This is a genomic window from Megasphaera sp. UPII 135-E (assembly GCF_000221545.1).
Lineage (GTDB): Bacteria > Bacillota > Negativicutes > Veillonellales > Megasphaeraceae > Megasphaera > Megasphaera hutchinsoni.
Window position 1 is genome coordinate 1 of the sequence record NZ_AFUG01000036.1, and the last position, 57671, is coordinate 57671.

The window sequence follows — 57671 nt, forward strand, 5'->3', positions numbered from 1 at the left end:
CAACGATCGCTGTGATAAGTAGCGAATTTTTTTCGTCAATATTTCATTCTTTTGTGCTAATAGGGTGACTAAATTTTTCCATACTCGCATTTGAAGCGCCCCCATTGACGAATCAACAGAATATAGTGACAAAATACAGAAAAATAATATTTTAGTTGGTTCTATCGCAATAACCGACACCGTTGCTTCGCGATCTGGTTGACAGGCAAAGGCTTCACCAAACATCTGCGTTGGTGCAAGATGAGCTAAAATATTCCGATTTCCCCAATAATCTTCCTGAATAATATGTGCCGCCCCCGAAAGAACGATGCCAATCGACTCCATATGATCACCTGCAAAAAAGACAAACTCCCCTTTTTGATATGACTGCATCCTAACTCCCATCAACTGTTGTAAGGTGTGTATTTCCTCATCCGTCATCCCTACAAACAAGGGGGTTTGTTTTAATACGCCTAGCCATGTATTCATATCTATCTCCCTCGCCTACTCATTCTTCATATAATTCTTTATTACGCTTTACAATATCCATCACTAAATTAGCCGTTTCTTCAATAGCCTTCGTTGATACATCAATAACTGGACAATGTAACCGCCGCATCACACTCCGTGCATACGTGAGTTCTTCGTTAATACGTTCCATATTGGCATAACTAGCATCAGCATTCAACCCCATACTACGTAACCGTTCAGAACGAATAAAATTCAACTTAAACGGATCTATCACCAACCCGACTATTTTACGTGACGGAATGTTAAATAACTCCGGTGGCAGTGAAACTTCTGGTACAAGTGGCAAATTAGCCGCTTTAATCCGCTTATGAGCCAAATACATTGAAAGCGGTGTCTTAGAAGTCCTCGATACACCTACAATGACAATATCCGATTTAAAAAAGCCATTCGGATTTTTCCCATCATCATACTTCACGGCAAATTCAATAGCTTCTACCCGTTTAAAATACTCTTCATCCAACTGATGTATCATTCCCGGTTTTACGGTTGGTTCCGTTTCAGTCAATGTGCCTATGCCAGAAAGCATAGGACCAATAATATCAACGGCTGTCACACAATATAGCGTCGTTAATTCACGTAACTTCCTCCGTAAGGTAGGCGAAATAATAGTATAACAAATCATAGCATTGCTATGACGTGCTTTATCAACTAAATCTTGAATTTGCTGTTCCGAACGAATATACGGCATACGAACAATATCAAATACTTCTTTATCATATTGACTAGCAGCGGCACGTGCTACCCGTTCAGCCGTATCCCCCAGCGAATCAGAACATGCATAAATAACTGGTTTTGTCATATCACGTTCTCCTTCCCATTCCACATTCAACAAATACGCGGGCAATATTTGTCTTTGAAATTCTACCTACTATTTGCAATTCTTTTTTTTGCGTATCATCCTCAGCCGTATGAATATGAACAACGGGCAAACAATCAATTTCATATTCTAACAACCGTTGTGCAGCCACTACCGCTTTTTCCTCGGGTGTACTATATAACATCTTACTTACAGGCGTCATCACAAGGCGTACGGGAATCGCATGTAAGTCATTGCCGCCCATGGCGGTTTTTAATAAATCTTTACGTGAAACAACCCCGCACAATACGTTATTATCACCAACAAAAATGGTTCCTACATCTTCCGTAAATAAGGTAATAATCGCATCATATATACTCATATCTGCACCTACCACAACGGACTGGGATAAACAAGAGGAAACGGTAATTTCTGAAAGAGCTTTCACCACAGGATCTTGTGCTTGATTACCTGTAAAAAAATACCCTAATTTAGGCCGTGCATCTACTAAACCTAACATCGTTAAAATAGCTAAATCGGATCGCAGAGCAGCTCGTGTCACATGCAATCGGCCAGCAATACAATGCCCCGTAATCGGACTATGATGTTGTATAATCTCCAGTATTTTTTCTTGTCGTTCCGACAACAACACTTTCCCCTCCTATCACACCAAAACGAAAAGGCAGTCCGTCATTCCTGACGTGCCGCCTTTTTCGCTATTACCATGTATAATCTTCTGTGTCCGAGCGTCCACGTTTAGTCAACGAATCAAGCAGCAACCGTTGTTCAATTTGGGCAATACGTTTTTTCGTTTCTACTACCGTATCGGGGTTTACCGATACAGAATCAATCCCACTTTTCACTAAAAATTCTGTAAAATCAGGATATACACTCGGTGCTTGACCACAAATTGAAACAGTCTTACCATCTCTATGGGCCACCTCAATTAGATGACGAATAGCACGTTTTACTGCTAAATTACGTTCATCAAATAAAGATGCTACCGTTTCATTATCTCGATCGCAACCTAAAACAAGCATCGTCAAATCGTTAGAGCCAATCGAATAACCGTCAACAAATTTATTAAATTGATCCGCTAAAATAATATTAGCGGGAATTTCTGCCATGAGCCATATTTTAAAATCAGGACTGCGATATAAGCCTTCGGTTTCCATCAAGCGAACAATTTTTTCCATTTCATCGACACAACGACAAAATGGAATCATGACATGTAAATTGGTAAAGCCAAAATCTTCACGCACTTTTCGTACGGCTTGTACTTCTAATTTAAATGCTTCTCTATATTTGGGATTATAATACCGGGATGCCCCACGCCAACCCAAGAGGGCACTATTTTCTTGTGGTTCATACTTATCGCCCCCCGTAAGATTGCGATATTCTGACGATTTAAAATCACTAAACCGCAACGTAACAGGACGTGGTGCCATCGCTTGGCAAACCTTACGGATACCTTCGGCTAACTGATTGACCACACGTTCCGGCTGTCCTTGTTCAATTAAATACAACGGATGTTCATGAATAAACGTAGTCCAAATAAATTCTTCTCGCATCAAACCGATACCATCGCAAGGCAAAGCCCCATGTTTAGCTGCTAAGTCAGGGTTACCTAAATTCATGTATACTTTCGTCCCTGTAATCGGTACCTGTTCTGCCACCGCTAACGCGGTGTGTTGTTCCTTTTTTTCCTCTTCAACAAGGTCTTTCAATATACCGTCATAGACAATACCGTTCGTTGCATCAACGGTAATTTGCTGTCCATTTGCAATAGACGTAGTCGCTTCATTACTTCGACTTTTCGTACCAACAATACAAGGAATACCTAATTCACGACTGACAATCGAAGCATGACACGTCATACCACCTGCATCGGTAACAATAGCCTTTGCCTTTTTCATTGCGGGAACCCAGTCCGGGGCTGTCATGGTCGTAACTAAAATTTCGCCTTCTTTAAATTCTGCAATTTGTGCAGGATCTAAAATAACATGTGCCTTACCCGTTGCCTGTCCAGGACTAGCGGGCAACCCTTTAACAACAACAACTCGTTCAGCAGCCGTTTCTTTGGCTTGATTTTTTTTCGACCATACTGTTTCAGGACGAGCTTGTAAAATCCAAATTTTATTCGTCCGTTCATCAATACCCCATTCCATATCCATATAACAACCATAATGTGCTTCTATATCTTTTGCATATTGTGCTAATTCTTGTACCTGTTCATCCGTCAACACTAATTGTTGTTGTTCCGCTTCCGGCACCACTTGCTCTTCGCAATCTCCTCCAGGTAAGCGCACTAATTTAATGGGTTTTGTATTTGCCATTTTAGAAATAATACGTAAGTCTTCTTTATTAACACGGAAATTATCGGGTGTTACCGTTCCCTGCACAACATACTCACCCAATCCCCAAGCACCTTCAATCGTAATCGTCGAATCGTCACCCGTAACTAAATCTACCGTAAACATAACCCCAGCAGCCTTAGAAAAGACCATCATCTGAATTGCTGCACTTAAGGCAACATCCATATGATCGAACCCTTTTTTCTCCCGATAATACGTAGCTCTGTCGGTAAAAGTAGAGGCATAGCATTCCTTTACTTTTTGAATGACCGTATCTGCCCCTTGTACATTAAGATAGGTATCTTGTTGGCCAGCAAAACTTGCATCAGGCAAATCTTCTGCGGTTGCACTCGAACGAACAGCTACAAAAGGATTTTTAACTCCCATCTTTTCGCCCAATGCTTCATAGCCTGTACGAATAGCCTGTGCCAACGCATCTGGCATAGTTGCTTGACATACAGCTTGACGAATCATCGAGGTAACATCCCGCAATTGAACGGGATCTTCTACGTCAGTCAACTGCTTCAACAATTCTTTAATTTTTTCATCCAATCCCGTTTCTTTCATAAAATAGCGATAGCCCCATGCCGTCGTGGCAAAGCCATACGGAACGGGTACATTTGTCGAAGACGTCAATTCACCTAAAGAAGATGATTTTCCACCTACCAATGCCACATCACTCCGATGTACTTCATCAAACCATAAAACAAAAGCCTGTTCTCTATCCATATGTACGCCCTCCATCTTATATAGTATACATCATTTATGGGTTTTTCCTTTATTATAGTACTCTATTTGTTGTTTTCCGTCAAGTTTTCTTCCTCATACATTTCTTACTTTAGTAAACCGGCACTCATGCTATGCTTTATCGTTGCAATAGTATATACTTTATATATGTGTATAAAGACACTGCTTCTATTTTCTAAATTATGGTATAATAAGAAGTCAGTACCTTAGTTATTATTAGTGTTTTTATTTTAATATCTATCACAGCATGCGAGGAGGATTTATGTATACACCCAGACATAAAGCGAAACGTGTACAAAAAAAAGGCTTTTTTCGACGCCTTCGTTTCCTCATATTATTTTGTATAGTCGTTGTTGCAGGCTTAGGATTCGGCTATATTTTTGCAGCCTATCAAACCTTACCCCCAGTCAATCATAATATGCGCCCCATTGCTTCATCGCAATTATTTGATATTAAGGGACGACTCATTACTACGCTGTATTCAGAAGAAAATCGACTGCCCATTGATATTAATCAAGTGCCGCCGACATTACAGAATGCCTTTATTTCGGCCGAAGATAATCGTTTTTATCAACATATGGGAATCGATCCCATCGGTATCGGGAGGGCATTTGTTGCTAATATATTACATCGTGGTATCTCTCAAGGGGGTAGTACTATTACCCAACAATTGGCTAAAAATGCCTTTTTATCACAAAAACAAACCTTACGGCGTAAAGTGCAAGAAGCCATGCTCGCCATAGAATTAGAACGCAAGTACAGTAAAAAAGAAATTTTAGAAATGTACATGAATGAAATTTACTTCGGACAAGGTTCCTATGGTATCCAAACTGCTGCCAAAACATATTTCAACAAAAACGTCAACGAGTTATCACTAAAAGAATGTGCCGTCTTAGCTGGATTACCAAAGAGCCCAAATTATTATTCTCCTTTTAATAATCCGCAGGTAGCAAATGAACGAGCTAATGTCATTCTTGATCAAATGCAGCGATATGGTTATATTTCTGCCCAAGAATGCCACCAGGCACAGCAAGAACCACTAAAACTTGCCCCGAAAAAACGCAATGCTAAAGAAAATGATCCTATCGACTTTATCGATTATGTCACACGCCAAGTATCTGAAAAATACGGCGATGACATATTATATAAACAAGGTTTAAAAATTTACACTACGTTAGATTTAGATAAGCAAAAAGCAGCTATGCAAGCTTTCGCTAATCTTCCTACCAATTACACCGACAAAAATGGCTTGTCTCAACCTCAAGCCGCTCTCGTTTCCATCGATCCTAAAACGGGCTATATTGTGGCTATGATTGGCGGTCGGAATCACGATAGCTTTAACCGTGCAACCATGGCCAGACGTCAACCAGGTTCCGCCTTTAAGCCCTTCGTCTATGCGGCGGCTCTCCAAAAAGGCATGACTCCTGACACAACCTTTGTTGATAAGCCGATCTCCTTCGGTTCTTGGTCCCCTCGTAATGCCGGTGGCTCTTACCGTGGCACACTAACCATTCGCGATGCCTTAATATTCTCGGTTAATACGGTTGCCGTACAAACGGCCAATGCGGTCGGTCCCAATCGTATCCTCAGTTTGGCTGAAAAAATGGGCATTACGACATTACAAAAAAATGACAACAATTTAGCCATGGCTTTAGGCGGGCTAACACGTGGTGTAAGTCCTCTTGAATTAGCTAGTGCCTATGGTACCTTTGCTAACGAAGGGATTCACGTCAAACCAATGGCAATTATAAAAATCCTTGATCAAAATAACCATGTTCTCGAAGATCACTCATCGGAAGAACCAGAACAAACACAAGTGCTTTCAGCGAAAGAAGCCTACGAAATGACGAATATGCTCGAAGGCGTTATTCAAAGCGGTACCGGTCGTGCCGCCGCCATTGGCATTCCTGCCGCCGGAAAAACAGGTACTACCGACAACAATGTCGATGCGTGGTTTGTCGGCTATACGACTGATCTTGTAACGGCCGTATGGATGGGTGATGATACGGGTTCACGAAGTCTAGGTGCCGTATATGGTGGTACTATACCGGCCCGTATTTGGCGTGATTATATGCGCATTGCCGCTAGTCGCGGGGGGCATTTTGCCGTTCCACCGGGAGTGGTTGTGCCTAAGAAGGCAACTGAAGAGAACGATGCTGCCAACGATGCAGAAACGGATGATGACGAAACCGAAACGGATACAACCGCCTACACCGATAGCAAAGAGCACAAATCGCCCGTATCTAAAAATCAACAACATACAGAAACAGCCATTGAACCTTATAGTAAAGCTCATTAAACATGAAGCACCGATAAAATCGGTGCTTTTTTTATTATCTCATTTCTATCCCCTATGCCAATCCCATTACATCTTATGTTGATATCGCTTAAACGTTTCATCTCCAGTACATGCAAAAATGGCATAGCCGTTTATAACGACTATGCCAAATAATATCAGAATAAACCGTCTTATGTTTTACCGCTTATTGCCTTTACTTGTTTACGATCTTATGAATAATTACGCTAATTATCATCACGATAACCACTACTGGGAAGGTAACTCCTACGGGTGTATCAAAGGTAATGAAGAAGCGATAAATAACAAAACCAATAAGCCAAATAATCAAATTTAACCAGTTTACTGTTTCTAATCGATGGTCATGATGCAAGAAGTAATAATCAGCTAATAAAATCGCTGTCATCGGTGCAAATACCGAGCCGATGAAGTAAAGGAAATCTTGATAGGTATCCGTAGATACGGTAATCGCCAAAATAACGCCGATAACCGTAGCAATAATGGCCATCCATTTTTCTGAAGATGCCGGTGCGGCGTTGCATAAACTACGTGCACTCACTCCTGCCGAAAAGGCATCGAGGAAGGTCGTCGTTACAGTCGAAAGTAAAACGATTAAAATACCGCATAAGCCAAGGCCTGCTTTCACCATAACGGCGGCAATATCGCTTTCGCCCGTCCAAATAGCTACACCCATACCGATCAAGAACATCCACATGCTAGCAATAAAATAAGCGATACAACTAGCCGTCGTTCCGACTACTGGTTTATCGGCACGCCGTGTGTAGTCTGCTATAACCGGCAACCACGATAAAGGCATGGCTACGGCCATTTCTACACCAGCACCAAAGGTAATCATTTGCCCTGCTAGATGATAAGACGTTCCCTTGCTAATGACAACGCTCATAACAATAGTAAGAATAAATAATAGCGTCATGACAACGACATTCACTTTGTCTAATTTTTTTACCCCCAATAAAATCCAAATGACAATGAGTACGCCTACAATGATGCTCCATGCCGTAGTTCCCCACGCTTGAATAATATTCGCTGCATTGGCGGCACTAATAATCATAACTGCCGTCCAGCCAATTAATTGAATAACATTTAAAATGGAAAAAAGTCTACCACCACAATGACCAAACGAAATACGTACCGTTTCCATTGCACTAGCACCTTGCTTAGCACCAATAAGGCCCGCCCCATACATAATAATACCACCAATAATGTGACCAATAAGAATAGCAAAAAAGCCTTTGGTAAATCCCAATGGAGCAAGCAACATCCCCGTTAAAATTTCGGCGATTGAAACGCCTGCACCAAACCACAATAAGCTTAAAGAAAACGTGGTTGATTTGGTTTCTTCATGTTCCATAAAACTATCCCCCTTCTTATATAAAGTATACTTATATGGGATAGTATAGCACAGCCAATGGAGTATCACAATATATAAATAATGAGAAAAAGCATCTCTTTTTCTATAAAAGAGATGCTTTTTTATCTTATTCAGCCAACACGCTTGCACATCTAGCACATAACGTGGGATGGTTCGGATCGACACCGACGGTCTTACTATGAGTCCAACAACGTTCACATTTAGCATGTGTTGATGCTTGTACCACTACAACTAATTCAGGATGTTCTTCGCCTTGAATAGCCTTCTCTGGTGCTTTACCTTGAACCAACGTCGCGTTGCTAACAATCAATAAAGTTGCGAGCTGATCTTGCCAATCTTTTAAGAAATCATAGGTTTTTCCTGTCGCATACAAGGTAACTTCTGCATCTAAGGCATGCCCAATCGTTTTATCTTGACGTGCTTTTTCTAAGGCCCGCATCATATCCTGACGATACGAAAGGAAGGTATCCCAACGTGTAGCAATGTCTTTTTGAATATATTCAGGATGTGCCTTTGGCCAATCCGTAAGATGAACACTTTCCTTATCTTTAAATCCTACGGGCATAAATTGCCATACTTCTTCAGCCGTAAAGGAAAGGACCGGTGCGGTTATTTTTACGAGTGTCATTAACACTTCATACATCACCGTTTGCGCACTCCGACGAAGTAATGCGTCTTGTTTTTCCGTATACAACCGATCTTTAATAATATCTAAATAAACCGCACTTAAATCAATCGTGCAAAAATTATGAATCGTATGATACATTACATGGAACTGATAGGTTTCATATGATTCAGTTACACTTTCTATCACTTCTTCCAATCGCATCAAGGCCCATTTATCTAAATCTGTCAATTGATCATATGCAACGGCATCCCGCTGTGGATCAAAGTCGGCTAAACTTCCTAACAAATACCGGAACGTATTACGAATTTTACGATATACATCGGATAATTGTTTTAAAATTTTAGGCGATAAACGAATATCTCCTTGATAATCCGCCGATGATACCCATAAACGCATGACGTCAGCGCCATATTTTTCAATGACTTCTTGCGGCGCTACCGTATTGCCTACGGATTTACTCATTTTTCTACCTTCCCCATCAACCGTAAAACCATGTGTGAGAACCGCTTTATATGGAGGAATCCCGTTTGCTGCCACAGAGGTCAATAAGGAGGAATTAAACCAACCACGATGTTGGTCCGATCCTTCTAAATAGAGATCGCAAGGATAGGCTAACTCTGGATCATGGTTCAATACACCTTGATGCGTACAACCACTATCAAACCAAACATCCATAATATCGCTTTCTTTTCTAAAGTGCTTGCCGCCACAAGAAGGGCAAACAAACCCATCCGGCAATAATTCCGTTTCACTGTGAGCCCACCACGCATCAGAGCCTTCTTTTGCAAAAATGTCTTGTAAATGAGAGATAGTATCATCATTAATGATGGGTGTACCGCAATCTTCACAATAAAAAATAGGAATAGGCACACCCCAAACCCGTTGCCGTGAAATGCACCAGTCACCGCGATCACGAATCATATTATAAATACGATCATGCCCCCATGCAGGAATCCACTGGACATTATCAATCGCTTGTAATGCTTCTTGACGATACCCATCGACCGAAGAGAACCACTGTTCTGTTGCCCGATAGATAATAGGCTCTTTACACCGCCAACAATGCGGATACTGATGGCGGAACGTTTCTTTAGCAAATAAAGCATTTACAGCCGCTAAATCCTTAATAACGGGTACATTGTTATCAAAGACGAATACGCCTTCATAACGTGGAACTTTATTCGTGTATCGCCCACTACTGTCCACCGTTCCCAAGGGTTGTAATTCTGGTTTCCCCGATTGTTTGCAAACATCAAAGTCATCTTGACCATGGTCTGGTGCCGTATGAACTAAACCTGTACCAGCATCTAACGTAACATGTTCCCCTAAGAGAATCGGTGAATTTCGTTCATATAAAGGATGACGGAAAACAAACGATTTAATGTCTTCACCCGTAAGTGTTTCCGGCAATACTTCATAATCGGTGATATGTGCTGCTTCCATAACAACAGCTACGCGATCCTGTGCCATGAGCAAATATTCTTCCCCAATCCGTACCCACACATAGGTAAAGGCAGCATTTGCACTGATCGCCAAGTTACAAGGTATAGTCCATGGCGTAGTCGTCCAAATCAAAGCATAGACATTTTTCAGATCTGCCCCTTTCGGTAATGCAGTCCCTACTTGTACCGCCTGAAATTTAACAAACAAGGAAAATGATTTATCATCTTTATATTCAATTTCCGCTTCGGCTAAGGCCGTTTCACAATGAGGGCACCAATATACCGTTTTCATGCCTTTGTAAATATGACCTTTTTTCGCCATCTTACCAAAAACGCCAATTTGTTCCACTTCAATATGATGTTGCAACGTTAAATAGGGGTTTTCCCAATCTCCTAACACGCCAAAGCGAATAAATTCCTGCCGCTGTAAATTCATTTGTTCCATTGCATAGTCATGACACTTTTTACGCAATGCGAGTGGCGTCATTTCATGACGATTTAATCCTGTATTTTTAATAACAGCATGTTCAATTGGCAAACCGTGTGTATCCCAGCCTGGTACATATTTCGTATAAAAACCGCGTTGCGTTTTATATTTCAAAACAATATCTTTAAGTACTTTATTTAATGCATGCCCAATATGAAGTTTCCCATTGGCATAAGGAGGTCCATCATGCAAAATAAACTTAGGTCCATTTTTTCGTTGCTCTAATCGTTTGTGATAAATATCGTGATCTTGCCAAAACGCTAAAAATTCCGGTTCCCGTTTCGGTAAGTTTCCGCGCATCGGAAATTCCGTTTCCGGTAAATGTAATGTTTTACCATAATCCATATAAATTCCTCCCTAAAAAAAAATCATCTTCGCCCCAAAGGGACGAAGATGTAAGATCACCGTGGTACCACCCTATTAACTGCATTGCAGCCACTTGACGCCAATAACGGAGCGACCCGTCAACATGAGGCTCCCAAGTGATCCACTTGTATCTCGCTCCCATCGAGCTTCCACCATCCTCGATTCGCTATATAAGCTCCCGTTACAAGCCGTCTTGTTCTCTGCCTTTATCAATATATGTTGTATATAGACGTATTGTAAAGGGAAAAACAAACTTTGTCAAGGGAAATTTAATATAAATCAAAAAATATTAATTCTTACTTTTATAAATAAACAAAATATCAACAAAGAGAATAAAAGATAAATTTCTCCTTTGTGATAAATATATTGTTTCACTCGTTAGTAAATCATCACCGTTTTTCTTCAATAACACCACTTGCACCTGTATCTACACCCGAAAGAATATGCGTTTGTACGGCAACCTGCTGACTAGCAAATGCTTCGGTCATCGCCCTTGCAATTTCTTGCGTTTTCGTTGTCGCCACAGCCAATAAAGTAGATCCTGAACCGCTAATTGTCGCTCCGTGTGCACCTGCTGCAAGAGCAGCTTGCAAGGCTTCCTTTCCCCCACGAATGAGAGGCAACCGATACGGTACATGTATTTTATCCTGCATAGCCTCTTGTAACTGATCATATTGATGAAGCCATAAAGACGAAAGCAAATACCCAATCCGCCCCATATTATATATAGCCGTTTGTCTATCTACTTGTGCCGGTAAAATCTTCCGTGCCGTTTCCGTTTCAATTTCTATCTCTGGAATCACCACGACAAATTGTAACTCTTGCGGTAGCCGCAAAGTATGGGTTAACGGCTTTTGGTCTACCATAATAGATACGGTCAAACCGCCAAACAATGCAGGTGCTACATTATCAGGATGGCCTTCAATCTCTGTCGCTAAGGCCAATAATTGATTTTTCCTTAACGTATTTCCTGCAAGTTGATTTCCTACCAATAGTCCACCGACAATGGCAGCCGAACTGCTCCCTAACCCTCGTTTAAAAGGAATTCGATTTACAAGATGCAATCGCCCCCCTCGCGGCAAGGTATTTCCCGTTGCCACCAATGCAGACTGAATGGATTTTACCACCAAATTTTCTTCTGCCGGAAGTGTTTCTATCCCCTTCCCTTCACCTGTTACGGTAACCGTTATCCCCTTTGCTGTATCATCTATCCAAAAATAAACCTCATTGTATAAAGACAAGGCAAGTCCTAACGAATCAAAACCAGGCCCTAAATTAGCTGAAGTAGCAGGTACTTTCACATGTACACAAGTGTTCATCATTACACCTCAATTACACGAATGGCATTCGCAATTTTATAAATACACGCTAAGGATTCGAGCTTTTTCAACGCCTGTTGCACAATACTATCAGCAGAACTATCAATAAGTAATACTACTTCTGCTACTTCTGCGGTTTCATCTTTTTGAATTAACGAACGGATACTAATACCATACGTAGCAAGTACATTAGCCGTATCAGCTAAAACGCCCGTAGAATTTTTTACCATCAACCGTAAATAATAAGGAGAGGAAATGCGATCTTGTGACTTTAACTTTGCTTCATGGTTGACAAAATTACGTTGTCCTGTCATACCGATATTAAGATGCATCACCACATTCATTAAATCGCTAACGACCGCACTAGCCGTTGGCAACGAGCCGGCACCAGCACCATAAAACATGACATCACCCACACAATTTCCCCGCACGCAAATAGCATTATAAGCATCGGCCACATTGGCGAGCGGGTGATTTTTGCGAATAAGTCCTGGATGAACATTCAAGGAAATACCTTCTTCATCTTGTCGTGCTATCGCTAATAATTTGATCACATACCCCATTTCAGCTGCATGCTTAATATCTTCGGCCGTTATTTTTTCAATGCCTTCTACACGAACATCGCGAAAGGTCAATTCTGCATGAAACCCTAAGGTTCCTAAAATGGCAATTTTACGTGCTGCATCATAGCCACTAACGTCATTTGTCGGATCTGCTTCAGCATATCCCTTCGCTTGAGCTTCTTCCAACGCTTGTTGATAAGAAATTCCCCGTTCCGTCATTTGTGACAAGATATAATTGGTGGTTCCATTCATAATGCCAATAATTTCGCTAATGCGATTACTATTTAAAGACGCATACATTGCTCGAACAATCGGTACTCCGCCAGCAACACTAGCTTCAAATTGAAAATCTACGTTTTTCATATTTGATAATTTTAATAAAGGAATGCCGTAATCTGCAATTAAATCCTTATTAGCACTGACGACACTTTTTCCATGATGAAAACATTGTTCAATGCATTCACGAGCGAAATCGGCACTGCCCATGACTTCCACGACAACAGATATATCATCATCTTGAATAATCTCTTGAAAATTATCCGTAAAAGAAACGGGACCGGCTATTTCTAAGTTGCTATATTTTTCTACATCCCGTACGAGCACCCGTTTTACACTAATCTTAGTATGTAATTGCTCTTCAATTAATGCCCCGTTGTGCTGCAACAATTCAATCACACCACTACCTACCGTACCGCATCCCAATAAGGCAATATTTACTTGCTTCATTCCATACACTCCTTTATTATGCTTGACCGATAATTTTTACATTACTAACACTAGGCAATGCTTTTAATCGGGTTACCAATTCATCTACAGGAATACTTAAATTTTTCGTTTCTACCGAAATCGTAACATCGGCCATTCCTTGTAACGGAATACCTTGATTGATAGTCAAAATACTCCCTTGATTTAAGGCTACCGTATTTAACACTTGTGATAATTCCCCGGGTCGATCAAAAATCATTAACGCAAGCGTTACAATTTTCCCTTGTGATACCTCATAAAAAGGAAACACATAATCTTTATATTTATAGTAGGCACTCCGACTTAAGTCCATCATTTGCACGGCTTCATAAATCGTTTTATCTTGATGACTCTTTAATATTTCTTTAACACGAATCGTCTTTTTAATCGCTTCCGGCAAAATTTCTTCACTTACCAAATATAATTTTTCCCCATTCCCCTTTTTCATGGTTCCTCTCCCATCTTAAAATATGCATACGTCTGTTGTAAGCCAGTACGTAAATCTACTTGTGGTTTCCACTTTAACTCCTTAATAGTTCGCCTATTATCTAATACAGAACGATAAATATCCCCACTACGCACTGCTTGATACCGTATCGTTGGTTGATATGTAGCAAAAGATACCAACTGATTTTTTATCTCTTCGATGGTCGTTTCTTTAGCCGTACTAACATTGTAAATGCCTGATCGGATCGCTGATTCTAAAGCTGCTACATTCGCCTGAGCCACGTCTTTGACGTAAATAAAATCACGTGTCTGCGTGCCATCACCAAAAATAGTAAGTGCTTGTTGATGAACCAAACGATTAGCAAAGATATATACTACTCCGCCTTCTCCGTTGCTTCCCTGTCTTTCCCCATATACATTTGCATACCGCAAAATAACATAAGGCAAGCGGTATAACCGATGATACATCTGAATATATGCCTCAGCGGTAGCTTTGGTTAATCCATAAAAAGAAGTCGGTTCAACCGGTTCTGTTTCTTGTAGCGGCAATTGCTGATTATCGCCATACACAGCCGCTGAAGAAGAAAAAATAAATTTCTTAATGTGATATGTTCGACATAAATCAAGTACCTTAATCAACCCTATGATATTCAAATCTGCATCTTCTAAGGGGTGTTCCAATGAATAGGGAACCATCGTTTGTGCGGCTTCATGAAATACCACGTCAAATTTTCCTTGGGCAAAAATAGTTTCCATCTGTGCGATGTCACGAATATCCGCTTCATAAAACACAGCTTCTTTCGGTACATTTTGCAAACTACCCGTTGACAAATTATCCACTACCGTAATCTGATGTCCCGCCATAATAAGTGCATCCCCAATATGGGAACCAATAAAACCTGCTCCTCCAGTTATCAATATATTCATATTGTTACTCCTCTGTTAAAGCAACTCGCCATAATGAACTAATTGTATTTTTCTTGTTGTTACCAAATTTCGTATACGTACAGACAATAAAGCCTGTAATTCGTCTTCCCAATGGTATCCCCACGTAAATTGCTGCTTCATCTCATCTGTACTCATCGCTGGATGCATCATAATTTCATGTATACCAACGGGAAGTTGCTTAATAATATATTGCAAATGAGCTTCTGTCATGGATCCGCCATCCACCATGCCCCAAAAGTAATCCGTTGTCGTATAATGCCATTTCCGTACGGCCGTCATCGCTTGTTCGGATAGCCAAGTCAAGCCATTACGCCCCATAACACGAACTGGATTACCCGCAAACGCTTTAAATAAATAGGATTCGCGAGGAATGCGTACCCGATGAATATCATGTTTTTTCATAAGTGCTTGAACAATATTCCAAATCGGCGGCAACATATGTACATGCTGATGACTATCCACATGGGTAATGACTAACCCCGTTTGCTTGATTTTTTCAATTTGTGCATCCCATTCGTTATATACTTGCCTATAATCAATCTTGCCTAAGAACCCTTTTTTCATAACAGTTCCATAAGATTCAGGAAAAAGCCCTTCCGCATTTACCAAAGAAGGTACTTCTCGAATCCCCAAAATAGGCGGTAAAGAACCCACCAAGCACAAATGAATACCAATTCCAAGTCCGGGATTTTCCTTTGCAAGACGCACCGCTTCTTCGTAACAAGGACCATTAGCTAACAACGAAGTACTCGTCAATACGCCCTCTTGAAAAGCTTTGATTACGGCCTGATTCACTGACGTATGAATGCCGAAATCATCCGCATTAATAATTAAACGAGTCATATCTACCTCACCGTAAAAAATCAAATGTTTTAAAATGTAATTTTCCTACATAGGTCAGCTCATTTTTATCATGGGTTGACAAAAAATTTTCTATCGCTTTATGCACGCCTTGAAAGGCTCCTTTGGGAAACACCATCCCATAGGTATCAGAAAGTTGTTGCATACTTTCTAAAAAAGCCTGTCTTGCCAGAATGGATGCAGCTGCAACTGCCATATCCCGTTCACCTTGCGGAATTTGAACGATACGATGTGTATCCGCAATAGGACCCACCGCTTGCAGTACATACTCATCTTTACCGAACTTGTCGACTATTATACACGTACATTTGTCCGTTGACAAGAGTTGTTTTATGTTTTCTCCATGAATACTACCTAAAAGATCATTTAAATTTTTGTGTTTCTTTACAAAAGCGGTATATTTTTCATTATATACACAAGGCATCCATACTTGCAAGGAATAGCGAGTGCCTAATTGTGTCTTAATTTTCTCTGCCAATAAGGAAATTTTAGTATCCCCTATACTTTTACTATCTTGAACTCCCCATTGTCTAAAGAGCTGTTCTTCTTGTGTCGTAATAATACACGCTGCCGCAACTAAAGGTCCAAAAACATCCCCTTTTCCCGATTCATCACAACCCATCCAACGAGGAGATCTATCTTCTTTACTATATGCAATAGTCGCTGCGACCGGTGACGCAGCTGCACTAGCCACCGTTCCTAAGGTTTCCAACTGTCGTTTAATTTCCGTATCCTTACCCATACCGACAATAGATATTCCTTTTTTCTTGCTATAATATAAGTTAACTTGTCCCTGTATTCCACTGGTTGCACCGAATCGTAATTGGCAACCATAATTAATTTCTTTCTGCTCTAACAAGTGCAAGCCTTTTGCTGTCGCTTGATTAATATAGGCGGTAACCGCCGCTTGTAATACGGGGTTCACCTCATGCACCTCCTTCATAAGAAAAGCCATTCATTTCCCATGCTTTATATAATATCAAGCCAGCTGAAATGGCTACATTCAATGACTCTGTATTCACACACATAGGAATCGTAACCGTTTCCTCACACCGCTGCATAAAGAGCGGAGAAAGACCATTTCCTTCATTGCCAAAGGCCCACACAAAAGGCTGTTTATAATTCATTTTTTCATAAGAGCAAGCCGCTCCTGCCGCAGCAGCTACTAATCGCCGTGTAGTATGCTGACAAAATGACTGTAGCATATCCTCATCTACATGAGAAATGACCAAAATTTTAAACATGGCCCCCATCGCACTACGCCATACTTTGTCATTATAAATATCCACACAGTTTGGACTTAAAAGAATCGCACCAACGTCACAAGCTGCAGCCGTACGAATAATCGTACCGACATTTCCTGGATCTTGTATATCCTGTAAGTATACAACCGGTTGTAATAGCTGTAATGTTTCCGCTTCCGCAAGCGTATGGTTAAAGAAAGGTAACATGGCAATAATACCTTGTGAGGATGAAGTCATTTGTAATTTTTGATATACCGATGTGGATACACGAAAAAATTGCCACTGCAGTTCCTTGCCTCGTGTATATAACGCCATATGGTCAGTAGTTTTCTCCGTATCAACAATAAAACAAATACCTTGCCGTATCCCCTGTTGCAGGGCATCCGTAATTAACCGCCATCCTTCTACTAGCACGTGCTGCTCTTGTTGTCTACCTTTTTTTTGCTTCAACGAACAAGCCCGCATAATCAACCTATTATGGCGTGATGTAATCTCTTGCATATACGTTCTTCCTCTCTTCGGTACATAAAAAATCTAAAAATAAATGCAATATCAAATGATATTGCATTTATGTCTTCCCTTACACCTTATTCACGATGACTATCTTTTTTATTCGACTTCAATAAGCTTTCCCTATTCTGCTGAATACTAAACAACGTCTTTTCTAACGTTGTTTCTACATATTTCAAGACATCACCTGCATAGGTAATGGAACTCCCTTTTAACTCTTCTGAAGAGGCATTCGCTTGTGCTAAAATTTGCTGAGCTCGCTCTTGGGCCTGACGCACCAATTCATGTTCTTCGGTTAACTTAGCAATATAATCCTTTGCTTGTATAATCATATTATCTGCATGTTGTTTCGCATCAGCCAATATTTTTTCCCGTTCAGCTATAATCTGTTTCGACTGTACTAATTCTTCTGGCAATGTTTCTTTCAATTCGTCAATAATTTGCAATACTTCTTCTTCGCTAACTACTTTTTTGTTCGTAAACGGCATTTGTTTTGCATTTAATATGATGCTTTCCAAATCTTCTACTAATTTGTCCGACTTCATGTCTTCCACCCCTATGCCTTATATTTATCTTTAAATCGTTCTTTTAATCGCTTTTCTACATATGCAGGAACCATACCATCCAAGTTCCCTCCAAAGCAAGCTAATTCTCTAATACCCGTAGAACTAATATACGAATATTGGGTACCTGTCATAATAAACACCGTTTCAAGGTCAGGTTCCACTTTTTTCATTAATAAAGCTCGTTGAAACTCATATTCAAAATCACTCAAAGCACGCAAGCCTCGAATAATAAATTTAGCACCGCGTTGCATCGCATATTCATTTAACAACCCTTGAAAGCTAACCACTTCCACCTGCGGTATGTGTTTCGTTGTCGCCACGAGCATTTCTTCCCGTTCTTGCATGGTAAATAAAGGTTTTTTTGAGGGATTTTCAAACACAGCAATAATTAATTTATCAACTAGTTTGCTTCCCCGTTCAAATATATCAATATGTCCATTCGTAACAGGATCAAAACTCCCTGGGCAAATTCCAATTCGCACGTTTACACTCCTTCCCGATAAGCGCGAATAAATGTAATTCGCGTATCCTTACCATAGGATTTTTCTCTAATAACGGTATACAATGGATGGACTTCAATAGATTCTTCCTTGCTATGTTCCATAAGTATTAGCCCGTCTGGACATAATAAGTGATAGTGAAATATATCGCTAATCGTATCATTCACCAACCGTTTATTATATGGAGGATCCGCAAAAATAAAGTGAAATTGACGCCCTTGCAATTGTTTTAACGCACGATGTACATCATAGGGCAAAATTTCCATTTGCTCTAAAAATCCACACCGTTTGCCATTTTCCCGAATAAGATCGACCGTATGATGATCAATAAATACGCCCTGCTTAGCACCGCGACTCAATGCTTCTAGCCCTAACGCACCCGTTCCAGCAAAAATATCCAACACATGTGTATCGTGTAACGATGTTGCTGTTAATATATTGAATAGACTTTCACGTGTCCGATCTAATGTCGGTCTTGTTAACCTTCCCGCAGGAGATTTTAATATGCGCCCACGAGCCTTACCGGATATGATTCTCACACCATCACCTACCCGTATGGTTTTATTATACACGGTTTTATATATAGATTAAAGACTTTCCTACAAAGATTTTTGTATTGTTTACTCTTTCGTAATACGTTGTACTTTTAATTCTTTGCCCTGAATTAAACGGACTATGTTATCTTTGTGACGTACTACCACTAATATTGCGGCGATTACACCCAACACAACAACCGGCATAGGTTCGCCCCACACGTACATGATAAGAGGTGCTACTATAGCACCCACAATGGATCCTAAGGAAACTAACCGTGTCAGTCCCACTAAAACAGCCCACACCAAAAACACAATAAGCGTCGGAACTGGTGCCAAAAAGAGAATAACACCTAAGCCTGTGGCGACTCCTTTTCCCCCTTTAAATCGTAAAAAGCAAGAACATGAATGCCCTACAATAGAAATTAAACCGCCCACAATCATGCCATACAGAAGTGCATGGGGAAAAGCAGCTTGGGCCGCCAATCCTCCTAAATATACTCCCAATAAGCCTTTGCAAAGATCCATAATAAGCACCGCCGCACCGCCGGCTTTACCAAATATACGGTACGAATTAGTTGCCCCTGTATTATGACTACCATATAAGCGCGGATCCGTATGAAAAAACAATTTACCAACCACTAAGCCACTTGGAATAGAGCCAATAACATACGATAAAACAAGCCACAAAATACCCGTCATCATAGTTCTAATTCCTCCCGTTTTCCTCGTATAATCAAACGAATAGGCGTTCCTTCAAACCCAAATGTTTCACGCAATTTATTTTCTAAAAACCGCTCATAAGAAAAATGCATTAATGAAGGTTCATTGACAAATAAAATAAATGTCGGTGGTTGTACTGAGGCTTGTGTCATATAATAAATTTTTAATAATTTACCTCCTTTAGCTGGTGGCGGATTTGTTAATTGTGCATCTTCTAGTAATTCATTTAACACACTCGTAGAAACACGCATGTGCTGCTGTTCTGAAACAAATTTTACCATATCTGCCAACCGATGAATGCGTTGTTTCGTTAAAGCGGAAGCAAATAAAATAGGAGCATATTGCAAAAAAGCAAGTTCTCGCCGTATATCCTCTTCAAATTTTTGACTCGTCTTACTATCTTTTTCAATTAAGTCCCACTTATTCACGACAATAATGCACCCTTTACCTGCTTCGTGAACATAACCAGCGATTTTTTTATCTTGTTCCGTTACACCTTCCGTTCCGTCAAGCATCAATACCGCTACATCAGACCTATCCACCGCTCGTAATGCCCGCACGACACTATACCGTTCTACGGGGATATCCACCTTGGCTTTCCGTCGCATCCCAGCCGTATCAATCAGTACAAAAGGAGTTCCCTCATAACTCCAATGAGTATCAATAGAATCACGAGTAGTACCCGGTACATTACTAACAATCACTCGTTCTTGTCCAAGCAAGGCATTGGTCATCGACGACTTCCCCACATTAGGACGCCCAACTAAAGCAATATGAATAACGTCATCGCCGTCTTCTTCGCCAGGATTAGTTTGAATATGTTTCAATACTTCATCTAACAAATCACCTAAATTCATCAAATTAATCGCCGAAACACCTATCGGATCACCTATACCGAGTCCATAAAATTCATACATATTCATTTCTTGTTCCACACTATCAATCTTATTGACCACCAGAATAACCGGTTTTCCTGACGTACGCAAGATCGTTGCCACTTCTTCATCTTGTGGTTGTATGCCTGTCTTTCCATCCACAACAAAAAGGATTACATCCGCTTCACGAATAGCTAATTCTGCTTGATACCGCATACTAGAAAAAATATGTTCCTTTTCATCGACAAATTCAATTCCACCTGTATCAATCATAGTAAATTCATGACCTAACCATTCTGCGTCAAAATATATACGATCACGTGTTACCCCTGGAATATCTTCGACAATAGAAATTCTTTTTTTGACAATAGCATTAAACAGTGTTGATTTTCCCACATTGGGACGCCCCACTACAGCTACTAAGGGTTTATACATAACGTTCTCCTTTTAAAAAAGGATAACCGGTATTTGCCGGCTATCCTTTCATTTTTTCAAATAATATATACAGCTATCACATACGTTCACATGCTATACGATAATGCCTTCACTGTTTATTCATTATCACCGGTATCTACTATCGCTAATGCACTTAATGAAACCTTATGTTTATCAGGATCAATTTTAATAATTTTCACCTTCATCGTATCGCCAATTTGAACAATGTCTTTTACGGCTACGCCCCGTTGTGGTGTTAATTCAGAAATATGTAACAACCCTTGTATTTCTGGGTCAATAGCTAAAATAGCTCCAATATTTAAAATTTTGATAACCTTTCCTTCTACGACATCCCCTACGGCAAATTTTTCAATCGCTTCAATCCAAGGATTTTTCTGTAATGCTTTTATGGATAAGGAAATACGATTACGTTCCCGATCAAATTGCTGTACCAATGCATGTACTGTATCGCCAACGGAAAGTACATCTTCAACTGTATTGATCCGTTTCCACGAAATATCAGAAATGTGCAATAATCCTTCAACGCCACCTAAATCAACAAATGCTCCATATGGCATAATTTTAACAACGGTTCCGTCTACTTCTGTATTTTCTGCAATCGTAGCTAATGCTTTTTCTCTTTTTTCTTCTCGTTCTGCTTCTAAAACAGCTTTTCTTGACAGAACCAACCGATTTTTATGTTCATCCAAATCGATAATTTGGGCCTCGAATGTTTTTCCTACTAAATGCTCTAACGTTTTAACAAAATGAATATCCCCTTGCGATAACGGAATAAACCCACGTAATGTTTTAATCGAAACAACTAACCCCGCCTTATTGGTTTCTTTTCCTACGCATTCTACCACTTGATTGGCATCATATGCTTGACGCACTTCTTCCCAATCAGCTTCTTTCTGCATCTTCACAAGAGAAACAACAATAGCGCTTTCTTCCTTAATCGCACTGGCAATAACTACTTTAAAGGTATCGCCAACAGCAACAAAATCACTTGCTTTTTCTGGTGCAGGAACGGCCATTTCCTTTTTTGGCAGGATTGCTTCTGCTTTCGTACCAATGGAAACAAAAGCAGCGTCATCATTCACAGAAATAACGGTACCGTCAACCACGTCACCCTTCTTTAAATTTTCATCGTAATCATACTGGTTTAACAATTCTTCACTCATTACTTCTGCGTTGTCTGCTTGACAATTTTCCATAACTTTAACAACCTCCTGTATTATCCAATCCGGCGTAGAAGCACCGGCTGTAATGCCTATATGATGCATATCATGAAACTGGGTTAAATCTAATTCTTCCGCCGTTTCTATATGATATGTTGGGCAATCTTGTTCACGACAAACTTGGGCAAGGCGACCTGTATTGGCACTATTTCTTCCCCCAACAACAATCATCGCATCAACTCGTCTTGCTAATTCAATTGCCGCTTCTTGACATTGTTGTGTAGCCGTACAAATAGTCATATGCGTTTCTAAATGATTTGTTTTTAATTTCAAAATATCCACGATATGATTATACTTTTCTTGCGAAAAAGTTGTTTGTACAACGACCCCCATATTTTCACAAAAAGGAATTTCCTGTGCTTCTTCTTCCTTATCTATTATAATAGCACGATTTACCCCCCATTGGGAAATACTAATTACTTCAGGATGATTTTTTTCTCCAATAATGACTAATTTTTTTTCTTGAGACACTATTTTCTTCGCATCTTGTTGAGCTTTTTTAACATGTGGACAAGTTGCATCTACTAATTGCACTTTTTTTTCTTGGGCTTCCTCATATACTTCAGGTCCCACACCATGCGAACGAATTAACACCGTTTCCCCCGCATGGACTGATCGCAAGTTATCTATCGGTGTCACGCCTTGTTGCGCCAACTGTTGTACCACTTGAGGGTTATGAATAATCGGTCCTAGTGTATGCGTCCCCGCTGTTGCCTTAGAGGCCATATCCACTGCACGCCGTACACCATAGCAAAAGCCACAATTCTTGGCTATTTCTACTTTCATACGCCCGTTCCTCCATGTTCAATTAACATCTGATGTAATGTCTGTCTCATCTGTTCACAAAATTGCTGTACCGCTTCTTTATCCGTTGCTTTCGCTGTAGGCGGAAAAACAAGATCCCCAAATATAACTTTAACGGGGCCCCTTTTTTTCGGCAATGGTCGAGAATTAATAATCGCAACGGGTAACACGGGCACCCCTGTTTTGATTGCTAATGACGCAAATCCATCATGAAACCTTCCTAAAACACCTTTTTTATGCCGTGTGCCTTCAGGAAAAATACCTAAAATTTCACCGCTTTTAAGTACTTTTAATGATTCTACAATCGCAGTTCGATCTGTCACCCCTCGTCGCACAGGAAATGATTTCATATAGCGTAAAATATACCGCATAACAGGATGCCGAAACAATTCTTCTTTAGCCATAAAATGAATAAACCGATGTGATACGGCTGTTCCTACTAAAGGTGGATCAAAGTAGCTTTCATGATTAAAAATCATAATAACTGGTCCTTGTCGTGGTACCTTTTCTTTACCGCTAACACGCATACCGATAAACACATACATCACCAAATTAAATAGCTGCCGCAATATTGGATCAATATATTTTCTCATGCCTGTTTCTCCTTAATAAGCTTAATAATATATGCCGCCGTTTCCTCTAAAGACAAATTACTATTATCTACGATAATTGCATCGTCGGCACAAGTTAAAGGAGCTATTTCCCGATGAGAATCTTGATAATCTCGTGCTTTAATATTTTCTATAACGGCATCTAATGTAATCGCTTCCCCTTGTTGTTGATATTCAGCAAATCGCCGTTTAGCTCGTGCCTCTACAGAGGCGGTTAAAAAAATTTTCAATTCCGCCTGCGGTAATACAACCGTGCCAATATCTCTACCATCTAAAATAACACCACCCCCTGCCGCCATCTGTCGTTGTAATTCTACCATTTTTCTCCGTACAACCCCTAAGGCTGCAACGGAGGATACCTGATCAGATACAATGGGTGTGCGAATCGCAGTAGTCACATCACGTCCATTCAAATACACTTTATACCCCGCGGCTTCTCGATTTAAGCTGATTTCGCTTTGTGCTAACATACGTTCCACCGCTACTTCATCGCATATGTCAACTTGTGCTTCTTGTAACGCTAACGTAACGGCTCGATACATCGCCCCTGTATCAATATATAAATACTGAACTTGTGAGGCCACTATTTTTGATACGCTACTTTTGCCAGAACCAGCCGGTCCATCAATAGCTACGCTAATGAGCTTCATCCAACTTCCTCCTGTGCCGCTTGTTTTCCTGCCACATAACCCGTAGAAAAAGCAGCCTGTAAATTATATCCTCCTGTAAACGCATCAATATCCAATACTTCTCCCGCAAAATATAGGTGTTGTATTATTTTGGATTCCATCGTTTTAGGATTAATTTCTTTAACATTGACACCGCCAGCAGTAACAATCGCTTCCGTTAACGGACGGGTCCCCGTAATAGTCAAAGGTATATGTTGCAATACCTCTACCAATGCACTTCGTTGTTCCTTCGTCAGTTGATTCACTACCAAGTCTTCAGGAATATGAGCTTGTGCTAAGACAATGGGCAATAATCGCTGAGGCAACAATTTTTTCAACGCATGTCCAACCTGTTTACGAATATTTGCTTCTACATCTCGTTGTATCCGTTTGTCCAATTGCTCGACCCGTAATGCGGGCTTAACATTTAACTTCAATATAAGCGGATACGTCCATTTACGTTGATGTGCTAAGATACTACTTAATCGCAATATCGTAGGCCCTGATACACCAAAATGCGTACACAATACTTCTCCAAATTCATTGCCAATTTGCTTTTTTCCTTGCCACAATGATACTTCCGTATTTTTTAACGTAAGCCCCGATAATTGATTGGGCCACGTTTCTCGTGTAACAAAAGGGACAAGTGCAGGTCGCAATTCAGTCACTTCATGCCCTAACTGTCGAGCAAACCGATACCCATCACCAGTCGAACCGGTCGAGGGATACGACATGCCCCCTGTCGCAATAATACATGCATCAAACGTGTATGTACATTGCATCGTTTCAACAACAAAATGACCCATTGTATGTTCAATCGCTCGTACCGTTTCATTAAGCTGTATATCCACGCCTACCCGAAGTAATGCCTTGTACCATAATTTACGCACTTCAATAGCACTATCACTCAAAGGAAAAACTCTTCCTCCACGTTCCACCTTGGTTTCTAATCCCCATTGATGTACTAATTTGCATAAATCTTGATTTGAAAATTGACCGTACGCACTATATAAAAACCGTCCATGCCCTGGTGTATTAGCAATAAATTCTTCCATCGAACAAGCATTCGTTAGATTACATCTTCCTTTTCCCGTAATGCCCATTTTCTTACCGACAATATCATTTTTTTCTAAAAGCGTAACCTTTACTCCCGCTTGAGCCGCCGCAAATGCAGCCATACACCCTGCGGCACCACCACCAATAACACCAACACGTTTCATATCCATATATTCCCCTACTTATATTTATATAAATCGGCAACTTCTTCTCGCGTCAATGATCGATACGCACCTCGTTTAACTCCACTTAACGTCAAAAAAGCATATTGAACTCGCCGTAAATTATGTACTTGATAACCTACATATTCCATCATCCGACGTACCTGTCTATTTCGCCCTTCATGAATCGTAATTTCTAAAGAAGTAATATTCGTATGACTATCATACCCAATATAATATACATCCGCTGGTGCGGTCATACCATCCGCTAAAGGTACTCCATCTGCTAACTGTTGTAAAACGGCATCACGAATACGCCCTTTTACTTTAATTTCATACGTTTTATCTACCATTTTACTCGGATGCATTAATATATTGGCCAATGTCCCATCATTGGTCATCAGTAATAAGCCTTCCGTATTTTGGTCTAATCTACCAACCGCATAAATTCGTTCTGGCACCTTTTTAAAATAATCCATCACCGTTTCCCGACCTTTTTCATCACTCGCCGTAGTGATGACCCCTTTCGGCTTATTAAATAAATAATACCGTTTCGGTTGTGCTTCTATCCGTTTACCATCAACAATAATAATATCTCGTTGCGGATCTACCTTTAGACCTACTTCCCGAATAATGATGCCATTAACTCGAACCCGTCCTTCTAAAATAAGTTTTTCCGATGCACGACGCGAAGCCACACCATAGTTACTCATCACCTTTTGTAATCGTTCCATCCATATCCTCCCTTGTTTCTTTCTGCAACGTCATGTTCACACTCGCAACCAACTCATCTACCGAATTTATTCCTAAACACTCCAAAAAATAGGGAGACGTTCCATACATAATAGGTCTTCCCGTCACCTCTTTACGCCCTAAATCAACAATCAATCCTTGATGAATTAATGTCCCCAATATGCGTTCAGAAGATACCCCTCGAATTTGTTCAATTTCCACTCGCGTAATCGGTTGTTTAAAGGCTACAATAGCTAATACTTCCATGGCAACAGTAGATAATTCCTTGGTTTCTTTTTTAACCCAATGAATCTGTTCATATAAGGTTGGATCTGTCGCTAACTGATATCCGCCAGCTACATTAATCAGAATGATGCCTCGTTGTTGAATTTGTAATTCCCTTTGTAATTCCCTTGCAACCTGTATTACTTGCTCCATCGTCCATCCTGTATGGGCAACAATTTCCTGTCCCGTTAGCGGTTGACCGCTTAAAAAAAGAAGGGCTTCTAAAATCGCTGTTTTTCGTTCTTTTTTATCTTCCTGAAGCTCGTAAGGCAATACTATTTCCATCCTTTCCGCAAGCGATCGTCTTCCCTTTTCCCTGTTTTAATAATTCCAATACAGCCAAAAAGGTAACAATCAATTCTACCTTACTTTGACATTCCGCAAAAATAGCATATAGTGCTACTGCTTGGGAAGCTTTATCTAGCTGATACAGAATACGCTGCATACATTCTTCTACGCTATAAATTTCTCGTTGTAAATAAATCGGTCTCTTTTTTTCTTTTTTTAATGCTTGATAAGCTACTGAAAATGCCTGATATAACCTAGGTGCCTCTATGTTTCCGACAAACTTTTCTGAACACATGGCAGGCGTTCGTTCACGTGCTACCATTTGACGACGTATGTCCCAAAAAGAACGTAACACATTGGCGGCTTGTTTCATTTGTTTATATTCGACTAATTGCTGCACTAATTCATCCCGTAATGACGTTTCTTCTGTTTCATTCTGTCCTGCCGTCTTCGGTAAAAGGGAATATGATTTTATTTTTAATAATGTGGCCGCCATCAAAAAAAATTTACTAGCATAATTTACATCAAATCCATGTAGTTGTTTAATATACGCTTGAAATTGATCGGTAATTTCAACAATAGGAATGTTATAAATATCGACTTTGTTCTTTTCGATTAAATATAACAGTAAATCTAATGGACCTTCAAAGTCAGATACTTTATATTGATATTCCATATGCCGCTCCTATTTTATTATAAGGTAAGTAAAGAAAAATTACAAAAAAAGGTTTGGACATATATCCAAACCTTTTTTTTGATGATGAAGGCCTTACAAAACCTTACTTCCACCGCCATTTTCTTGTTGGTGCCGGGGACCGGAGTCGAACCGGTACGGATATCACTATCCGACGGATTTTAAGTCCGTTGCGTCTGCCAATTCCGCCACCTCGGCATGATGAAGTAAAAAATGGAGGCGGCACCCAGAATCGAACTGGGGATGAAGGTTTTGCAGACCTCTGCCTTACCGCTTGGCTATGCCGCCATTTGGAGCGGAAAACGAGGCTCGAACTCGCGACCCCCACCTTGGCAAGGTGGTGCTCTACCACTGAGCTACTTCCGCATCATCATGGTGCTCAGGGACGGAATCGAACCGCCGACACGGGGATTTTCAGTCCCCTGCTCTACCGACTGAGCTACCTGAGCAAATATGGCGACCCCGATCGGATTTGAACCGACGATCTTCGCCGTGACAGGGCGACATGTTAAACCGCTACACCACGGGGCCATCTTACACACATTGTGCAAAACACTTTTGTGCCTTGAACAAGAAACATTCTATCACGAAATAAATCCTTTTGCAAGCACTTTTTTTATAATTATTAAAAATATAAGTAAATCCATTGAAAACTAAAAAAAAGGGGGCTATTTCACTTGCCTCAAAATGAGTCCTATGCCTACAATGCCGCAGATAATATCTGGTAAAAATGCCGCTACTACTGGAGGAATCACCCCCCCATTACCCATAGAATTAGTCAATGTCATAATCGAATAATAAATAAAAATAGTGACCACACTAATACCAAAACCAATCGATGAACTCCCCCGTTGCTTCTGTATTCCTAAAGGTGCACCAATAAAGGCACAAACTAAACTAGCTAACGGTAAAGCAAACCGATTATATAATTCCACCTTCAATTTATTCGTATCTACGTGATTTGCTTCTAACAGACGAATTTGCATACGAATTTCTCGAATGGTAAGTTCTTCTGGCTTTTTTTGTTCCATATATATCTTATCTGGTTGTTGCGTAATCGGTAATTCTTGATTTTCAAAAGTTAAGGTCCGTGTACTTTCTTCCCCTTGTGAAACATCATAAAGAACGCCTTCATGTATCAACCATTTATATCCATTCCAATCAGCTCGATCTGCCTTTTCTACCCGCACCAAGCGATCATTTTCAAATGCTTGTACGGTTATATCTTTAAACTGTTTCGCCTTGCCATCATATTGCCTAGCATAGACCAAACTACTAATCTTATCGCCTTGCACATTTTTTATAATAATATGCTCCTGTGATGCAGGAACAGCCCGATGTTGTATTTCTTCATTAATAATCGTATTATACGCATTATTTGCCCGTGGTACGACAAATTCATTAAAAGCAGTCGTGCCAAGAGAAATAAAAAAAGCGACTGCGAAAACAGGAAGTGCTAAACGCACAAAATTCTGTCCTGCTGCACGCATAACAATAATTTCACTTGATGATGACAAACTCCCAAACGCCATCAATGAACCTAATAGCACAGACATAGGAAACGTCAAAACAATAATAGATGGCAAGGCCAACACAAACACCTTGCTAACAGCCGCTAATGATGCACCATATTCATTGATCATCATCGCAATACGATACAATGTTCCCGTTCCTACAAATACAGCCGTAAAAGCACATACACCAAAAAGGAAAGGATTAATAAATTCTTTTAGTATATATCGATCTAAAATCCGCATAAATCTGCTCCTTTCCTACATATGAAATGTTTCCCCTAAATAAAATTTTTTCGCCACCTCATCTTGTGCGATATGTGTAGGTGTTCCTTCTAACAAAATACGTCCTTCACTTAAAATATAAGCCCTGTCAACAATACTTAATGTTTCTCGAACATTATGATCTGTAATTAACACCCCTATACCGCGTTGCTTTAAATGACTAATAATACCTTGAATTTCATTTACCGCCAATGGATCAATACCTGCAAATGGTTCATCTAATAAAATAAACGCTGGATCGGTCACTAAACAACGAGCGATTTCTACCCGTCTTCTTTCTCCCCCCGATAATTGAATCCCTGGAAAATCTTTAAGCCGCGTAATGGAAAACTCCTCCATCAAAGCTTGTGCCTTCTTTTTCTGTTCCGCCTTCGTCAACTTAGTCGTTTCTAATAAAGCCAGCAAATTTTCTTCTACCGTTAATTTACGAAAAATAGACGCTTCCTGTGGCAAGTACCCAATACCATAAGCCGCACGACGATGGATAGGCAGCTTTGTAATATCCTTATGATCGACCATAATACTCCCGCCCGTAGGATGCTCAATGCCAACAATCATATAAAAAGTCGTCGTTTTTCCTGCACCATTGGGACCTAATAAACCAACGACTTCTCCCTGCTCTACATGAATGGTAACACCATTTACGACCTGCCGTTCTTTATATACTTTTGTTAAATGATGAGTTTCAATGCGCATAAAATTCCTCTATTCTCTAAGATTGAGATGGGCTTATCACGATGGTCGAACGGCTAAATGTCCGTATCGATTCATCTCTCCGCCGTACCTGCACAGCTTCTCCTCGAAACATGCTTTTTCGTTGTGTCGCACTTACATTTCCCGTTAACACTAATACGCCATCATCTTTGCCTGGTGTTTGCGTATATACGGCTTGATTCCCCGATGCATGCAAGCGATCTGTTGCCGAATAAATCCGTACACGCCCCGTGCCAATCGCTTTTACTGCACCTAACCAAGCTTCAATTTTATCCGCATGCAACTGATATCCTTGTGCTTGTAAAAAAGCGTTGCCTGTAATGATACCATATTCACGTGAAATGAGATAATCTACCTTATTTCCTTTTATTTCCTTATCTTTTTGTTTAATGTATACGCCACCATCTGCCACAACATGCTGTTGCTGATACACGCCTACCTTCTTTGCTTGTATCAATAACCCTGGTTGTGTAAGGACAGGATGTCCTGTCAATTCCGCCACATCTCGCTGAATATGATACCGTGCCTGTTGTCCCGTAATTTTCGTAGTACCACGAGAAACGACTACATGACCGGCGGCAGTAATCGTTTGTGCTTGGCCATTAAATTCCATTTGATCGGCTGTTACCGAAACAGGTACTGGTGCTGCCTGTATCGACAGAACACTTGTGCTGATTAAGGCAACTATGCCAATAATCATCCCCCACTCTTTTCCTGTATGTTTCATATTTATTCTCCCTTAGTAAGTTTTGCCTGTCCTTTTAATTTTACATGTTGTAACGATACATCTGAGATAAACGAATTCGCTTGTAACTTAATACCATCAGAACGATAAATAACCACTGGTCCCCCCGTAATAGTTTCAGTCTTTCCATTATAAACGATATTACCTTTCGTCTGTAAGCGATCGCCTTGAGATGTCGTAATTTCTATGGGGGCTTCTATAATTACCTTCGCCTGTTTTCGATCAATCAAACAAGCGGATGCATGAAAAGACATCACCATACCTTCCGCACTGCAAAATTTTCCCTGTGGTTGTTTAACATAAACCTGTTGTGTATCTTGATCTACTTTGATTTGTCGTGACTCTATCCGCCAAACAAGTCTTCCTTTTTCCGTTCTTCTATCCCCTGTGTGCCTTGAAAAGAAATGGCCTTTACCAATGCTCGTGGTAATGTAGATTGTTCCGTCTGACGTAATATGCTATATAAAAGCACTATAAAAAGAAAGACAACGCTACCAGCGATAATCACTTTTTTATACTTGCGAAAGAGAGTTTGCACGTCTATCTTCTCCTTTATGACTCCGTATGCATCGATGCTTGTTGCGTCCGCCAACGGTGCTGAAACCATAACCATTCTGCCGGATAGGTTTGTATAAGACGTGCTGTTTCTGCCGTTAACAATCGCGTCACTTCTGCAATATCCTTCGTTGTATCTCCCGTTGGTTCATACGCTATTTCTTTCCCAATTAAAACCCGATGATGATGCTGTTCATCATGAATAGCAAAAATAGGCACAATTGGTGAGCCAAATTTACAATAAAATTGAGCGGGGCCTTTCGGCGAAGAGGCAAATTTCCCTAAAAATTCATCTGGTACACCATCTTCCCCGCCATCTTGATCTGCTAAAAATCCTAAAATCTTTTTTCTTCGCAACGCTCTCGCCGCAATAATCATCGCATTACCACCACGTTCAAAAACTTCTAATCCCATCATCCGCCGATGTTCATTTAATAAACGTGTCAATTGATCGTTCGGCTGATTTTTAACGATAGTTGTAGTTGGATATCCATACAAGGAAAGAGCCGCTCCCATCCATTCCCAATTGCCAAAATGAGCAGTTAACACAATAACTCCTTTATTTTTATCCAACGCCTGCTGTAACCGTTCTTCATGCTCTAACGTTACAAACGTATGTATATTTTCTTTACATAACTGCGGCGTATATAATATTTCCAACAAAGACTGCCCTAAATTAGCAAATACCGCCGCAATAATCGTTTCCGCTTCCTTTTGCGTACAAGCTAGGCCTTGCATAATATGACGAATGCCGCGTTCTCTTTGTTTATGCAATATTTTTTCACCCAAAGGTCCTAATTTTCGTCCCCACGCAATAATGCGTTCATACGAAAATTGACAAATGAGTTTACTAATGCCGCGAGCAAGATAATATTGCCATCCCGTTCTTGACATAAAAATATTCCTCCCTATTGTCGCACGTCACTGCGATAATCTTCATACTGTTGTAGTACTCTTTCCCATCGTTTCTCTTGTCGCAAAAGGTATTCTATCCATTCACGCACAGCACCTTTACCACCAGGATATATAGATACCCAAGAAGCTATCTTCCGCACTTCTTTACAAGCATCAGCTGGAGCACCGCTATACTGACAAGCTTTTAGTACAGCCATATCATTAATATCATCCCCCATATAAGCCACTTGCGAGACTTCTATCCCAATTTGCCGACACAATGCCTGTAACGCTATGAGTTTATTTTCTACTCCTTGATATATATAATCAATTCCTAAATCGGCTGCCCGCCGCTTCACCATATCGGATAGTCGGCCCGTAATAATCGCTGTTTTGAATCCTGCCAACCGTGCTAAAGAAATCCCCATGCCATCACGTGCAGAAAAGCACTTATATGCTTCTCCTTGGGGGCCATAATACAAAGAACCATCGGTCAAAACCCCATCAACATCAAACGCCAGTAAAAAAAGCGACTTTGGTTGTATCATCATATCACCCCTTGTTTCAACAAATCTGTAATATGAATCATTCCTACCGCTTTTCCTGTTTCATCTACGACAGGAAGAACCGTAATAGGTCGTGGTTGATGTGTTTCCATAATATGTAATGCTTCAGCAGCCAATTTATTCTCTTGAATTTGCCGTGGATTTTTAGTCATCATTGCCTCAATCGGCCACTGCAAAAAATTAGTTCCCGTTTCCAGTCCACGCCGCACATCGCCATCAGTCACCACACCCACTAACAAGCCTTGTGCATCAACAATAGAAACAGCCCCTAACCCCTTTTCGGTCATCATAAACAGAGCATCTTGTACGGTTCCATCTTCCGGTAAAACGGGGTGTTCTTTTCCTTTATGCATCACTTGTGCTGCCGTAAGCAATAATTTTTTACCTAACGAACCGCCAGGATGAAAAACAGCAAATTGGTCTTTTGTAAAATGATGACTTGACAGTAAAACCACCGCTAGGGCATCCCCTAGTGCTAAGGAAACAGTCGTACTCGTAGTCGGAGCTAAGCCTAATGGGCAAGCTTCTTTTTCAATCGCTACTTCTAGAATAACATCAGCATTTTGAGCCAACGTTGAATTATGATTGCCTACGACAGCAATCATCTTTGCCCCTATTCGTTTTAATGACGGTAAAATTTGAACTACTTCTGGTGTTTCACCACTATGAGAAAATGCCAAAACAACATCATTCACGGTGACCATACCTAAGTCACCATGAATGGCTTCACCAGGATGCAAATATACAGAAGGCGTACCCGTACTGGATAACGTTGCCGATACTTTTCTGGCAATGTGTCCCGACTTTCCCATTCCCGTCACAACGACTCTTCCTGATGATGCCAAGATCAATTGTACCGCCTGTACAAAGCTTTGATTTAAAAGAGGGGCTAATTTTTCAATACCTTTCGCTTCTTGTAAAAGCACATCCCTTGCCGTTTCCAATATATCCATCATTATATACTCCTATTTATTTAGCCGTACTTACACTTTTTTTCGTTATTTCATGAATCGCTACCATATCTTTTAACACCGCTTCTACTTGCGATAAATAAAGCATATTAGGTCCATCACTCAAGGCCTCTTCGGGGTTATCATGTACTTCCATAAATACGCCGTCAATCCCTGCACCAGCTGCTGCTCGAGCTAAATTACCAATAAACTGCCGCTGCCCTGAAGATTTAGTACCAGCTCCTCCCGGCAATTGTACACTATGTGTTGCATCAAAAACAACAGGATAACCAAAACTGCGCATAATAGGTAAGCCACGCATATCTACAACTAAATTATGATAACCTAAACAAAATCCCCGTTCCGTTAATAGTAAATTTTCATTTCCTAGTCTTTCCATTTTAGATAATACATTTTTCATATCTTCCGGTGCCATGAATTGCCCTTTTTTAACATTCACGCATTTACCCGTAGCTGCTGCCGCTTCTAGTAAATCAGTTTGTCTACATAAAAAGGCCGGAATTTGCAATACATCTAATACTTCTGCAGCCCGCTGGGCTTGATCTGGCGTATGAATATCACTCACAATTGGCACTTGTAATTCCTCTTTAATACGTTGTAGCATAGCCAATCCTTTTTCTATACCCGGTCCACGAAAAGACGTATAAGACGAACGATTTGCTTTGTCAAAAGAGGCTTTAAACACATATGCGAGCCCCAAACGTTGACAAATATCTTTCATAACTTTACCAATAGCTAATACACGTTCTTCTTCTTCCAATACACATGGACCAGCTAAAACAAACAACTTTCCATCATCTGCTACGGTAATATTTCCAATTTTAACAGGCTTTACTCTTTCCACTCGTTATTCTCCTTTATGTAAAAAATACGCTTGCACCCGCTGCAAATCCTCAGGTGTATCAACTCCTATGAATTGATGATTAGTTTTAATTACTTTTATGGTATACCCGTTTTCTAAAACACGCAACTGTTCCAATGATTCGGTTTTTTCTGCTGGTGTTTGTGCCATTTGGGCATATTGCAATAAAAAACGATATCGATACGCATATATACCTACATGTTTATAAGGCTGACACTGATTTCCATAGGCTTGTCGCGGATAAGGAATAAGCGACCGAGAAAAATACATCGCTTCATCTCGTTTATTCAGTACCACTTTAACAGCAGATGGATCATCATATTCACTCTCTTGCAAAGGGGTCGCCACTGTTGCCATTTGAATCGTTGGATATTTGTCAAACACCCTGCACAATGAATTAATAATTTCAGGTGCAATCAACGGTTCATCCCCTTGCACATTAACAACAACATCCGCTTCAGGAAAATGCCTAATAGCTTCTGCTAATCTATCTGTTCCTGTCACATGATCTTGACGCGTCATAATCGCCTTACCACCAAAGCGAATAACCGTATCATATACCTGTGGTGTGTCCACCGCCACGGCTACCGTTTGTAACGCAGCCGCTTTCACTACTTGTTCATATACGCGTTGAATCATCGATTTACCCGCAATATCCACTAACGGTTTGCCTGGTAAACGGGTCGATCCATACCGTGCTGGAATAATACAAATACAATTCATAATTATGCTCCTATTTTTTTCCACAAGACACGTTCGGCTTCTTCTCGACCGTGTGTCCATTTCATTTCAATGGATAATACATATAAAGGTATGTCCTTGACTTGTACTGCCTCTATTTTTACAGCATCTTTTTCCGTCGTAATACATACCGCTTGATACTGTTGTGCTAACAGTCGCCATGTTTGATAATCAGCAGCTTCATACCGATGATGATCAGCGTATCGCCGTGTCGAAACCACTTGATAACCTTGTCTTTGAACCGTTTCTTCAAAATCAAGCGGATTCCCCAAGGCTGAAATGGTAATTACCCGCTGCCTTTTTTCCAAAACGCAATTATTTTCTCCCATTCTCTGCACCCATGCAGAAAAAGGAATACAAGCAACCACTTCCGTTACCGCTTCCACAAGCGGAGCCGTCTTATTATATCGTCTAATATACGTTGCGAGTGCTTGTTTTTTGGCTACAGTTAATTTACCTGCTTTCGTGAGAACAATGATATCAGCACGCCTCAATTGTGGTACGGGCTCACGCAAAATACCTCGTGGTAAAACATAGCCATTGCCAAATGGATTGGTGCCATCTAATAATACAATATCAAGATCTCGTACCAATTGCCAATGTTGAAATCCATCATCTAACACAAATACATTCGTATTAAATTTTTCTATTGAATGCAATGCATTTTGATATCGTTTTCTCCCAGCCCACACAGGAATATGCATGAGTAAACGGGCCATCACACATGCTTCATCACCACCTAAGGCAGACGTTGTGACAATTTTTTCACCATCGCTCACTAATACCCCCGTATCTTCTGCTTGACTCCGATATCCCCGCGTCAATACGGCTACATTCTTATGATGATCATAAAGGTATTTCGCTAAAAAACAAGTAAACGGCGTTTTGCCTGTTCCCCCTACCGTGATATTTCCTATACTGATAACTGCAGCTGACACGCGATAAGAACGACGAATTTGCCATATATACAACATTCTCATCAGTGTTACGGCAAATCGATACACGTAAGATAAGCCCTGTAAAAAGAATACCACGCATCGATCCCATAACGATAAAGACGTATTAGTCATAAGTTTATGAAAATATCGACTGATCACATTACGTATCCCCACGATTATAGCTCCTTTCTCATCAAGTCAGCGATAATACGTATCGTTTTTTCCGTAGCCCCTTGATTAGCTTGTACAATCTGTAACCCCGTCTTTCCTATATCCATCGCCACTTGTTTGTGCTTGGCTAAATACATACATGCCGCAGCTAATTCCTTTGCATTGGCTACAGTAATAATAGCATGTTGCTCTTGAAAGCTAGCAAAAACATCAGCAAAATGCTCCATGTGAGGACCTACTATAATAGGCTTACCATGTGATGCCGGTTCTAACACATTATGCCCACCAACAGGCGTTAAACTCCCCCCAACAAAGACGATATCGGCCAAACTATATAGCTGACCTAATTCTCCCATCGTATCTACAATAATAGGGCTATCTGTCACCAAAGGCTTCCCCTCACTACGTTTCACAAAATCAATATGCCAAGTACGACCCATTTCTATGATCTTTTCTACTTCATTAATATATCGTGGTACATAAATAAGTTTCGCCTGAGGAAAAGCATGCCTCACTTGTTGAAAAGCATTACATATATGCTCATGCTCACCTATATGTGTACTCCCCACCACCCATATAGGGTAGTGTTTATCCGTGATACCCAATTGCTGTTGCAACGACTTTTTATAAGTAGGACTAACTTGTCCATATGTTTGATCATATTTCATATTCCCCGTAATATGGATACGTTCTTCATAAGCACCCAGTTGTTTTATATATACGGCCGCATGCTCACTTTGCATCAAAAACAACTGTATCGAAGATAATATATATCGAACGAACGAAGGAAAATGTCGCAAAAAGCCAAACGTCTTCTTACTAATTCGCCCATTTACCATCACCACAGGTATTTGTAAACGAGCCGCTGTCCGCAAAAAATATGGCCATAATTCCGTTTCTACCATAACGATAAGTCGTGGTGATATATGTCGCAACCATGCTTTAGTCACCAACGGTATATCCCAGGGAAAATACACTACCGAAAGATGAGGAAAAAACCGCTGCACCAACGCATATCCAGTCTTTGTCCCCGTTGAAATAACAAGTGCATACTGTGGGTATTTCTCTTCCAATTGATGCAATAAAGGCTCAACAGCCAACACTTCTCCAGCAGAAGCGGCATGCACCAAAAGAATTGGCTTATCTGGTATGGTAGCAAGAAATAATCGGTTCCACCGACTCGAACGACGATGCCATAGACTCGTATATGCTTCATAGAGTAACAAAAAAATGGAAACTATACTCATAAGTAGCATATATATTGCATATCCCAAAAGTCCTTTTTTATTCCCGTTCATCTGTTGCTACTCCTACTTCTCCTTGAAATTGGACCGCATATAACCGAGCATATACCCCCTGTTTAGCTAACAGCGCTTGATGTTTTCCCCATTCAACAATACGTCCCCCTTCAATAACGGCAATATAATCAGCATTACGCACGGTACTCAACCGATGTGCGATCACGACAGCTGTACGATCTTTCATTAACCTGTCCAACGCCGCTTGTACAATCTTTTCACTTTTCGTATCTAAAGCAGATGTAGCTTCATCTAAAATCAAAATACGCGGATTCTTTAAAATAGCACGTGCAATAGAGATCCGTTGACGTTGTCCCCCAGATAAGGAACTTCCCCGATCGCCGACAACCGTATCATATCCCTGCGGTAATTGCATAATAAATTGATGAGCATTCGCGGCTTTCGCTGCTTCAATAATCTCTGTTTCCGTAGCATCTAACCGCCCATATAAGATATTTTCTCGAATCGAAGCATTAAACAACACGGTTTCTTGTGGCACTAGGCCAATTTGATTACGTAACGATGCATAAGTAACATCACGTACATCAATATCATCAATCTTAACACACCCAGCCGTCACATCATAAAATCGAGGCAACAAATTAGCCACCGTAGACTTTCCCGCCCCACTTGGTCCGACCAATGCCACCACTTCACCGGGCTGAATCGTTAAATTAAAATCTTGCAAAGCCATATGTTTCGCGTCATAGGAAAAAAACACATGGGAAAACTCAATTTTCCCTGCAACCAGAGGCAGCGTAATTGCCTGCGGTGACTCATTGACATCTGATTCCGTATCTAACGTATCAAATACGCGATCAGCCGCAGCTAATGAACGTTGGATATCACCATATATTTCACTAATACGACGAACAGGATTAGTCAAATTAATCGCATAAATCAAAAAGGCAATTAATGCACCCGCTGTCATTTCTCCACGAATAACACTGACACCACCATACCAAATAATTCCCGTTACGGCAATAGCTGCTAAAAATTGAATAACGGGCGTAAGCATGGCCATTAACTTTGTTGCTTTCATAAGTGCCTCAAAGTTATTATCATTTTGTTTTAAAAAACGTCTAATTTCAAAATCTTCCCTGTGAAAAGAACGAATAATACGAATCGACGAAATCACTTCTTCCAGCAGCGTTGTAATATCCGCAATTTTTCCCTGTACATCATGCCCTGCCATCCGTAACCGTAAACCAAAAAACCGTATCGTAGCAATAACAAGGGGAACAATCACCAACGTAATCAACGTTAATTTCCAATATAGAACCAGCATGGATACTAAAGAGCCAATTAAAATAACAAATTCTTGTACAAAAGAAACCATACTGTTCGTCATGACATTTTGTAATGTCGTAACATCATTGGTTAAATTGCTCATGATCGTACCCGTTTTACGCCGATCAAAATAAGATAACGATAACCGTTGCAGATGACGATACAAGCGTTCACGAATATCATTAACCATCCGTTGTCCTACATACGTCATAAAATAACGTTGACCAAAATAAAAAAAGCCGCGTAAAGCAAATAAAACCAAAATGGCAAGAGCAATCAAATTAAGCGTATAAATATCTTTATCTGCTAAAACTTTATCAATTACTTCTTTTATTAACCACGGAACAACTATATTACTGGCACCGGACAGGGCCATGCAAATAACGCCAATCAACAATTGAATACGATAAGGACGCAAAAATACTAATAATCTTTTATATCCCTGCCATTCACTATATTGCTTCATTCCTACTATCGCTCCTTAATAAACTTAACAATTTCCATCGCAATCCGATCCACACTTCCTCGAGACCCTAACGCACTGCGAACCATCGCCATCGCACAACGTTGTCTTTCATGTATAATTTCATTCGTCAACAAGGGTTGTAATACCGATACAATCCGTTGAGGCGTTACCTTATCTTGCCACAATTCAGGCATGATACTCCGCCCCATAATAATATTGGGAAGGCCAATATACTTCACATGTACCAACAATTTTGCCATGGTATAGGTAAATCTATTCACTTTATATACCAATACCGTTGGCACTTCCATCAACGCCGTTTCCAATGTAGCCGTACCCGAAGCAACTACTGCGGCCGTACTAATTTGCATCATATCATATACATTCCCTTCGCCAATGCGAACAGGAACTGTTGCCGGATAAACCATCCGTTCCAACAAAGCACGTGAAATAGTAGGTGCCCGTGGAATGATACATTGCACATTACCTATACGCTGTTGCAACTTTTGTACTGCTTGCATCATCACAGGCAACAAACGCTGCACCTCTTGCAACCTACTACCAGGCATACACAACACCGTTTTTTTCTGTGGATTTAAATCAAATGCCGCATAAGCTTTCTCTTTATCCATTGTCGGCTGTACCATATCCAACAAAGGATGTCCTGCATAAATAACATTAGTACCTAATTGTTTATATAACTGTGCTTCAAACGGAAACAAAGAAATCGCTAAATCAGCATAGCGTGCAATAACATTGCCACGACTTTTATTCCAAGCCCAAATTGTAGGCAAAATGTAATATATGACGGGAATGCCCAGGGCTTTAGCCTTTTTCATTAATTGCATATTAAATCCAGGATAATCAATACAGATTAATATATCTGGTTTTTCTCTCCTCATAACGTCCAATAAATAAGTTCGCAGCCGAAAGAAAAAAGGAATCTTCCGTATTACTTCGCCAATCCCCACTACACCTAACTGTTGAATATCGTAGACGAGATGCACTCCGGCAGAAGCCATATGTTTACCGCCCATCCCAATCATTTCCACCTGCGAAACTTGCTTTACCAACGCTTTTGCCAGAGCTGCACCATGTAAATCACCCGAGGCTTCTCCCACAGAAAACATAATCTTCATAGGCCCTCCTACATATCTTCGGTTATAGCACAAATACAAATATGATGTTTCCGTGCCAACATGTTTACTTCTTCCTGTTCTACAAACAGTGTTTTTTCCGCTTCTATTGCCAAAACATTACAGTTACTCTCTATCATAGATAATATCGTATTTTTACCTACCGTAGGCATATCAAACCGCCAATCTTGATTCGGTTTGGCTACTTTTACCACCACGCCCGCTTCCCGGGCTAGTTGTCCGCCGCGACGAATACAAGCATCCGTCCCTTCAATCGCTTCCACCGCCATGACGGCTAACTTCTTGACGACCACAGTTTGCCCAATGTCAAATCCTCCTATGGCCTTTGCCATGCGAAATCCAAACCGCATATCCGCTAGTGCTGCTGCCGTAGGCTGCATTTCACTTAGCACGCCTTCTTTAGGCAACAACGCTTTTAAATACTTCGTTTGATCCACTACCGTTAATCCGTCTTTCGCCAATTCCTCTACTAACGCCAACATAATCGTATCGTCTTTTCGATTGTGTAATGACGCTAATACCTTTAATGTCCTAAAATCGGGTAACACGAGGCCTTTAAATAGCACTTCTTTCGTCACTTTACCAATCATTGTAACATTCGTAACACCCTCTTTTTTCATCGTTTGAATGACTTTATTTAATTTAGCCACAGAAATCTGATAATATACATCAGCTTCTTTTTCTAACTCCGGTGCTACATCGGGAACAACAGCAATAACAACAACAGTGTATCCTGCTTTTTTTGCTGCACGAACAAATTCTACCGGCAATATACCTACACCAGCAAATAAACCAATTTTTTCCATATATCCCTTTTACTCCTTCGTTATTCTATAATTGTACCTATATATACTAAAAAAGGGAGGCGAAAACCTCGCCTGCCCTTCTTGAATGCGAAATCAGTCTTTTGTCCCGCGACAAATCCCCCGTTCCGCATTACGTAAGAACCGTAAAAAATGTTCCACTTCTTCTGAACTATCCAATTCCTGTTCCATAACAGCAATAGCCTGTCCTAAATTTAACCCGGAACGATATAAGAACCTAAACGCCTTTTTCAATTCACGCCGAACAGGTTCCGAAATACCTGCACGCGAAAGCCCCACGCTATTTAATCCAATACAGCGTGCTGGTTGTCCATCTACAATAACAAAGGGCGGTATATCTTGTACTACCTTAGCCAAACCACCGATCATACAATTCCGGCCCACCTTCACAAATTGATGAACGCCGGCCATACCACCAATAACCACTCGATCTTCCACGATAACATGCCCAGCTAACCCTGCACAATTACTCATAATAACAAAATTTCCAACTACACAGTTATGTGCTATATGTGTATTAGCTTGAAATAAGCAATCACTTCCAATACGAGTTTCTTCTTCTTCCCCCGTAGCTCGACTAACGGTAACCGATTCTCTAAATACCGACCGATCTCCTATAATTACATAACTTTTTTCCCCTTGAAATTTTAAATCCTGGGGTTCCGATCCAATCACAGAAAATGGAAAAAATCGACATTCTTCACCAATCGTAGTCCACCCATCAATGACCACATGAGACATAATTTCTGTGCCTGCTCCAATTCGTACATGCGGTCCTATAACTGCATATGGACCCACCTTAACACCTTCACCTAATTCCGCCTGGGGATCTATAATCGCCGTAGGATGAATAATATATTGTCGGTTTTCTTTTTCCTCGGTCATGAAAGTCACTCCTCATTACACTACATTGCCATCAGTGTTTAATTACTTACCTTATACACATATAATCTTTTCAAACCAGCACAAATATACAAGCAAAGAAATTTCAAAATAAGCATATTAAATACAAAATACGTTATTTTACGCGACCATACACATGATTTGTGCTTATTTTCACATCTATTTTATTTTCGGGCGTTCTTGTAGTGCAAATAAATAATCCCCTTCTGCACATAATTGATCTCCAACATGACATTCTGCCCTAACTTTACCCATAGACCGCTTAACTTTAACCACTTCAGCACGCATGATCACTTGATCGCCTGGTCTTACGGGATGCCGAAAACGAACATTATCAATCCCCGTGAAATAAGGAATTAATCCCCGATTTTCTTCAGGATATAATAATGCCACACCACCTACTTGAGCCATTGCTTCAGTCAATAACACACCAGGCATCACCGGATCGCCTGGAAAATGACCTTGAAAAAACGCTTCATTAATCGTTGCATTCTTAATCCCTACAGCATATTTCATCGGTTCAATTTCAATAATCCGATCCACTAATAACATCGGATAACGATGTGGTAAAATTTCCATTATATCTGTAACTGTCAACACCATTTTATGTTCCTCCCGATAGTTAAACAAATTCTTTGATAATATCATGCGTTAATAAATTATTTAATTTGTGACTCGATTTAACAGCAATAACATGCCCTCGAATAGACTTTCCTAACAACGCCAAATCGCCAATCATATCCAGCACTTTATGTCGTACCAGTTCATCGGCAGAGCGCAACGTAGATAAACACGAAGTTTCATCATAAACTACGGCATTTTCTAATGTGCCACCTTTTCCTAACCCTAATTGACGTAACATTTCCAATTCTTTCGTAAAAGCCACCGTTCGTGCAAATGCAACTTCTTTCACATAACTTTCTTCTGTAATTTCAAAATCAAAAAACTGTACCCCTAATAAAGGATGAGGATTAATAGAAATAAACGTAATTCTATAGCCATTATACGGAATAATCGCTGCAAATTTATCCTCTTCTTCTATACGATGTTGTTGTTGAATAATCAGTTCTTTTTTATTTGCTTCTTGAATCTGCACACCCGCTTCTCGCAATAACTGAACAAAGACTAAACTACTACCATCTCCAACTGGAGGTTCTGGTGAATCCATTTCAATAATACAATTATCAATTTGCAAGCCATATAATGCAGACAAAAGATGCTCTACCGTAAACACTTTCGCTTCTCCATCTTCTAAGGTAGTCGCTCTCATCGTATTCGTCACATATGATAAATTGGCCTTTACGGATGGGTGCGTTTCCATATCCGTCCGTACAAAAACAATCCCCGTATCAACGGGTGCTGGATGTAATACCATATGTACTTCTAATGCAGCGTGTAATCCAATCCCTTGATATGAAATCGATCGTGCCAACGTCCTTTGTTTTGCTAAAGACATAGACATGTCCTTCCTTCCTAAAACACTTTCTATATTTGTTAGTTGCTTTATTATACCTTATTTTTCTGTATTTTTCTAGTATACAAAAATAAGTTCAATCTAAAAAAAAATAGATTGAACTTATTCGTTATTCTACTATCGCATCCACTACACGATTAATCGCTTCCCATTGCTGTAAACACTGTTTTTCTGTTGCTAGCACTGCCTTTCCTCGTGCACATTGTGCTTGTACACTATTTAACGATGTACCATTATATGTTTGACGCATAGCAATACAGGTTTCTATTTGCAACGCCTTCATAATATCTTCTGAAAAAGAAGTGCTAAAAGATGTTAACTCATCTAAGGATAATTCATTCAAGACCTTATGATGTTGTAAACAATACTGCACGGCTTGTCCAACAATCGCATGGGCCTGCCGAAAGGGAATTCCCTTTTTCACCAAATAATCTGCCATGTCTGTCGCATTTGAAAAATCATGTGCAAGTGCATTCCGCATATTATCTTTACATACCTTCATACGGCGAATCATATCAGCATAAATCGAAAGAGAAAAGACAAGGTTATCTACTGCATCAAATACCCCTTCCTTATCTTCTTGCATATCTTTATCATACGCTAACGGTAACCCTTTCATCATTGTCAAGGTCCCCATAACATGCCCATAAAAACGTCCTGTTTTGCCTCTTACTAATTCACAAATATCTGGATTTTTCTTTTGTGGCATAATAGACGACCCCGTACAATGTGCATCATCTAATTCAATAAAATGAAATTCGGCTGAAGACCATAAAATAAATTCTTCCGACAATCTACTAAGGTGCATCATCACCATCGCCGCAAATTCCAAAAATAAGACAACATAATCGCGATCACTCACAGCATCCATACTATTATCATATATAGCCGCAAATTGTAATCGCTTCGCCACCCATTCTGAATCTAACGGATACGTTGTACCCGCCAAAGCACCTGCCCCTAAAGGCATTCGATCAGCTTGTTTTCTCACATATTCCAAAAATTGAAAATCGCGTGCAAACATTGAAAAATAGGCCAGCATGTGATGACTAAATAAAATCGGTTGTGCCCGCTGCAAATGCGTATATCCTGGCATGATAACATCCTCATAGCGTTGTGCCGCTTCTACAATGCTTGCCTGTAAAGACAACAGTAAATTCCCTACTTCTGCCACAACACGCCGTACATACAAATGAGTATCTAAGGCCACTTGATCATTCCGACTACGCCCCGTATGTAACCGCTTTCCCGCTTCACCAATAGCTTCTGTTAAACGTTGCTCAATATTCATATGAATATCTTCTAAGGCAACCGAAAATTCAAAATCCTGTTGTTGTATTTGCCGATAAATAGTTTTTAAGCCTTGAATAATCGCTTCTCCATCTTCGGCCGATATAATTTGTTGCCGCACTAACATTTCTGCATGTACAATACTACCGCAAATATCTTCTTTATATAACCGATAATCAAAACCAATCGAAGCATTAAAATCTTCTACTTTCTTATCCGTATCTTTTGTAAATCTGCCACCCCATAATTTCATAATACGACTCCTTGTCTTTCCTTATTTCTTATCTTTTGCCTGTAATGCTAACGCCCTCATTTTTAAGGGTAAGCCAAACAAGTTGATAAAGCCTTCTGCATCGGTTTGATCATAAACCGCATCTTCGCCAAATGTAACATACTCTTCACTATATAACGAATAAGGAGAAGTCGAACCTGCACTAATAATGTTGCCCTTATATAACTTCAATTTCACTTGCCCCGTAACCGTTTCTTGTGTCTTCTGAACAAATGCGCTCAAGGCTTCTCTTAATGGCGAAAACCACTTACCATCATATACTAAATCAGCAAAGGTATGTGCCATATTTTCTTTATAATGATACATATCCCGATCTAAACAAAGATATTCTAATTCTCGATGTGCATACATAATGATCGCACCACCAGGATTTTCATAAATACCTCTACTCTTCATACCAACAAGTCTATTTTCTACAATATCAACAATACCAATCCCGTGTTTTGCCCCGATTTTATTTAATTGCGTAAGTAATGATACCGCATCTAATGCCTCGCCATTAACAGCTATGGGAATCCCCTGTTTAAAATCAATGGTAATATATTCCGCTTCATCCGGTGCCTGTTCAGGCGTATTAGAAACCATATAAACCATATCTTTCGGTGCGTTTGCCGGATTTTCTAAATCGTCTCCTTCATGACTCAAATGCCAAATATTCCAATCCATGCTATACGGATAAGGATTTTCTTCTGACGTATAGTCGATGGGAACACCATGTGCTTCTGCGTATTTTAATTCATCTTCTCTCGATTTTAAATTCCACATCCGCCAAGGTGCAATCAAAGTAATTTGTGGTGCTAACGCCTTTACAGTCAATTCAAACCGGACTTGGTCATTTCCTTTTCCTGTCGCTCCATGAGCAATGGCATCTGCCTTTTCTTGTAAAGCAATATCTACTAATTTTTTAGAAATAAGCGGGCGAGCAAAAGAGGTTCCTAATAAATATTTACCTTCATATACCGCACCAGCTTGTACCGTAGGCCATACATAGTCTTCTAAAAATTCTTTCTTTATATCCAGAACATATACTTTAGCCGCACCAGAGGCATATGCTTTCTTCTCTACGGCTTGAAAATCTTCAGGTTGTCCTACATCAGCACATACGGCAATAACTTCTGCTCCTTTATAGTTTTCTTTTAACCAAGGAATAATCACGGATGTATCTAATCCACCTGAATAAGCTAATACAATCTTTTGAATCTGTTTCATACTAATCCCCTCCATGCAGTGTGCGAATATTATTTCATTAACTTCGTATATTATAGCTCTCTTTGTAGTATTATGCAAGTATTTTGTATTATTATTTTTACGTGGTAACTTTCCCACTTAACTCGCACTATATCTATATTATTCTCTACAAACTATGCTACAATAGATAATAATTAGGAGGTCCTATGAAAAAAAAATTACTACTCGCTTTTTTTCTCGCCTTTTGCTTATGTACAATATATACATCTTTTTCAACGCTACCGGCGACACCTACAACTTTCCCTACCACCAATCCCCCCACGCATTCGATTTCTTTCCTCAATATATTCTGCCCTAATAGTTTATATCCATATCTTCAATTTCCAAAAGCCGTAGAGGAAAAAAAGAAAATGCAACCAACCTATGTTTCTTTTGCCATATTGCCCCTCGATTTAAAACATGCCATCATTGCTACGGAAGATAAACGATTTTATGAACATGGAGCGTTTGATCCTATGGGAATATCCCGGGCAATAATCGTAAATATCTTATCCTCTGCAAAAAAAGAAGGCGGCAGTACGATTAGCCAACAAGTGGTAAAAAATCTTTTCTTAACACAAGATAAAACCTTTACGCGCAAAGGGAAAGAGCTAGTATTAGCTATATTACTAGAGCATTATTATACAAAAGATGAAATTTTAGAATTATACGTAAATTCCATTTATTTTGGCCCTCATGCCGTGGGCATTCAAGCGGCTTGCCATATCTTTTTTAATACTACCCCTGATAAACTGACCTTATCTCAAGCCAGTCTATTAGCCGGCTTGATTCAAGCCCCTAATCGCTATAATCCCTATACGCACTATGAGGAAGCAAAAAAAAGACAACAAGTCGTATTATCCTTTATGACCAAGCAAGGATATATCACTTCTCAAGACGCGGTACAAGCATATCGCCACCCGCTACATTTATCCCCTACTAAAGACCATATTTCAAGGAGGCCTTCTTTATGAATACACCCAATGTAAAACAAGTATTATATCTAAAACAAGCATCTACCCTCATAAAAAATTTTCAAAAGAATGGATTTGATGCCTATTTTTGCCAAACCTCGCACGAAGCAAGAGAAAAAGCACTATCCCTTATTCCTCTCGACCACATCGTATCTTGGGGGGGCTCCATCACCTTACAAGAAATCGGCTTATTAGATGCGATTCGCCAACGCTATCCCGTCCTTGATCGCGATCAAGCAACTACCAAAGAACAACGAAATGACATCATGCGGCAAGCCCTCCTTTGTGACACCTTTCTCATGAGTGCTAATGCCATTTCATTAGATGGAACACTCTATAATATTGACGGTAACGGCAACCGTCTAGCCGCCTTATTATACGGGCCACGTCAAGTCATTGTCGTAGCAGGTATGAATAAAGTCGTTGCTACCATCGCCGATGCCAAACAACGAGCTAGAACGATTGCAGCACCACTAAACATGCAGCGCTTTGCTACGCAAACCCCCTGTCAACATACCGGCGTTTGTCATGATTGTCTAACGGAAGATTCCATTTGCAATCAATTTGTCTTGACTCGTCGTTCTACCCCATCAGGACGAATAAAAATCATCTTAGTTGGAACCACCCTCGGCTTTTAACAACGATCCTACATATCTATATTTACGCGTATCATGACCATAGTGGATTCATCCCTTATGGTCATTTTTTTATCATTTCTTTGTAGTTAACTCTCTTTTAAATATAAAAGTCAATATTAAAATAATTTTATTTTCTTCTTTGAAAAAGATTTTTTCTTGTTATATATAAGAAAAATAAATAAGTTAATAACAGTTTTTTTTATATATATTTTTTTGATTCACTTTACTATTCTTTTTTAGAATTGATTTTTTGATTGAATTATTCTTTTTGTTTATATATAATATGTGTGTTGTGTTTTGTTATTTTTTTCACATTTTTTTATATTGTGACACAAATACCACTACCTAACAGGCCTAACATGACGTTGTCGTGTTATATCAAAACAGCTAACGACCATAGAAAGGAAGATGTACAATGAACTTTATATTAGCTTTATCGCCAATTTTATGGCTCATTATTTCATTAGGCTTCTTAAAAATGCAAAGTTATAAAGCTTGCCCGATTGCCTTATTAATCGCCTTTGCTGTGGCCTTAGGGATTCATTCAATGAACACCTTAGATGCCGTTACAGCCGCACTTGAAGGCGTTGCTTTAGCATGCTGGCCTATTTTATTAGTCATTATCGCTGCTATTTTTACCTATAATTTAACGACCTATAATAAAAGCATGGATATTATCAAACATATGTTAACTGCCGTAAGTAAAGATCGCCGTGTGCTCCTCTTGCTCATCGGTTGGGGATTCGGTGCCTTTATGGAAGGGATGGCTGGCTTTGGAACAGCAATTGCTATTCCAGCCAGTATGTTAGTCGCTTTAGGCTTTAATCCCGTAAAAGCAATTTTAGCTTGCTTAATTGCTAATTCTGTCCCAACTACGTTTGGTTCCATCGGTATTCCTGCTAGTACGCTAGCAAATATTACAGGGCTTGATCCTGTCCAATTAGCAACTTATATTAGTTTTCAATTATTACCGTTAAACATTATTTGCCCCTTACTCATGGTGGTTGTTTCAGAAGGATCATTTAAAGCACTAAAAGGTGTTTTCTTATTATCCGTTTTTTCCGGCATCGCGTTAGCATTGCCCGAATTAATTGTTTCCGCCTTTGCTGGTCCTGAATTATCTGCTATGGGGGCCTCCGTAATTATTATGGCCGTCATTATTATTTATTCTAAAGTACGTCCACCGCAAGATAAAACCTATATTATGGATATAGAACCAGCCCATGTGCCATTAAAAGGTGGATTAATTGCATGCTTACCCTTTATTTTAATTTTTGTATTTTTATTATTTACATCAAAACTCGTACCATTTATCAATGGTCCATTAAATGTATTCCGTACATCCGTACAAATTTATACTGGTACGGGTGGTACACCTTATACCTTCGTATGGATTGCCACTCCAGGCGTTCTCATTCTCTTAGCCGCTATTATCAGTGGTAAAATTCAAGCATCTGGCTACAAAGAAATGGCCACCGTATTTAAAAATACAGTTATCGGTCTACGCAATACGATTATTACCATTATCGCCGTAATCGCTACGGCCAAAGTCATGGGATATAGCGGTATGACCTCAGAAATCGCAGCCACTGCCGTATCTACAACTGGTTCGTTCTATCCCTTTATTGCACCTTTAATCGGCTCTGTCGGTACCTTTATCACTGGTTCCGGTACGTCTAGTAACGTCCTTTTTGGTAATTTACAAACAGATGCAGCCGTTGCGATTGGTGCCAGTAAATCCTGGCTTGCTGCTGCCAATTCAGCCGGGACATGTGCAGGCAAAATGATTTCTCCTCAAAGCATCGCCATTGCCGTAGGGGCAATTTCCTTAAAAGGAAAAGATAGTGAAATATTAAAAGCTATCGTAAAAGTATATATTCCTTTTATTATCATATTAGGTGCCATCGTCTATTTTGGTCAAATATTACTTTAGCATATAACATAAACAACGCTTATCCAAGAAGAGACACTAGAAAAAAACACTAGGGTCTCTTCTTTTTTATGCCTACGGATATACCTAAAAAACTATTTCTGCATATACTCAAAAAAGTTCCCCTCAGTTATCTGCCAAAGGGAACTTTTTATCATTACTATTTTATTTTCCTGCTAACGTACGATAAATTTCATATTTTTCTTTCGCATATTCCTCTGCTTTTACGAACAGCTCTTCCGCTAGTTCCGGGAATGTTCTCGTCAACGCAGCATACCGCGTTTCACCCATTAAGTACTCGCGGAAGGAGGCCTTTGGTTCTTTCGAATCAAGAATGAACGGATTTTTACCTTCTTTGCGTAACAATGGATTATACCGATATAAGTGCCAATAACCACAATCAACCGCTCGTTTCATTTCGTCTTGTGCATGTCCCATACCACAACTCAAGCCATGATTAATACAAGGTGCATAAGCGATAATAACAGATGGTCCATTATATGCTTCCGCTTCCTTAATCGCTTTAATCATTTGATTAGGATCAGCACCTAAGGCAATTTGAGCGATATACACATGCCCATATGTCATCAATAAGCGACCTAAATCTTTTTTATTAAATTTTCGCCCAGATGAAGCAAATTGTGCTACGGCACCAACTGGCGTAGCCTTCGATGATTGACCGCCTGTATTAGAATATACTTCTGTATCAACAATCATGATATTCAAATTAACATCCATCGCCATAACGTGATCTAAGCCACCATACCCGATATCATACGCCCAGCCGTCACCACCATACATCCAAATCGTCTTTTTAATAATATGTTCCTTATGTGTGCATAAATATTGTCGTAATGTTTCTGCTTCGCCTTCAAGCTCAGCTCCTTGCAAAGCCCGCACATACGCACGACTTACGGGTTCTGTAATTTCCCCTTCATTTTCAACTCCTAACGAAGCTAACCAAGCAACGGCTGCATCATGAAGCTCGCCCGTAGTTAATTCGACCAATCGTTCCGTCTTTAAACGCAAATCATCTCGCTGTTGATCCATAGATAAGGCCATGCCCAACGCAAATTCCGCATTATCTTCAAATACTGAATTAGACCAAGCCGGACCGCACCCTTCATGATTTGTCGTATAAGGAATACTTGGCATAGCCGATCCCCAAGCTTGTGTACATCCAGTTGCATTCGCCACTAACATACGATGACCAAATAACTGCGTCAAAATTTTCATATACGCCGTTTCAGTACAACCAGCACAAGCGCCCGAGAATTCTAAGAGAGGTTTATTAAACTGACTTCCCTTAATGGAGAATTTATCCAACCCTGTATTTTTCGGAGCTAATGTTTGAGCAAATTGCCAATTTTCATCTTCGTGACGTTGTGTTTCCAACGGACGCATCACTAACGCTTTTTCTTTAGCAGGGCATACGTTTGCACACGTATCACAACTATAACAATCTAACGGCGATACTTGTATACGAAATTCATAAAGACCCATATCTTTACCAGTTGCTTTTTTGGTAACAAACGCTTCTGGTGCGGCCGCCTTTTCTTCAGCATCTACTAAATACGGTCTAATGCAAGCATGCGGGCATACTAATGCACAACGATTACATTGAATACAATTTTCTGGAATCCATTCTGGTACCGTTGATGCAATACCACGTTTTTCATATTGAGTCGTCCCCAACGGATACGATCCATCTACATACGGTACAAATTCACTAACAGGAATGGAATCCCCTTTTTGTGCATTAGCCGGATCAACAATCTTTTTAATAAAATCCGGTACATTTCGTTCTACTACCGGTGCTGAATCTGTTGCTGTTGCCCATGATTCAGGAATTTCTACTTTTACTAATCCCGTAATGCCACGATCTACAGCTGCCTGATTCATCTCAATAACCTTTTCGCCTTTTAGTAAATAGGTTTTAGCAATCGCCTCTTTCATATACTGTACCGCATCTTCAATAGGTAAGATTCGAGAAAGTGCAAAGAATGCCGATTGAAGCACCATATTGAATCGATTACTACCTAAGCCAATCTCTTTAGCAATAGCGGAAGCATCAATAATATAAAAATTCAATTTTTTCTTCGCCATTTCCCGCTTTACCGCTGCAGGAATATGCGTTTCCAGTTCTTCTTTGCTCCAACGGCAATTTAATAAAAATGTGCCTCCATCCCGAATTTCTCCTACGATATCATACGTTTGCATATAGGCTTCTTTATGACATGCCAAGAAATCTGCTTGTTTGATATAATACGTAGCTCGAATTGGTTTTTGGCCAAAACGTAAATGCGATTTCGTAACTCCACCAGATTTTTTCGTATCATATTCAAAATACGCCTGTACAAACATATCCGTATGATCACCAATGATCTTAATTGAGTTTTTATTAGCCCCTACGGTTCCGTCCGAGCCAAAACCCCAGAATTTACAATTTACCGTACCTTGTGTATCCACTGCTAATGGTAAATCTTGTATAGATAAATGAGTAACATCATCTAAAATGCCAACGGTGAAATGTTTTTTCGGTTCTTTTTCCCACATATTATTAAATACAGCATGAATAGATGCAGGAGGTACATCTTTAGAAGATAATCCATAACGGCATGCATATACAGGAATACGTTTACCCGTATGTTCAATTGCTGCACAAATATCGCAATATAAGGGTTCACCTAAAGAACCCGGTTCTTTCGTGCGATCCATAACGGTAATTGCTTTTACCGTATCAGGCAATGCAGTTAAGAAATGTTCCAACGAGAAAGGTCGGAATAAACGAACTTGGACAAAGCCCGTTTTATGCCCTTGTGCATTTAACGCATCAATCGTTTCTTGAATAGCACCTGAGGCTGACCCCATCGCTACAACCACGTGTTCCGCATCAGGTGCACCATAGTAATCAAATAATTTATACGTTCTCCCTGTCAATAGCCCAATCTTATCCATGTATTCTTGTACTATTGCCGGTAATCTATCATACCATAAGTTATTTGCTTCCCGTGCTTGGAAAAACATGTCTGGATTAGTAACAGTACTACGCATAACTGGATGTTCTGGATTTAAGCCTTGATGCTTAAATGCATATAATGCTTCTTGATCTACTAAATTCAATAATTCCGTATCTTCTAATAATTGAATTTTTTGAATTTCATGAGATGTTCTGAATCCATCAAAAAAGTGCATAAATGGTACATGCCCTTTAATCGCCGCTAAATGAGTAACCGCAGCTAAATCGGCACATTCTTGCACACTGGAACTACAGACCATAGCAAAGCCCGTATTACGACAGCCCATAACGTCAGAATGATCGCCAAAAATCGACATCGTATGAGAGCCAACCGTACGTGCTGCAACATGCATAACAACTGGTTTCAACTGACCCGAAAGACGATGCATAACAGGAATCATCAACATCAACCCTTGCGATGCCGTAAAAGTAGAACATAAGCTCCCCGTTTCTGCTGCACCATGTACCGCACCAATTGCACCTGCTTCAGATTGCATTTCAACTAATTTTACGGTTTGCCCAAAAATATTTTTTCTTCCCTTGGCTGACCAAACATCTACATGTTCTGCCATCGGCGATGAAGGTGTAATAGGATAAATCGTCGCCACTTCCGTAAACGCATACGCTACATGAGCCGCTGCTTCATTCCCATCCATCGTTTTCATAATTTGCTTAGCCATAAAAAACTCCTTTCGTACAAATATACCAAAATAACAAAGTTATACGTTTAACTTAAGTATAAAGTTACGATAGATAAAAGTAAAGCATATATATTATGCTTTTTAGGAATTTGTCTTCTCATTATATCCATACAATGCAATTCCAAAAAAAGGTCATGGCGAAAGGAATAAAAGCATAATATACAGCTGCTTTTCTCATCTTAAACAGAAGATATTTATCCTTATCGTCTTCCTGATATTAAACAAAAAAAAACACGGTATCTCAAATGAGTGTACCGTTCAATAGAAAATCAATAAGTCCCATTCACTATACCGTGTTTTTTATTTTTTTATTAAGGTAATGCTATTTCGCCATATAACTACATTACCCTTTTTATCCCAACAAGCCATGCCTTTTCATGTTACTGTTGTACTTGGTATCATCTGTATTTTCTTACTCTTCTTGTTGCAGCGTTGTACCCGAATGAACGGAATGAAGACGCGTTTCTCTCTTTTTAATAAATGAAAAATAAGCTTTTGTTTCCAAAACAACAACACTACTTAACCCCAATAAGGCAATCAAGTTTGGAATAGCCATAAGTCCATTGACAATATCGGCTAATATCCAAATAACATCCAATTTTAAAAATGTTCCACATGCAACGAGGATAATAAAGATAATACGGTAAGGTAAAATGCCTTTAATCCCTACGAGATATTCAATGCACCGTTCACCATAATAATTCCATCCTAAAATAGTAGTAAAGGCAAATAGCACTAATCCCACACAAAGGATTAAGCTCCCCCACATCGGATAGGCCATTTCAAAAACAGCATTCGTCATCGCCGCACCATTCAAATCGCCTGCCCAAGCACCACTAACTACCAACACTAATCCCGTCAACGTACAAATAATAATCGTATCAATGAATGTTCCCGTCATCGAAATCAATCCTTGTTCAGCTGGCCATTTTGTCTTAGCTGCAGCTGCTACAATAGGTGCACTCCCTAACCCTGATTCATTAGAGAAAACACCACGAGCAACCCCATTTTGCATAGCTACCAATACACTGGCACCTAAAAATCCGCCCATAGCTGCTGTCGGATGAAAAGCGGAGTAAATAATTTCCAAACACGCCGCAGGGATGCGATCATACGACATAATCAAAAATCCTACTGTAGCCAGCACATATATAATAGCCATAGCCGGTACAATTTTAGATGCGGTCCTTGCAATCGATTGTAATCCACCAATCGTAACAATAGCAACAATAGCCGTCAAAACAACACCCGTATATAAAACGGGAATATTCGCACTCAAACGCGTTATTTCTACGATAGAATTTACTTGTGCAAACGTACCAATACCAAAGAATGCTACCAATACACCACAAAATGCAAATATATTGGCTAATGGTTTATATTTTTTTCCCAATCCCATTTCAATATAATGCATTGGACCTCCTGCAATATCGCCATTTTTATCAACGCGGCGATACTTTACAGCTAAACATCCTTCCGCATATTTCGTAGCCATCCCCACAAACGCAGCAATCCACATCCAAAAAATAGCTCCCGGTCCACCTGCATGCACTGCCGTCGCTACCCCAACAATATTTCCCGTTCCTACCGTAGCAGCCAAGGCTGTACACAAGGCTTTAAAACTATCAATATCTCCTCTACCTTTATTTTTTGCAAGAAAAATTAAAGACAACGCACGTGGCAAATGAATAATCTGTAACAATTTCAATCGAATAGTAAGCAATACCCCCGTCCCAATCAACAGCACTAACAATGGTGGTCCCCAAATAAAACTATCCAATCCCTTCAACACGTCTACCATATAGCATGACTCCCTTACATATAAAATAAAAAAATCTATCATCAGCATAGCTCTGAAGATAGATCAAAAAACAACATACCAATATAAACATTCGGTCATGCTATCCTCTGTCCTTTTGCCTGAGAGATTGGAATTTTTATTCCTTGCACCTTCGGCGCCCATACGGGACTCTCCAGAGTTGTGTCCATACCCGGTCCTGTTTATAAAACGCCTGAGAGTTTAACTCCTTCGGCAGGCAATTGCCTTCTCCCGTGTACTTCATCCACACATATGTGATTATGTATGTATTATAATGTAATAAATTATAAATTGCAAGTCTTTTTTTGTAATTCTTCTTTTATGGTTAAAAATGAACCCGTTGCCATTTGTTGCCACTGTAATGGCGTCAACGAAATAAATCCACTCCGTATCATATCAATATCAGTTCCAACCATCGCAGTTTGTAAATCCGCTTCACCTTCAATGATATAGTATCTACTATTATCCTGATCTTTTTTTTCTAAAATCACATTATCATATAATTGAACTGCTTGCGTAGCTAAGCGAATTCGATCCCATGAAATTTCCCCTTTGCTGGGAATATTTATATTCAAAATGCCTGGAAATTTACCTCCGATAATTAATCGTTGAATCACTTCATGTAGTACAGAAATTACCTTTTTACCTCGCGTTTCGTCCCATTTTTCCATCGACACCGCTATCGCGGGCACTTGATAATAAGGGCCTTCCATGGCAGCCGAAACCGTTCCTGAATAAAGAACATCGCTCCCTAAATTAAATCCATCATTAATCCCTGAGATAATCAGTTGTGGGCGCTGATGCACCAAAAATTTTTCCATTGCCAATTTCACGCAATCTACAGGAGTTCCAGAAACAGCAATATCTCCTTGCCCCCATTGCCGGCAATACAATGGTTTACCTATTGTCATCGCATGAGAAGAAGCACTGCGTTGTCCATTCGGTGCCACTACCGAAATCTGATAACCATATTGCTGTAACTGTATTTTTAACTGTTGCAAGCCTGGTGCCCGCACGCCATCATCATTAGTTATGAGAATGTGCATATATGCTTCTCCTTATTTATTTTTTTTGCGCAATAATGTCGCACTGTCATACGTAACAGCTCGTGTATGCAACGTATGACTCCACTTCATTTTATGACGATCTTTAAAGCCTAAAAAAGTAATCGGGATCCATGTATACATAAAAATCGGATACACAATTAAATATAACCACGACTTTATACGCACTTTAATACGCAATAATACAATAAATGGAATCAAATACTGAATAACACCAATAACAGACCACATTTGTAAGGGTACAATTTGATATAAAATATTCGTATAAAAGGCGTAATACCCGTTTGCATAAGACAATATCGCATAAATAGTCGACATCATCATAAAAAACGGCTGCGATAACGTTAAAATACCATCTAACATACGAATATTCCCCGTGCGAATCCCTTTTCCAAAAAGACGAGGAATGAAACGACATGCACAATCACATTGCCCCTGTGCCCACCGCTTACGTTGATGCCAAGATTGCTTCAATGTAAGTGCCTTTTCATCGTAAATAATCGCATCATGAGCCCAACAAGTTCG

General features: G+C 39.9%; 53 protein-coding genes, 5 tRNA genes and 1 riboswitch (1 of these 59 running past the window's edge). Of the genes, 4 read left to right on the forward strand and 54 right to left on the reverse strand.

Annotated elements, in window-relative coordinates:
* From HMPREF1040_RS05435 to ppsA, 4 genes are all read right to left on the reverse strand, one after another.
* Nucleotides 1–468: Crp/Fnr family transcriptional regulator (locus HMPREF1040_RS05435; RefSeq protein WP_007392989.1), on the reverse strand; the 468-nt coding region annotated here is incomplete at its 3' end.
* 19 nt (nucleotides 469–487) lie between these two features.
* Complete coding sequence (locus tag HMPREF1040_RS05440) at nucleotides 488–1309, reverse strand: pyruvate, water dikinase regulatory protein (protein WP_007392968.1); 822 nt, start codon at nucleotides 1307–1309, stop codon at nucleotides 488–490.
* A gap of 1 nt (nucleotide 1310) precedes the next feature.
* Entirely contained in the window at nucleotides 1311–1955 is a 645-nt protein-coding gene (locus HMPREF1040_RS05445; RefSeq protein WP_036257751.1) for a helix-turn-helix transcriptional regulator, read from the reverse strand.
* A 70-nt stretch (nucleotides 1956–2025) separates the two neighbouring features.
* The gene (gene ppsA / locus HMPREF1040_RS05450) at nucleotides 2026–4389 is read right to left on the reverse strand and encodes a phosphoenolpyruvate synthase (RefSeq protein ID WP_007392935.1); all 2364 of its coding nucleotides are present in this window, start codon (nucleotides 4387–4389) and stop codon (nucleotides 2026–2028) included.
* A gap of 280 nt (nucleotides 4390–4669) precedes the next feature.
* Here ppsA and HMPREF1040_RS05455 point away from each other — a divergent pair, with 280 nt between their 5' ends.
* On the forward strand, nucleotides 4670–6706 hold the full coding sequence (locus HMPREF1040_RS05455; protein WP_007392987.1) for a transglycosylase domain-containing protein: 2037 nt from the start codon (nucleotides 4670–4672) through the stop codon (nucleotides 6704–6706).
* Nucleotides 6707–6899: 193 nt separating this feature from the next.
* Here the strand turns inward: HMPREF1040_RS05455 and cytX are convergent, their stop codons facing one another.
* From cytX to HMPREF1040_RS05685, 46 genes are all read right to left on the reverse strand, one after another.
* Nucleotides 6900–8075 (reverse strand): putative hydroxymethylpyrimidine transporter CytX, encoded by a 1176-nt coding sequence (cytX, locus tag HMPREF1040_RS05460; protein WP_007392959.1) that lies wholly within the window; start codon nucleotides 8073–8075, stop codon nucleotides 6900–6902.
* Between the two features lie 127 nt (nucleotides 8076–8202).
* Nucleotides 8203–10998 carry an isoleucine--tRNA ligase gene (gene ileS, locus HMPREF1040_RS05465; protein ID WP_007392970.1) on the reverse strand — a complete coding sequence of 932 codons (2796 nt, stop codon included), beginning with the start codon at nucleotides 10996–10998 and terminating at the stop codon, nucleotides 8203–8205.
* A gap of 410 nt (nucleotides 10999–11408) precedes the next feature.
* Nucleotides 11409–12341 carry a homoserine kinase gene (gene thrB, locus HMPREF1040_RS05470; protein WP_255261335.1) on the reverse strand — a complete coding sequence of 311 codons (933 nt, stop codon included), beginning with the start codon at nucleotides 12339–12341 and terminating at the stop codon, nucleotides 11409–11411.
* Nucleotides 12341–13627 carry a homoserine dehydrogenase gene (locus HMPREF1040_RS05475; RefSeq protein WP_007392942.1) on the reverse strand — a complete coding sequence of 429 codons (1287 nt, stop codon included), beginning with the start codon at nucleotides 13625–13627 and terminating at the stop codon, nucleotides 12341–12343. Before HMPREF1040_RS05475 ends, thrB begins: the two co-directional genes overlap by 1 nt.
* Before the next feature lie 16 nt (nucleotides 13628–13643).
* A complete protein-coding gene (locus HMPREF1040_RS05480) occupies nucleotides 13644–14093 on the reverse strand; it encodes an ACT domain-containing protein (RefSeq protein WP_007392954.1) in 450 nt (149 codons plus the stop codon).
* Nucleotides 14090–15019, reverse strand: coding sequence for an NAD-dependent epimerase/dehydratase family protein (locus tag HMPREF1040_RS05485; RefSeq protein ID WP_007392992.1), 930 nt, complete (start codon nucleotides 15017–15019; stop codon nucleotides 14090–14092). Before HMPREF1040_RS05485 ends, HMPREF1040_RS05480 begins: the two co-directional genes overlap by 4 nt.
* Before the next feature lie 15 nt (nucleotides 15020–15034).
* Complete coding sequence (locus HMPREF1040_RS05490; protein WP_007392962.1) at nucleotides 15035–15883, reverse strand: ChbG/HpnK family deacetylase; 849 nt, start codon at nucleotides 15881–15883, stop codon at nucleotides 15035–15037.
* A 7-nt stretch (nucleotides 15884–15890) separates the two neighbouring features.
* Nucleotides 15891–16826: a ribonuclease HIII gene (locus tag HMPREF1040_RS05495; RefSeq protein WP_007392975.1), complete on the reverse strand. Its 936-nt coding sequence runs from the start codon at nucleotides 16824–16826 to the stop codon at nucleotides 15891–15893.
* A gap of 1 nt (nucleotide 16827) precedes the next feature.
* On the reverse strand, nucleotides 16828–17646 hold the full coding sequence (locus HMPREF1040_RS05500; RefSeq protein ID WP_007392944.1) for an RNA methyltransferase: 819 nt from the start codon (nucleotides 17644–17646) through the stop codon (nucleotides 16828–16830).
* A gap of 86 nt (nucleotides 17647–17732) precedes the next feature.
* Nucleotides 17733–18200 (reverse strand): hypothetical protein, encoded by a 468-nt coding sequence (locus tag HMPREF1040_RS05505; protein WP_007392977.1) that lies wholly within the window; start codon nucleotides 18198–18200, stop codon nucleotides 17733–17735.
* An 11-nt stretch (nucleotides 18201–18211) separates the two neighbouring features.
* Nucleotides 18212–18703 carry a pantetheine-phosphate adenylyltransferase gene (gene coaD, locus HMPREF1040_RS05510; RefSeq protein ID WP_007392946.1) on the reverse strand — a complete coding sequence of 164 codons (492 nt, stop codon included), beginning with the start codon at nucleotides 18701–18703 and terminating at the stop codon, nucleotides 18212–18214.
* Nucleotides 18704–18705: 2 nt separating this feature from the next.
* On the reverse strand, nucleotides 18706–19260 hold the full coding sequence (gene rsmD / locus HMPREF1040_RS05515) for a 16S rRNA (guanine(966)-N(2))-methyltransferase RsmD (protein ID WP_036257757.1): 555 nt from the start codon (nucleotides 19258–19260) through the stop codon (nucleotides 18706–18708).
* Nucleotides 19261–19341: 81 nt separating this feature from the next.
* Complete coding sequence (gene plsY, locus HMPREF1040_RS05520; RefSeq protein WP_007392981.1) at nucleotides 19342–19959, reverse strand: glycerol-3-phosphate 1-O-acyltransferase PlsY; 618 nt, start codon at nucleotides 19957–19959, stop codon at nucleotides 19342–19344.
* Nucleotides 19956–21287, reverse strand: a complete 1332-nt coding sequence (gene der / locus HMPREF1040_RS05525; protein ID WP_007392979.1) for a ribosome biogenesis GTPase Der — start codon at nucleotides 21285–21287, stop codon at nucleotides 19956–19958. The genes plsY and der overlap by 4 nt, the downstream gene beginning before the upstream one ends.
* A 116-nt stretch (nucleotides 21288–21403) precedes the next feature.
* Nucleotides 21404–23314 carry a bifunctional 4-hydroxy-3-methylbut-2-enyl diphosphate reductase/30S ribosomal protein S1 gene (locus HMPREF1040_RS05530; RefSeq protein ID WP_007392990.1) on the reverse strand — a complete coding sequence of 637 codons (1911 nt, stop codon included), beginning with the start codon at nucleotides 23312–23314 and terminating at the stop codon, nucleotides 21404–21406.
* The gene (locus tag HMPREF1040_RS05535; protein ID WP_007392961.1) at nucleotides 23311–23925 is read right to left on the reverse strand and encodes a 1-acyl-sn-glycerol-3-phosphate acyltransferase; all 615 of its coding nucleotides are present in this window, start codon (nucleotides 23923–23925) and stop codon (nucleotides 23311–23313) included. Before HMPREF1040_RS05535 ends, HMPREF1040_RS05530 begins: the two co-directional genes overlap by 4 nt.
* Nucleotides 23922–24593, reverse strand: coding sequence for a (d)CMP kinase (gene cmk, locus HMPREF1040_RS05540; protein WP_007392936.1), 672 nt, complete (start codon nucleotides 24591–24593; stop codon nucleotides 23922–23924). Before cmk ends, HMPREF1040_RS05535 begins: the two co-directional genes overlap by 4 nt.
* A complete protein-coding gene (locus HMPREF1040_RS05545; RefSeq protein WP_036257759.1) occupies nucleotides 24590–25831 on the reverse strand; it encodes an NAD(P)/FAD-dependent oxidoreductase in 1242 nt (413 codons plus the stop codon). The genes cmk and HMPREF1040_RS05545 overlap by 4 nt, the downstream gene beginning before the upstream one ends.
* A gap of 14 nt (nucleotides 25832–25845) precedes the next feature.
* The gene (locus tag HMPREF1040_RS05550; RefSeq protein ID WP_007392966.1) at nucleotides 25846–26562 is read right to left on the reverse strand and encodes a pseudouridine synthase; all 717 of its coding nucleotides are present in this window, start codon (nucleotides 26560–26562) and stop codon (nucleotides 25846–25848) included.
* The gene (gene scpB, locus HMPREF1040_RS05555) at nucleotides 26534–27118 is read right to left on the reverse strand and encodes an SMC-Scp complex subunit ScpB (RefSeq protein ID WP_007392972.1); all 585 of its coding nucleotides are present in this window, start codon (nucleotides 27116–27118) and stop codon (nucleotides 26534–26536) included. The genes HMPREF1040_RS05550 and scpB overlap by 29 nt, the downstream gene beginning before the upstream one ends.
* Nucleotides 27093–27809 (reverse strand): ScpA family protein, encoded by a 717-nt coding sequence (locus HMPREF1040_RS05560; RefSeq protein WP_007392940.1) that lies wholly within the window; start codon nucleotides 27807–27809, stop codon nucleotides 27093–27095. The genes scpB and HMPREF1040_RS05560 overlap by 26 nt, the downstream gene beginning before the upstream one ends.
* A gap of 127 nt (nucleotides 27810–27936) precedes the next feature.
* A tRNA-Leu gene (locus HMPREF1040_RS05565) sits at nucleotides 27937–28025 on the reverse strand.
* A gap of 16 nt (nucleotides 28026–28041) precedes the next feature.
* Nucleotides 28042–28115, reverse strand: a tRNA-Cys gene (locus tag HMPREF1040_RS05570).
* Nucleotides 28116–28118: 3 nt separating this feature from the next.
* Nucleotides 28119–28193 (reverse strand) — tRNA-Gly (locus tag HMPREF1040_RS05575).
* Nucleotides 28194–28200: 7 nt separating this feature from the next.
* A tRNA-Phe gene (locus HMPREF1040_RS05580) sits at nucleotides 28201–28276 on the reverse strand.
* 5 nt (nucleotides 28277–28281) lie between these two features.
* Nucleotides 28282–28358: transfer RNA gene (locus tag HMPREF1040_RS05585), tRNA-Asp, on the reverse strand.
* Between the two features lie 137 nt (nucleotides 28359–28495).
* Complete coding sequence (locus HMPREF1040_RS05590) at nucleotides 28496–29584, reverse strand: LptF/LptG family permease (protein WP_007392978.1); 1089 nt, start codon at nucleotides 29582–29584, stop codon at nucleotides 28496–28498.
* A gap of 15 nt (nucleotides 29585–29599) precedes the next feature.
* Complete coding sequence (gene lptB / locus HMPREF1040_RS05595) at nucleotides 29600–30319, reverse strand: LPS export ABC transporter ATP-binding protein (protein WP_007392969.1); 720 nt, start codon at nucleotides 30317–30319, stop codon at nucleotides 29600–29602.
* A gap of 16 nt (nucleotides 30320–30335) precedes the next feature.
* On the reverse strand, nucleotides 30336–31064 hold the full coding sequence (locus HMPREF1040_RS05600; protein ID WP_007392963.1) for an LptA/OstA family protein: 729 nt from the start codon (nucleotides 31062–31064) through the stop codon (nucleotides 30336–30338).
* Between the two features lie 2 nt (nucleotides 31065–31066).
* Nucleotides 31067–31519, reverse strand: a complete 453-nt coding sequence (lptC, locus tag HMPREF1040_RS08405) for an LPS export ABC transporter periplasmic protein LptC (protein ID WP_369688068.1) — start codon at nucleotides 31517–31519, stop codon at nucleotides 31067–31069.
* The gene (locus HMPREF1040_RS05610) at nucleotides 31426–31620 is read right to left on the reverse strand and encodes a hypothetical protein (protein WP_007392984.1); all 195 of its coding nucleotides are present in this window, start codon (nucleotides 31618–31620) and stop codon (nucleotides 31426–31428) included. Before HMPREF1040_RS05610 ends, lptC begins: the two co-directional genes overlap by 94 nt.
* A 14-nt stretch (nucleotides 31621–31634) precedes the next feature.
* Entirely contained in the window at nucleotides 31635–32531 is an 897-nt protein-coding gene (locus tag HMPREF1040_RS05615; RefSeq protein WP_007392980.1) for a lysophospholipid acyltransferase family protein, read from the reverse strand.
* A 14-nt stretch (nucleotides 32532–32545) separates the two neighbouring features.
* Nucleotides 32546–33082: an HAD family hydrolase gene (locus HMPREF1040_RS05620; protein ID WP_036257742.1), complete on the reverse strand. Its 537-nt coding sequence runs from the start codon at nucleotides 33080–33082 to the stop codon at nucleotides 32546–32548.
* Entirely contained in the window at nucleotides 33079–34050 is a 972-nt protein-coding gene (locus tag HMPREF1040_RS05625) for an SIS domain-containing protein (RefSeq protein ID WP_036257745.1), read from the reverse strand. Before HMPREF1040_RS05625 ends, HMPREF1040_RS05620 begins: the two co-directional genes overlap by 4 nt.
* Nucleotides 34051–34066: 16 nt before the next feature.
* Complete coding sequence (gene kdsA, locus HMPREF1040_RS05630; RefSeq protein ID WP_007392973.1) at nucleotides 34067–34912, reverse strand: 3-deoxy-8-phosphooctulonate synthase; 846 nt, start codon at nucleotides 34910–34912, stop codon at nucleotides 34067–34069.
* A 3-nt stretch (nucleotides 34913–34915) separates the two neighbouring features.
* Nucleotides 34916–35653, reverse strand: a complete 738-nt coding sequence (kdsB, locus tag HMPREF1040_RS05635; RefSeq protein ID WP_007392951.1) for a 3-deoxy-manno-octulosonate cytidylyltransferase — start codon at nucleotides 35651–35653, stop codon at nucleotides 34916–34918.
* A gap of 2 nt (nucleotides 35654–35655) precedes the next feature.
* Nucleotides 35656–36783 carry a tetraacyldisaccharide 4'-kinase gene (lpxK, locus tag HMPREF1040_RS05640; RefSeq protein WP_007392956.1) on the reverse strand — a complete coding sequence of 376 codons (1128 nt, stop codon included), beginning with the start codon at nucleotides 36781–36783 and terminating at the stop codon, nucleotides 35656–35658.
* A 2-nt stretch (nucleotides 36784–36785) separates the two neighbouring features.
* On the reverse strand, nucleotides 36786–38078 hold the full coding sequence (locus tag HMPREF1040_RS05645) for a 3-deoxy-D-manno-octulosonic acid transferase (RefSeq protein WP_007392985.1): 1293 nt from the start codon (nucleotides 38076–38078) through the stop codon (nucleotides 36786–36788).
* Nucleotides 38065–39834, reverse strand: coding sequence for an ABC transporter ATP-binding protein (locus HMPREF1040_RS05650; protein ID WP_007392948.1), 1770 nt, complete (start codon nucleotides 39832–39834; stop codon nucleotides 38065–38067). Before HMPREF1040_RS05650 ends, HMPREF1040_RS05645 begins: the two co-directional genes overlap by 14 nt.
* A gap of 5 nt (nucleotides 39835–39839) precedes the next feature.
* Nucleotides 39840–40973, reverse strand: coding sequence for a lipid-A-disaccharide synthase (gene lpxB / locus HMPREF1040_RS05655; protein ID WP_007392976.1), 1134 nt, complete (start codon nucleotides 40971–40973; stop codon nucleotides 39840–39842).
* Nucleotides 40974–40981: 8 nt separating this feature from the next.
* Nucleotides 40982–41797, reverse strand: a complete 816-nt coding sequence (locus tag HMPREF1040_RS05660) for an LpxI family protein (protein WP_007392983.1) — start codon at nucleotides 41795–41797, stop codon at nucleotides 40982–40984.
* A 93-nt stretch (nucleotides 41798–41890) separates the two neighbouring features.
* Nucleotides 41891–42700 (reverse strand): acyl-ACP--UDP-N-acetylglucosamine O-acyltransferase, encoded by an 810-nt coding sequence (gene lpxA / locus HMPREF1040_RS05665; RefSeq protein WP_007392967.1) that lies wholly within the window; start codon nucleotides 42698–42700, stop codon nucleotides 41891–41893.
* 177 nt (nucleotides 42701–42877) lie between these two features.
* Nucleotides 42878–43321, reverse strand: a complete 444-nt coding sequence (gene fabZ, locus HMPREF1040_RS05670) for a 3-hydroxyacyl-ACP dehydratase FabZ (RefSeq protein WP_007392943.1) — start codon at nucleotides 43319–43321, stop codon at nucleotides 42878–42880.
* Nucleotides 43322–43340: 19 nt separating this feature from the next.
* Nucleotides 43341–44174 (reverse strand): UDP-3-O-acyl-N-acetylglucosamine deacetylase, encoded by an 834-nt coding sequence (gene lpxC, locus HMPREF1040_RS05675; RefSeq protein ID WP_007392974.1) that lies wholly within the window; start codon nucleotides 44172–44174, stop codon nucleotides 43341–43343.
* A gap of 127 nt (nucleotides 44175–44301) precedes the next feature.
* The gene (gene argH / locus HMPREF1040_RS05680) at nucleotides 44302–45735 is read right to left on the reverse strand and encodes an argininosuccinate lyase (RefSeq protein WP_007392939.1); all 1434 of its coding nucleotides are present in this window, start codon (nucleotides 45733–45735) and stop codon (nucleotides 44302–44304) included.
* A gap of 21 nt (nucleotides 45736–45756) precedes the next feature.
* Complete coding sequence (locus tag HMPREF1040_RS05685) at nucleotides 45757–46983, reverse strand: argininosuccinate synthase (RefSeq protein ID WP_007392932.1); 1227 nt, start codon at nucleotides 46981–46983, stop codon at nucleotides 45757–45759.
* 185 nt (nucleotides 46984–47168) lie between these two features.
* On the opposite strand from HMPREF1040_RS05685, the gene HMPREF1040_RS05690 reads away from it, so the two are divergent.
* The 3 genes from HMPREF1040_RS05690 to HMPREF1040_RS05700 all read left to right on the forward strand — a co-directional run bounded on the left by HMPREF1040_RS05690 (nucleotide 47169) and on the right by HMPREF1040_RS05700 (nucleotide 50546).
* Complete coding sequence (locus tag HMPREF1040_RS05690; RefSeq protein ID WP_050791367.1) at nucleotides 47169–47975, forward strand: transglycosylase domain-containing protein; 807 nt, start codon at nucleotides 47169–47171, stop codon at nucleotides 47973–47975.
* Nucleotides 47972–48613 carry a lactate utilization protein gene (locus HMPREF1040_RS05695; protein ID WP_007392952.1) on the forward strand — a complete coding sequence of 214 codons (642 nt, stop codon included), beginning with the start codon at nucleotides 47972–47974 and terminating at the stop codon, nucleotides 48611–48613. The genes HMPREF1040_RS05690 and HMPREF1040_RS05695 overlap by 4 nt, the downstream gene beginning before the upstream one ends.
* A gap of 415 nt (nucleotides 48614–49028) precedes the next feature.
* Entirely contained in the window at nucleotides 49029–50546 is a 1518-nt protein-coding gene (locus HMPREF1040_RS05700; protein WP_007392988.1) for an L-lactate permease, read from the forward strand.
* A 162-nt stretch (nucleotides 50547–50708) separates the two neighbouring features.
* Here HMPREF1040_RS05700 and nifJ read toward each other — a convergent pair whose 3' ends face one another.
* From nifJ to HMPREF1040_RS05720, 4 genes are all read right to left on the reverse strand, one after another.
* A complete protein-coding gene (gene nifJ, locus HMPREF1040_RS05705) occupies nucleotides 50709–54242 on the reverse strand; it encodes a pyruvate:ferredoxin (flavodoxin) oxidoreductase (RefSeq protein ID WP_007392991.1) in 3534 nt (1177 codons plus the stop codon).
* Nucleotides 54243–54675: 433 nt separating this feature from the next.
* Entirely contained in the window at nucleotides 54676–56064 is a 1389-nt protein-coding gene (locus HMPREF1040_RS05710) for a sodium:alanine symporter family protein (RefSeq protein WP_007392934.1), read from the reverse strand.
* 97 nt (nucleotides 56065–56161) lie between these two features.
* Nucleotides 56162–56250, reverse strand: a riboswitch (glycine riboswitch).
* Nucleotides 56251–56366: 116 nt separating this feature from the next.
* On the reverse strand, nucleotides 56367–57128 hold the full coding sequence (surE, locus tag HMPREF1040_RS05715; protein ID WP_007392957.1) for a 5'/3'-nucleotidase SurE: 762 nt from the start codon (nucleotides 57126–57128) through the stop codon (nucleotides 56367–56369).
* A 12-nt stretch (nucleotides 57129–57140) separates the two neighbouring features.
* A protein-coding gene (locus tag HMPREF1040_RS05720; RefSeq protein ID WP_007392938.1) for a glycosyltransferase family 2 protein crosses the window boundary here: on the reverse strand, nucleotides 57141–57671 show its 3' portion. It continues 717 nt past the right edge of the window; 531 of the gene's 1248 nt are visible here — the last part of the coding sequence; the start codon falls outside the window, past its right edge; its stop codon occupies nucleotides 57141–57143.

Coding starts and splice junctions, on each gene's coding strand:
- lpxC (WP_007392974.1), bottom strand. CDS start 44,174: ATGTCTTTAGCAAAACAAAGGACGTTGGCACGATCGATTTCATATCAA.
- kdsB (WP_007392951.1), bottom strand. CDS start 35,653: ATGAATTGTATTTGTATTATTCCAGCACGGTATGGATCGACCCGTTTA.
- HMPREF1040_RS05685 (WP_007392932.1), bottom strand. CDS start 46,983: ATGAAACAGATTCAAAAGATTGTATTAGCTTATTCAGGTGGATTAGAT.
- HMPREF1040_RS05505 (WP_007392977.1), bottom strand. CDS start 18,200: ATGAAGTCGGACAAATTAGTAGAAGATTTGGAAAGCATCATATTAAAT.
- HMPREF1040_RS05600 (WP_007392963.1), bottom strand. CDS start 31,064: ATGAAACATACAGGAAAAGAGTGGGGGATGATTATTGGCATAGTTGCC.
- HMPREF1040_RS05545 (WP_036257759.1), bottom strand. CDS start 25,831: ATGAAACGTGTTGGTGTTATTGGTGGTGGTGCCGCAGGGTGTATGGCT.
- HMPREF1040_RS05645 (WP_007392985.1), bottom strand. CDS start 38,078: ATGAACGGGAATAAAAAAGGACTTTTGGGATATGCAATATATATGCTA.
- HMPREF1040_RS05475 (WP_007392942.1), bottom strand. CDS start 13,627: ATGAAGCAAGTAAATATTGCCTTATTGGGATGCGGTACGGTAGGTAGT.
- HMPREF1040_RS05690 (WP_050791367.1), top strand. CDS start 47,169: ATGAAAAAAAAATTACTACTCGCTTTTTTTCTCGCCTTTTGCTTATGT.
- HMPREF1040_RS05590 (WP_007392978.1), bottom strand. CDS start 29,584: ATGCGGATTTTAGATCGATATATACTAAAAGAATTTATTAATCCTTTC.
- cmk (WP_007392936.1), bottom strand. CDS start 24,593: ATGAAGCTCATTAGCGTAGCTATTGATGGACCGGCTGGTTCTGGCAAA.
- HMPREF1040_RS05625 (WP_036257745.1), bottom strand. CDS start 34,050: ATGGATATATTGGAAACGGCAAGGGATGTGCTTTTACAAGAAGCGAAA.
- HMPREF1040_RS05440 (WP_007392968.1), bottom strand. CDS start 1,309: ATGACAAAACCAGTTATTTATGCATGTTCTGATTCGCTGGGGGATACG.
- HMPREF1040_RS05550 (WP_007392966.1), bottom strand. CDS start 26,562: ATGGAACGATTACAAAAGGTGATGAGTAACTATGGTGTGGCTTCGCGT.
- HMPREF1040_RS05615 (WP_007392980.1), bottom strand. CDS start 32,531: ATGTCAAGAACGGGATGGCAATATTATCTTGCTCGCGGCATTAGTAAA.
- surE (WP_007392957.1), bottom strand. CDS start 57,128: ATGCACATTCTCATAACTAATGATGATGGCGTGCGGGCACCAGGCTTG.
- der (WP_007392979.1), bottom strand. CDS start 21,287: ATGTATAAACCCTTAGTAGCTGTAGTGGGGCGTCCCAATGTGGGAAAA.
- HMPREF1040_RS05485 (WP_007392992.1), bottom strand. CDS start 15,019: ATGAATATATTGATAACTGGAGGAGCAGGTTTTATTGGTTCCCATATT.
- nifJ (WP_007392991.1), bottom strand. CDS start 54,242: ATGGCTAAGCAAATTATGAAAACGATGGATGGGAATGAAGCAGCGGCT.
- ileS (WP_007392970.1), bottom strand. CDS start 10,998: ATGGATTATGGTAAAACATTACATTTACCGGAAACGGAATTTCCGATG.
- fabZ (WP_007392943.1), bottom strand. CDS start 43,321: ATGGTGTTGACAGTTACAGATATAATGGAAATTTTACCACATCGTTAT.
- cytX (WP_007392959.1), bottom strand. CDS start 8,075: ATGGAACATGAAGAAACCAAATCAACCACGTTTTCTTTAAGCTTATTG.
- HMPREF1040_RS05455 (WP_007392987.1), top strand. CDS start 4,670: ATGTATACACCCAGACATAAAGCGAAACGTGTACAAAAAAAAGGCTTT.
- ppsA (WP_007392935.1), bottom strand. CDS start 4,389: ATGGATAGAGAACAGGCTTTTGTTTTATGGTTTGATGAAGTACATCGG.
- argH (WP_007392939.1), bottom strand. CDS start 45,735: ATGAAATTATGGGGTGGCAGATTTACAAAAGATACGGATAAGAAAGTA.
- plsY (WP_007392981.1), bottom strand. CDS start 19,959: ATGATGACGGGTATTTTGTGGCTTGTTTTATCGTATGTTATTGGCTCT.
- HMPREF1040_RS05650 (WP_007392948.1), bottom strand. CDS start 39,834: ATGAAGCAATATAGTGAATGGCAGGGATATAAAAGATTATTAGTATTT.
- lpxA (WP_007392967.1), bottom strand. CDS start 42,700: ATGACCGAGGAAAAAGAAAACCGACAATATATTATTCATCCTACGGCG.
- HMPREF1040_RS05560 (WP_007392940.1), bottom strand. CDS start 27,809: ATGGAATATCAATATAAAGTATCTGACTTTGAAGGTCCATTAGATTTA.
- HMPREF1040_RS05500 (WP_007392944.1), bottom strand. CDS start 17,646: ATGCAAGAGATTACATCACGCCATAATAGGTTGATTATGCGGGCTTGT.
- HMPREF1040_RS05480 (WP_007392954.1), bottom strand. CDS start 14,093: ATGAAAAAGGGGAATGGGGAAAAATTATATTTGGTAAGTGAAGAAATT.
- lptB (WP_007392969.1), bottom strand. CDS start 30,319: ATGCGCATTGAAACTCATCATTTAACAAAAGTATATAAAGAACGGCAG.
- HMPREF1040_RS05695 (WP_007392952.1), top strand. CDS start 47,972: ATGAATACACCCAATGTAAAACAAGTATTATATCTAAAACAAGCATCT.
- lpxB (WP_007392976.1), bottom strand. CDS start 40,973: ATGAAGATTATGTTTTCTGTGGGAGAAGCCTCGGGTGATTTACATGGT.
- thrB (WP_255261335.1), bottom strand. CDS start 12,341: ATGATGAACACTTGTGTACATGTGAAAGTACCTGCTACTTCAGCTAAT.
- HMPREF1040_RS05700 (WP_007392988.1), top strand. CDS start 49,029: ATGAACTTTATATTAGCTTTATCGCCAATTTTATGGCTCATTATTTCA.
- HMPREF1040_RS05535 (WP_007392961.1), bottom strand. CDS start 23,925: ATGAGAAAATATATTGATCCAATATTGCGGCAGCTATTTAATTTGGTG.
- HMPREF1040_RS05660 (WP_007392983.1), bottom strand. CDS start 41,797: ATGGAAAAAATTGGTTTATTTGCTGGTGTAGGTATATTGCCGGTAGAA.
- HMPREF1040_RS05620 (WP_036257742.1), bottom strand. CDS start 33,082: ATGATGATACAACCAAAGTCGCTTTTTTTACTGGCGTTTGATGTTGAT.
- HMPREF1040_RS05710 (WP_007392934.1), bottom strand. CDS start 56,064: ATGGTAGACGTGTTGAAGGGATTGGATAGTTTTATTTGGGGACCACCA.
- HMPREF1040_RS05490 (WP_007392962.1), bottom strand. CDS start 15,883: ATGACTCGTTTAATTATTAATGCGGATGATTTCGGCATTCATACGTCA.
- HMPREF1040_RS05530 (WP_007392990.1), bottom strand. CDS start 23,314: ATGAAAGTAGAAATAGCCAAGAATTGTGGCTTTTGCTATGGTGTACGG.